Genomic DNA, 57,671 nt, shown 5'->3' on the forward strand with positions numbered 1-57,671 from the left:
GTGGGTATTTTATCTTTTGTCATAGCTGCTTTAGCAAAAGAATGGATGCTATCACCAAGTGAAATGGGCTGGATAGGCAGTGTTAACTCAATAGGAATGGCAGTTGGAGCCTTTGTATTTGGAATATTAGCCGATCGTATTGGCCGTAAATCGGTATTTATATGGACACTTGTAATTTTCTCTGTTGCTAGTGGTTTATCGGCATTAACGACGACTTTAGCAGCATTTATGATTTTAAGATTTTTCATTGGTATGGGTCTTGGTGGTGAATTGCCTGTAGCTTCAACGCTTGTTTCTGAAAGTGTTGCATCACATGAACGTGGACGCATTGTTGTCTTATTAGAAAGCTTCTGGGCTGGCGGTTGGTTATTAGCAGCACTTATTTCATATTTTGTTATACCAAACTACGGCTGGCGAATTGCTTTATTATTAACGGCTCTTCCAGCAGTTTATGCGATATACTTGCGGTTACATTTACCTGATTCACCTCAGTTTACAGCCAAAAAGGATGTTGTACGTAATATCGGTCAAAATATTAAAGATGTTTGGTCGAAAGAATATGCTCGTCGTACATTAATGCTTTGGATTGTTTGGTTTACAGTTGTCTTTTCTTATTATGGCATGTTTTTGTGGTTGCCTAGTGTTATGGTTATGAAGGGTTTTAGTTTAATAGCAAGCTTTAAATATGTGCTGATAATGACGCTAGCTCAATTACCAGGTTATTTTACAGCTGCTTGGCTAATTGAAAGAGCAGGCAGAAAATTTGTCTTAGCTACCTATTTGTTAGGAACTGCTGTAAGTGCACTTGTTTTTGGTAATGCTGAAACAATTGGTCTTTTACTTGTAGCTGGAATGTTCTTATCATTCTTTAATCTAGGAGCCTGGGGTGCATTGTATGCTTATACACCTGAGCAGTATCCAACAATTATTCGTGGTACAGGTGCTGGTATGGCTGCCTCTGTTGGCCGATTAGGAGGAATATTTGGACCTTTGCTTGTAGGTTCACTTGTAGCAAAAGGATATGAATTGAATTTGATCTTCGGTATCTTCTGTATTTCGATAATAATAGGTGTAGTTGCAATTATTGCACTAGGTACAGAGACAAAACAGACAGAGTTAGAGTAGGAAAATTTAAGAGGGAATATCCTTCTTTCTATAAGCCTTTATAATACTATTAACGATCTTCTCTCACTATTTAATAGAGAGAAGGTCGTTTTATTTTGTTAGTACATTCAATGAAAGGGGTATTATATGTCGTGGTATAAAAAAGCTCCTGCAAGAATTACTTGAAGGAGTAATGATATAGTTTTATGATTTTGTCTTTTGTTGATTACTGATTCAAAACTAGACCAACATATTATAAATCAGTTTAACGATACAAATGTTCAAGTAATTCAGGCACAAGATTAATCTTTATATTATGGGTATTTTTCCTTAATTTGAAACTAATAGTAGATTTATAACGTAATAAAGTTATACATAAAAGGAGTGAGCGCTATGGATGTAACAGAATTTTACGTATCAATTGAGCCACATGATGTATTAAACCGTATTAAAACAAACATTGTGGAGGGCAGTTTTTCTGGAAAGCTTATCGATCAATATGAACGTATTGTAGGGGATCAACAAGTAGTAGTTTGTATACTTGAAAAGTATTATATGCGTACTAGTAATCGTGCAAGCTTAACAGTAACAGTTGACAATTTAGAAGGTAAAACGAAAATTCATGCAGTTGCTTCTGGTGGTGGAGAAGGGGCCTTTTTCCGTTTTGATTGGGGAGTGGGTAATACCTTCTTGAATAGCGTAGAAAAGGCGTTAGAAGAGTTCATTATAAAATAGTAAAAAAGCTAGGGGGGATGATAGGTGAAATACCCAGCGAAACATCAAAGGGTTTTGATTATTGGATCTGGTGGGGCAGGGAAATCAACATTGTCACGTACATTAAGTGGATTATGGGAACTGCCGCTCGTCCATCTAGATGCTATGTATTGGAAATTTGGTTGGCAGAAATCTGATAAAGCAGATTTTATTGAAAGGCTTCAATTAGAACTTGAAAAGCCTGCTTGGATTATTGATGGAAATTTCGATTCGACACTAGAACTGCGAGCCAAATATGCAGACCTTATTATTTTCCTGGATTTTTCTAATAAGCTTTGCACTTATCGAGTGTTAAAACGTACTATTCAATATCGCGGGAGGACAAGGCCTGATATGGGGGAGGGGTGCCCTGAAAAGGTTGATGCAGAGTTTTTACGATGGATTTGGCGCTTCCCTGTTGATGCCAGACCAGGGGTTATGAATATGATGATTCAATCTAATGTAAACAGTATTATATTTTCTTCTCCGTCCCAGCTGAACAAATGGTTGAGAAATTGTAAAAAAGGGAAAAGTAGTCTCAAATGAGGCTGCTTTTTTATTGAGGGCAATTCGAAAATGGGCATATGTATTTGTGGCCGTTTTTGCATCAATGACGACGCCACCGGATTTTGCTATATGAAATCAGTATTTTTTTAGTTAAAAAATAGAACGAAAGCAAATGCTGAAGAATGCAATTAGTGATTAAATAGCACAACTAGATGACCTTTCAGATAACTGAGTTATTTGGGGCTCTTTTTATTTTAAAAACAATTTAATACTTTTTAAGCATATTTTTTTACATAGCAAATCTTGAAACATATTATTATAATAATTGAATTAGCATAACTTGAATTTTATGAGAATATATTTTATTGTTTACGCTTTCATAATATCGTTATAAGAAGGAGGAGTACGGTATGTCAACTTTTATGGCCGAGATGGTAGGGACAATGATTTTGATACTGTTCGGGGGCGGCGTAGTTGCGGCTGTTTCTTTGAAAGGCTCTAAAGGAAAAGATGGTGGTTGGATCGTTATTACTGTTGCCTGGGGTCTTGCAGTAGCTATGGGAGCATTTGCAGTAGGAGGTATAAGTGGTGCACATTTAAATCCTGCATTGACAATCGCGTTGGCGACAATTGGGAAATTTGAGTGGTCAGATGTTCCCATGTTCATACTTGCTCAAATGATTGGAGCAATTATAGGAGCTATTTTAGTCTACTTAACTTATTTAGCACATTGGAAACCAACTGAAGATCCAGATGCCAAACTAAGTGTTTTTTGTACAGCGCCAGCATATAATCATCCGTTATCAAATTTAACAACGGAAATGATTGGCACGTTTATCTTAGTTCTTGGTATTTTAGCTATAGGCACAAATAATATTACAGATGGCTTAAATCCCTTAATAGTAGGAGCTTTAATTATCGTAATTGGTATGGCACTTGGTGGCCCAACAGGGTATGCTATTAATCCAGCACGTGATTTAGGGCCTCGTATAGCACATTTCTTCCTTCCGATTCCAGGGAAAAGAGATTCTAATTGGAGCTATTCATGGGTACCGGTAGTTGGTCCCATTATTGGAGGACTATTTGGAGCGTTGTTTTATAAACAAGTTTTTGAAGGCGTAAATAGTATCGCATTTTGGATAGTAGGAGTAATCGTGCTAGCGATTTTCATAGGAGCACAGGCTACAGTGAATAAAGTTGTAAGATAGAATAATAAATTAAAATCTGGAGGTCATCAAATGACAAAAAAGTATATTCTGGCATTAGACCAAGGTACTACAAGCTCACGTGCAATTTTATTTGACGAAGAAGGCAATATTTTTAATAGTGCTCAACAGGAATTTCCACAATATTTCCCACAATCAGGATGGGTAGAGCATAATGCAGAGCAAATTTGGAGCTCAATTTCATCTGTCATAGCTGGTGTCCTTTCAGAGAAAAATGTCCATGCAGATCAAGTTCAAGGGATTGGTATCACCAATCAACGTGAAACGACGGTTGTTTGGGATAAAAATACGGGAGTACCAGTGCATAATGCTATCGTATGGCAATCACGCCAAACAGCAGGCATTTGTGAAGAGTTGAAAGAGAAAGGCTATAATGATTTATTTAGAGATAAAACGGGATTACTTATTGATGCATACTTCTCAGGCACAAAAGTGAAGTGGATATTAGATAATGTTGAAGGGGCAAGAGAAAAAGCGGAGAATGGTGATTTGTTATTTGGTACCATTGACACATGGCTGATCTGGAAACTAACAGATGGGAAAGTACATGTAACAGACTATTCGAATGCTTCTAGAACATTAATGTATAATATTTACGACTTGAAATGGGATGAAGAGCTATTAGAGATTTTGGGAGTCCCAGCATCAATGCTGCCAGAAGTTCGTCCTTCATCTGAAGTGTATGGTTTAACGGATGGAAATCACTTCTTTGGTCAAGAAGTACCTATTGCTGGTATTGCGGGTGACCAACAAGCTGCTTTATTTGGCCAAGCTTGTTTTGAAAGTGGTATGGTGAAAAATACTTATGGCACTGGTTGCTTTATGCTTATGAACACAGGTGAAAAGGCTGTTAAATCCGATAACGGTTTGTTAACAACAATTGCTTGGGGAATTGATGGAAAAGTAGAGTATGCATTAGAGGGTAGCATTTTCGTAGCGGGCTCAGCTATTCAATGGTTACGTGACGGTTTACGGATGTTCCATGATTCAAAAGAAAGTGAGCGCTATGCAGAAAAGGTTGACTCGACTGAAGGTGTATACGTTGTTCCAGCATTCGTTGGGTTAGGTACACCATATTGGGATAGTGACGTACGTGGTGCTGTATTCGGTTTAACACGTGGTACAGAAAAAGAGCATTTCATACGCGCAACACTGGAGTCATTAGCGTATCAAACAAAAGATGTGCTGGGTGCTATGGAAGCAGATTCAGGCATCTCGTTAAAAACATTACGAGTGGATGGCGGAGCTGTCATGAATAATTTGTTAATGCAATTCCAAGCAGATTTACTTGATGTTCCGGTAGAACGTCCATCGATTAATGAAACTACAGCACTCGGTGCAGCGTATTTAGCTGGATTGGCAGTTGGGTTCTGGAAGGATCGCGACGAGATTTCGAAATACTGGAATTTAGATACGCAATTCAGTCCGAATATGGAAGAAGAAAGACGTGAAGATTTATACAAAGGCTGGAAAAAGGCTATACATGCAGCCCAAGCGTTTAAATAATAGTAATACACATGTAGCAGTTCACTTTTCAAAGGTGAACTGCTTTTTTTGATAGCATTTTGTGTATAGTGGGGATAAAAATGTGTATAGTGGATAAAAAAATGATTTTTATTGATATTAATTTAGTCCTCTTTGGTTAATAAATAGGCTTTTCCACTATTTTTTAAAATAATGTGGATATCTCTAATAATATTGTTAATAGTTTTAGTGGAGAATAGTATTTCAGAGAAAGGGGATCATACGAATTCCCTTTCTTTTTGTATGATAAAAAAGCCGGGAAAATACGAAGATTATGTTACGCTAAAGTAAAGGTGTTATTTTTAAGAGAAATGCATGCTTAATGTAGAAATGGAGAAGGTTGTTGTTGTATGGTAAATAATTTTCAAGGGCTTTACAAAGCGAAGTTAAAAAAACCTCAAGATGTTCTCTCGTATATTGAGGACGGAGCAGATATTATTATACCAATAGCGAATGGAGAACCAGTAAAGCTATTGGATATTTTGGAAGAGAACGCAGACTACTTAAAAGATGTGCGTATTCATCAGATGTTAACGATGCATCCTCGTAAATATATAGATGGAGCTTATAAAGGGCACTTATCACATGTCTCATACTTTTTGAGCGGTGCTACACGTAAGGCTTATTATAATGGGCATTGTGAATTGATGCCAAATTATTTTCATGAAGTACCACGTATTATGAAGGATTATACGAAAGCATCTCTTATAATGGCAGTTGCTTCACCAATGGATGAGCACGGATATTTTACTCTTGGAACACAAGCCGATTATGCTGCATGTTTTATAGGTATTGCTCCCTTTTTCTTGGAAGTAAATGAGCATATGCCAAGAACATTTGGTCAAAATTTAATACATATTAGCCAAATAGAAGGCTTTATTGAGCATCATACACCGCTAGTAAAAAATCCGGAACCCGTAATCGAAGAAAAAGACATACGTATTGCAGAATATGTTGCAGAATATATTAAAAATGGTGATACATTGCAGGCTGGGATAGGTTCGATTCCAAATGCGGTAATTAGTTTACTAAATGATCATCGCCATTTAGGTATTCATACGGAACTGATAACGGACGGGGTAGTTGGTTTAGTGGAGAAAGGTGTAATCGATGGGTCTCAGAAGAAAACGAATAAGGGGAAAATCGTCGGTACTTTTGCGTTAGGGACGGATAAGTTATATGAATTCCTGCATAATAATCCGATTGTTGAATTCCAAACAGTTGATGTGACGAACGATCCGCGCTTAATTGCCAAAGAGGATAATATCGTTTCTATCAATGCTACAACGGAAGTGGACATTTATGGTCAATGCGCCTCTGAAACAGTTGCAGGAAAGTATTATTCTTCCACTGGTGGTCAATTTGATTTTGCACGTGGAGCAAATTTTGCGGAAAATGGCCGTGGATTTATATGCATGCATTCGACTACGAAAAACGATACGATATCGAGAATAAAAGTTTTATTAACAAGCGGCTCAGTCGTAACAACCTCCAAAAATGAAGTAGATAAGGTAGTAACGGAGTATGGTGTAGCTGAGTTAAAAGGCAAATCGATATCAGCGAGGGCGAAGTCGTTAATCGAAATTGCGCATCCGAAATTTAAGGACGAGCTTATATTTGAAGCAAAAAAACTAAATCTAATGTAAGAAATACTAAACCCGTTTTTTAACTAAACGGGTTTTTTTGATGAATAATAAACATTGTTCACGATATCAAAATGGCATGTTACATATATATACCTATAAGAGAGAAAAAATATGTTAGGAAAAGCTTAATATAAAAATATATTTTTCAAAAATAAATAGATAGGAGACGCTTATGATGAAGGAGCAGTTAACATTACTTGAACCACAATTGAAAAGTGTTTTTAAGTATTTGCATGAAAATCCTGAAATTAGCTGGAAAGAGAGGCGAACTACTGATTACATTAAAGAGATATTAGAACAAGAAGGATACAAGGTGCATACGTTTACTGATAGTACGGGTTTATATGTGGAAATCGGTGAGGGGAGACCGGTTGTAGGTCTACGAACTGATATCGATGCCTTGTGGCAAGAAGTTGATGGTGAATTTCAGGCACATCATTCTTGTGGACATGATGCACATATGACAATGGTGATTGGTGTTTTACTATTATTAAAGCGCCTGAAAAGAACATGGAGAGGGACCATTCGGGTATTATTCCAACCGGCTGAGGAAAAAGGACAGGGAGCATTGTCCTTTGTTGACCGTGGGTTGGTCGACGATATGGACTATCTATTTGGTGTACATGTCCGTCCGGTGCAGGAGCTAAGTGATGGCACATTTTGTCCAGCGCTATATCATGGTGCATCCAGACTGTTATGTGGTCAAATTAACGGTGTGGAATCACATGCCGCAAGACCCCATTTAGGTAAAAATGCCATTGAAATTGGAGCAAGCTTAATCGAAGCACTAAAAACGATTCATATAGATACAATGATCCCGTTTTCGGTAAAAGTAACGAAATTTCAAGCGGGCGGAGAATCAGGAAATATAATTCCGGCGAAGGCCTACTTCACGATTGATGTACGTGCACAAACAAATGAAGGAATTGAGCAATTGCATGATGGCATAGAGCGTACCATAAGAGCAATTGAATCCTTATATGAAGTTTCAATTGATTTACATGAACAAGTTAGGGTTGCAGCAGCTGAAGTAGATGACGAAGCAAAGGATATAATTGAGCAAGCAATTATTGAATCAGTAGGTGAAGAGTATTTACGTCCCCCTGTTATTACACCAGGTGGAGAAGATTTTCATTTTTATACTGTTAAAAGGGCGAATGTAAAGGCAGCCATGTTAGGACTTGGTTGCGGATTAACGCCAGGGCTGCATCATCCAAAAATGACATTTAATAAGGATCAGTTAATTGTCGGAGTAGAAATTTTGGCACGTACAGTATTAGGTGCATTTGCACATGCAGAAAAGGAAGCCCTCTCTTGCTGAAAATCGTATATTAGCGTATGTTTTATTAAAACGTTAATTTAGGTTGGATAGTGGAAGGTGCGGTAGTGTGAAGATAACAGAAATTAAAATTCGGCAACTAAGTATGCGAATGAAATCGCCATTTTCAACAAGCTTCGGTACAGTGCAAGATAAGCAGTTTTTAATATTAGAAGCTAAAGATGATAGTGGAATATCTGGTTGGGGGGAAGGGGTTGCTTTTGAAATCCCTTGGTATACAGAGGAGACAGTTAAGACGAGTTGGCATATGCTTGAAGATTTCCTTATTCCACTAGTGCTTAATAAAGATTTTCAGCATCCAGATGAAATAAGCGATATGTTCAAAGTAATCCGCCAAAATAAAATGGCAAAGGCGACTCTTGAATGTGCGGTATGGGATCTATATGCCAAGAAGACAAAACAGTCACTTTCGAATGCATTAGGTGGAGCGAAAAAGAAAATTGAAGTGGGTATAAGTATTGGTATTCAGCCGACAATTGATCAGCTGTTACAGTACATTGAAAATTATATTTCAGCAGGCTATAAACGTATGAAGGTTAAGATTAAACCAGGCAATGACATTGATGTCATTCAGGCAATCCGAGCAAAGTTTCCAGAAGTACCACTAATGGTGGACGCCAATTCAGCTTATACTTTAGATGATATAGAGTTGCTAAAAAAACTAGATGAGTACAATTTAATGATGATTGAACAGCCTCTTGCATCGGATGACATTATCGATCACGCAAAGCTACAAAAGCATTTAAAAACGCCAATTTGTTTAGATGAAAGTATTTGTTCTTATGAGGATGCACGTACAGCGATTGAGCTTGGAAGCTGTGGTATCATCAACATCAAGTTTGGTCGTGTAGGTGGTTTAACTGAGGCAAAACTAATCCATGATTTATGCCAGCAACATAATATTAAAGTTTGGTGTGGTGGTATGTTAGAATCGGGTATTGGTCGAGCGCATAATGTTGCACTTACGACTCTGGAAAATTTTGTATTACCAGGGGATACTGCAGGTTCTAGTCATTATTGGGACCAAGATATTATCTCACCTGAAGTGCATGTTGAAAATGGCTACATTTCAGTGCCAGAAAGTTTTGGAATTGGCTATGAACCTAACGTAGAATTAATGGATCAACTTACTGTAAGTCAAAAAGTTTATCGATAAACAAAAAACTATGCAAAATTTGCATAGTTTTTTTCATTATATTATTAATAGTTTACTCATATAAAGTTCATCTTCATAGTCATCGTTTATTTTCAATGATTGTTGACGCTCTCCATCTATTCCAAATCCAAATCTGTTAAACATATTGATAGCGATAGTATTGGATTTACTAACACTTAATTCAATTCTTTTAATGCAATTTGACATTGCCCATTTTTCAGCCTCTTTTAAAAGTGCTGTGCCTATGCCTTGGTTAGTAAATTTCTGTTTGACACCGAGGTAAATCGATACACGGTGTTTAGCACGTTGAGCTTTATTACCAGAAATAGAAATCATGCCTCCAATTTGACCTTCAACAACTGCTACTATAATTGAACTAGAATTGTCTTTACGTAAGTTAGTAATTTTCTTGCGTACACTTTGAACAGATGGGTCGCGTTCGTTTATACCATAAAGCATAAATTCTGTCTCTGCATCTAACGTAGACAATAATTTGGCTAGATCACGGGCATCATCCGTTTCAATAGAACGAGTGATAAAAGTATTTTTAGCTTTATTTAAACTATCCAATTCATCATTATTGTTATTTGAAGGTTTTTCAAATGTCACATGATAACCAGGCTGTACTGTGGTTACATAGTATCCTTGTTCTATCCAAGCTAGATAATGTCTTAGAGGAGGTTTAGTTTTTTTCCACCAACTCTTATTTAAATAAGAAGAGTTAGGTAATGAATGTCCCATAATTGTTTCGATTTCTGTGAAGGAAAGTTGAATTTTATCGTCTTTTGCGGAGCTGAAATATTCAGCTAGTGGTATGTATTTCTTTTCAATCTTATTTTCCATTATTACCCCTCTTTATTATATGTATATATTATATTAGAAATAGTAACATAGTATTAAGTCTAATTACACGATTTCTATGATTATTATTTATTTTTATGGATAAAAAAGACTATTTTAATATAAAGGGATATAGAAGATGATGTGATTTTGTAAAATTAACTTTATAAAATAGAATACAGGAATAATATGCTTTTAATTAAGACCATAATAAGGATTGAACATTTATCATCAAAGCGCTGACATTCTTTTTCAGTGCTATTTGTGATAAGATATATTCGGAAATTGTTGAAATCTAGGAGGCAAAATTTAAATGAGTAAAGTACTTGTATTCGGACACAAAAACCCAGATACTGATACAATCACATCTGCGTTAGTATATGCATATTTAAAAAAACAACTAGGCGTTGATGCTGAAGCAATTCGCCTTGGCGAACTGAACAACGAAACAGCTTACGCTTTAGAAAAATTTGGATTTGAAGCACCACGCTTTGTGGAAAAAGTTGCAGGAGAAGCTGCTCAAGTAATATTAGTTGATCATAACGAACGTCAACAAAGTGCTGATGATATTGCTGAAGTTCAAGTAATGGAAGTTATTGATCATCACCGTATTGCTAACTTTGAAACAGCGGATCCATTGTACTACCGCGCGGAACCTGTTGGTTGTACAGCAACAATTCTAAATAAAATCTTCAAAGAAAATGAAGTTGAGATTCCAGCTAACTATGCAGGTCTTATGTTATCTGCTATCATCTCTGATACATTATTATTCAAATCACCAACATGCACAGAGCAAGATGTGAAAGCAGCAAATGAGTTAGCTGCAATTGCAGATGTTGACGCTGCTGAGTATGGGCTTGCAATGTTAAAAGCAGGTGCTGATTTAAGTGATAAATCATTAGAAGATTTGCTTTCTCTTGATGCAAAAGAATTCAGCATGGGAGATCACAAAGTTGTCATCGCTCAAGTAAATGCTGTTGATGTAAATGACGTTTTAGATCGCCAAGCTGATTTAGAAGTTTTATTAAACAACACTGTTGCAGAAAAAGGTCTAGACCTATTCTTCTTCGTTGTAACGGATATCATTAACAATGATTCTGTTGCTGTTGCAATAGGTGCACAAGCTGAAAAAGCTTATACAGCATTTAACGTTGTGGCTGATAATAATCGTGCGTTATTAAAAGGTGTAGTTTCTCGTAAAAAACAAATTGTCCCAGCATTAACTGATACATTAAAATAATCCTTGTTTGAGGAGGAACTGCCTATTTCAATTGGAATAGGCGGTTTTTTATTGCTGAAAATTACACTTATAATCCACTTAGGTCAAGTGGATATACTGCAGGCCCTTCAAGTACTGCACCATCCTTTGAAAAGCGTGAGCCATGACAAGGACAGTCCCATGTTTCATCTGCTTCATTCCATCTCGTTTTACAACCTAAATGAGTACAACGAGGCATAGCACGACGAGTGACATGACCACCGACAAAATCCTTCGTTACTTTTCCGCCTAATTTTAAAGCTTGTAAAACAGCATCTCCAAATTTAGTATGCTTCGGAGAATACAGAGAGAGTCCGACATTTTGTTTTCCAACAATTCCATCTCGGAGCAGTTGTGCTGCCACAATGGAATTAGCTAACCCCCATTTTCTGAAACCGGAAGCCATCCAAATATTCGGTAAACGGGAACTGATCTGCCCAACATAAGGAATTAAATCTACTGTTTCAGGATCTTGCGCAGACCAGTGATAGTTGCAGTGGTTAGCTGCGAATCTATCTTTAGCTTCTAATTGCAACGCTTCATAATACATGGAGGTATTGGAAATAGAGCCTGCAGGGTGGCTATCCCCAGCTAATAATATAAAAGGTTTGTCATCGATTAATGTTGTTCGAATAGAGCGACCAGGTTTATCGATAGATAAATACTGACCTTTATACAATTCGCTTGCTTCAAAAGAAACGATATAAGAACGAGTGACTTCTAGTTTGAAAATTTGCATACCAATAATAGCTTCTAGTGGATAATGGGAGCATAAAATTAACTCTTTATAACAAACTGTATGACCATTCTCTAGTTCTACACATGGTTTTAAAATATTGACCTTTTGCACGCGTGAATGCTCGTAAATCTCAGCACCTGATTGGATTGCCTTTTCTGCGATAGTTCGTCCAAAGCGTACAGGATGGATTTGCGCTTGTTTGGGCATTTTCAAGGAAGCGGCAATGTCATATGGAATTTCGCAATCGGCGTTCCATTCTCCAGGAATACCAAGAGTCTGGTAAGCCTTCCATTCATCTTCTAAGTCCTTTTTACCGTCAGCTTTCTGTGTATATAAGAAGGAATCAGCATGATGCACACAATCGGGTTCTGCTAAATTAAATGATAGTTCCACAGCTTGCTGGTTGAGCTCATAATATTGTTGAGCTGCTTCCATACCAAATTTAGTAATAAGTTGACTATATAATAGACCTTGTTGTGCAGTTACCTTCCCAGTGGAATGTCCGGTAGTACCTGAAAATAAAGTATTGCCTTCTAATAAAGTAACCTTCCTACCAACTTTTGAGAGTAAATAAGCAGCAAGTATGCCAGAAATACCACCACCAATAATACAGATGTCAGTTTCGATTGATTGTTCGAGTGTAGGTCTTGCAAAAGGTGCTTGTTTATCTAGCCAAATTGAAGATGCCATAAGATGCCTCCAAGTACATTTTTTTTAGCATGTGGAGTTTTTGAGGAATTATGTATAAGCAGATAAATTGATGTTTCATATGTTCACATATACAATATCTGCAAGAGGTGAGCATTGATGAAAATTGAAATTTGGTCAGACTATGTATGTCCATTTTGTTATATCGGTAAAAGACAATTAGAAAAAGCATTGCAAGATACAGGATTCAGTGAACAAACAGAAGTAATATTCAAGAGTTATCAGTTAGATCCAAGCACTCCAGCTACATCGGATTTATCCATGTACGAAGCGTTAGCTAAAAAATTCGGTTCTACAATTGAAGCGGCAAAAGCCCAAACAGTTGGTGTTGCTGGCCGTGCAAAAGAAGTAGGATTAGATTTTGATTTTGAAAATATGAAACCTGCTAATACTTTCAAATCACATCGTTTAGCAAAATACGCCGAAGCAGAAGGTAAAGCTGCTGAGATGACTGAGCGTTTACTACGTGCGCACTTTATTGAAGCAAAACAACTTGGCTTAACTGAAGTATTAGTAGAGTTGGCAGCAGAAGTTGGTTTAAATCGTGAGAGAGTACTAGATGTACTAAATTCAGATAATTATTCATCAGAGGTATTGGCTGATATTCAAGAGGCTTCACAAATAGGTGTTAGAGGTGTCCCATTCTTTGTATTAAATCGTAAATATGCAATTTCAGGTGCTCAACCACAAGAATTATTCGAAGAGACAATTCGTAAAGTGGCAGCTGAAGAGGGGATTCAACCGACACTTAAAATGATGGGAGCTGAAGGTACAGGCATTTGTGAAGATGGCAAGTGTGAACTTTAATCTTTAATCTTCAGTCAAAAGTATGAGAGCAGATGCATTGACAGTGTATCTGTTTTTTTATAAAATAAAATTATCTTGAATTTGAGATATTTTTTCGAGAGCTATTTTTTAACTAAGAGAGTGAGAGATTAAATTGACAAACGTATTAGTTGTTAAAGCAAATAACCGTCCTTCTACTGAAGGCGTTTCTAGTAAAATGTATGAAGTATTCATGGAAGAAGTAAAAGGTGCACAAGATTTAAACGTGACTACATTTGATGTATTCGCTGAAGATCTACCATACTTCGGACAAGATTTATTCAATGCATTTGGTAAAGTACAAAATGGTGAAGAACTTACAGATTTAGAAGGTCGCCTTCTTGCTGCAAAACAAAAAGCAATGGACGCTTTAACTGCTGCTGACGTAGTAGTATTCGCATTCCCATTATGGAACTTAACAATTCCAGCTAAATTACAAACTTTCGTTGATTACGTATACCAAGCAGGTTTTGCTTTCAAATATGATGCAGAAGGTAACATGATTAACTTAATGCCAGAGAAAAAAGCTATTCTTTTAAGCGCTCGTGGTGGTATCTATTCAACTCCAGAAACAGCACCAATGGAAATGGCTGTAAACTATATGCGTAATGTATTCGGCGGCGTATTCGGTATGTCAGTTGAAGAAGTAGTAATCGAAGGCCATAACGCAATGCCAGACAAAGCAGAAGCAATTATTGCTGAAGGTATGGAACGCGTTAAAGCAGCAGCAAAATCATTATCAGCTGTTCACGCTTAATTTTAAAGTAATAGTGAATGCCTAATGTTTAATTGGGCTATTTATAAAGAAAGAGGGAGGCCCATTAAATGGTGCTTCCCTCTTTTCCATTGCGTTCAAAACCTTTATAACGAGTGCCTTGAAATGTTAGTAAACCAAGGTCTCCCTCAACGAGCATACCGTATTCACGTCCGCTTACAGGCAACTCAATTCGGTCGCCACTTTGTACCTCGAAGGTCGTATAATACCTAGTGCTGGCTGAAGTATCTCCACTGCCACCAGACGTTTTTGACCGCTTTGTAACAACCTCTGCAGGCACAGTTAAAATAGGAGAAGCATTATTTTTAGACCACTGAGAAACTCCTTTTACAATAACAAATATAAATGCACTAACAATAATAAGGAAAACGATAACAAAAAATACCCCAAATAATCCAGTACCTACAAAAAAAGATATATCATCACCGAACATGCCATTCGACATAATAATCACCTCCATACATTCTTTATAATATCATTTACGGAAGCACCATTAGAATAGTTTCAAAAAAAGGTGATGATAACCCTTTCTGGTTGTCGTTCAAGATATAGGCTACTTTAATAGCCTCTCCTGCTGAAGACATAAATAAATTATTTGCAGGTCTACTTCTTGTTCCATATTTACTCGAATCTATAAGGAAGTCACAATTGTGCTTTGCTTTAAAGTAGATACAACAAAATAACCAGCCACACTTTGGTGACTGGTTAGGCTTGCTATGCTAATAGCAAATTGGTTATAAGTTTATATTTGACTTAAGCAGGGTTTGCTTCAAGTTCGATATTAATTTTGATATCATCGCCAACTAGTACGCCACCAGTTTCAAGTGCTGCGTTCCAAGTTAAACCAAAGTCTTTACGATTAATTTTAGTTTCCGCTTCAAAACCTACAACTTCTTGACCCCATGGGTTAGTACCTTTACCACCGTATTCAGCTTCAAAAGTTACAGATTTCGTTACATCCTTAATTGTAAAATCGCCAGTAATTTCGTATTCGCCGTCACCAGTAGATTTAATGTTTGTTGCAACGAAAGTCATTTTAGGGAACTGTTCAACATCAAAGAATTCAGCTGACTTTAAGTGGTTATCACGATCTTCATTATTTGAATTTACACTCGCTACATCAATTACGAATTTAATTGATGCACCAGTTAAATCTTCTGGATTAGCATCGATATCAGCAGTGAAAGAACCGAAGTTACCTTTAACTTTTGAAATCATCATGTGTTTTACTTGGAAACCTAAATTAGAGTGAGCTTGGTCTACGTTATATTTTGTCATTTTAAAATTCCTCCTAAAAAGTGTTTGTTATTTAGTACATTTATCATAATACAATATTATCTCGAAATCAAGAGTTTTGAATTAGAGATAATTTAATGTTACAGATGAATTATATGATTATGCAAAGAAAATCATGTCACTCTTATTTAGATCTTTTACAATAATTTCCCCTTCATTTTCAGAGAATGAAACATTGTAGGTTTGTAAATTTTCTTTCAGTTTGTTTAGTTCATCTTTTGAAGACAGCTTAAGAGAGTAGCCCATTAATCCAGTAGCATTTTCCGGTGGGAGTGAAGCACCTACACCTTGCCAAATATTTGTTGCAATATGGTGGTGATAACCCCCAGCAGACATAAAGAAAGCTGAATCCATAAAGTTAGTCATTAAATCTAATCCTAGAGCCTCTAAATAGAAATGGCTTGTTGCATCGTCTAAGTTCGTAACGTTTAAATGCATATGGCCTAAAATTGTACCTTCTGGGAACCCTGTCCATGTACGCTCAGATTTGTATAAAGCCATGATACCTTTGAAATCGATCGGTTCAGTAGCTGTGTTCACTTGACCGTTTGGTTCAATCAGCCACTCACTTCTTGGTAGATCTCGGTATATTTCAATTCCGTTGCCTTCTGGGTCACTTAGATAGAACGCTTCAGAGTAAAGGTGGTCACCTGCTCCTGAGATAGGGGCACCAATTTCTAATAAATTTCCGATAACATACGCTAAATCTTCGCGACTTGGGACTAATATTGCGAAGTGGAAAAGACCTGTAGTACATGTTGGTCTTGGAACAACATCCTGTGTAGTAGTTAATATTAGAATCGGTTCAGTACTACCTGTACCAAATATAACTTCTGTAGTGGATTCCTTAATAATATGGAACCCTAACATTTGATAAAACTCTTTTTGTTTTTCTAGAGACTGTACGCTTAACTGAACATATCCTAATGTCATTTTGGGATCTAATTTGAAAGTCAAAGTAGTTCCTCCCTTCAAATAATTCTTCAAGCTTACTTTTAGTAACTAACTATAAAATAATAAATTACTTACGTCAAGTAAATAAGTTACCGAAAGTTTACTTTTTAAAATAATCCCGCTACAATAGCATATATAGAGGTGAAACAAATGAAGGAATCCGCATTATGCCCTCGTTTAGCAAAATCTATGGATTTGATAGGTAAACGCTGGATGGGCTTAATTTTATATCAATTATTAGAGGGACCGCAGCGCTTTAATGAAATCGAGTCATCGATGCCAATTAGCGGGCGACTGCTATCTGAGCGTCTAAAAGAACTTGAAAAAGAAGGTCTTGTTGAGCGCCATGTGTATACTGAAGTACCCGTTCGAGTAGAATATACTTTGACAGAAAAAGGCCAAGGTTTAAAAGCTGCAATCGATGAGATTGAAAATTGGTCAAAAAAATGGCTTTAAGTGAAAATCACTTGTAAAAATGCCGTTGTCTATTCATACTATGAATGAATAGAAGTTTAGAAAGGAAAGGTCTTTCAATAATGAAACAACAATGGGCAGCAAAATTATCTACTATAGTAAATCCAGTAAACGTTAAAATAGATGAACCACTAGATCAATACACGATGACAAAGTTAGGCGGTAGCGCCGATGTTTTTGTCATGCCTTCTACTGAAGAAGAAGCAGTAGCAATCGTAAAATATGCGAATAACAATGATATCCCGATATTGCTATTAGGGAATGGCTCTAATATGGTTGTACGTGATGGCGGAGTTAGAGGAATTGTCCTGAACTTTTCGAAATTGGATGCAATCCGCATTGATGGTACAACTGTTTATGCACAAGCAGGTGCATTGCTTAAAGACGTATCAATAGCAGCGGCAGAGGCAACTTTAACAGGTTTAGAATTCTCATGTGGTATTCCAGGATCTATTGGTGGCGCAATGGCTATGAATGCAGGTGCATACGGCGGGGAAATAAAAGATGTTATTTTACAATCAACTGTACTAACACCAACAGGCGAAAAATTAGTTTTAAACAAAGAACAACTTGACCTAAGCTATCGTAAAAGTATTATCTCTAAAAAGGGCTACTACGTATTATCTTCTGAGTTTGAATTACAACGAGGCGATCAACAAGAAATTGATGCAAAAATTGCTGAGTTAACATTTTTGCGTGAATCGAAACAACCGCTTGAATATCCTTCAGCAGGAAGTGTATTTAAACGCCCTCCAGGTTACTTTGCAGGTAAATTGATTCAAGACAGTGAGCTACAAGGTAAAGGTGTAGGCGGTGCAGAGGTTTCTACGAAGCATGCTGGCTTTATAGTAAATAAAGGTGGCGCAACAGCTACTGATTACATCAACACAATTAAAATGGTGCAAGCAACTGTGAAAGAGAAATTTGATGTTGATTTAGAATTAGAAGTAAAAATCGTTGGTGAAGAACCTTCTAAAAACGGATCATTGTAAATTTTATTAAACTAAAAACTACAGAGAACGCCTTTCGTATTACATGCGGAAGGCGTATTTATATTTAAAGGGGAGATCACTATGAAATTTGTATCTTGGAATGTTAATGGAATTCGAGCGTGCTTAAAAAAGGGCTTTTTAGATTATTTTAATGAAATGGATGCGGATTTTTTCTGTATTCAAGAGTCAAAATGCCAAGATGGACAAGTAGAATTAGATTTGCCAGGCTATGAGCAATATTGGAATTATGCAGAGCGCAAAGGCTATTCAGGTACAGCTATTTTTACAAAACATACGCCATTGTCCGTTAAATATGGTGTAGGTGACCAATCAACGCAAGAAGAAGGACGTATCATTACATTAGAATATGAAGATTTCTATTTAGTAAATGTGTATACACCAAATTCAAAACGGGACTTAGCGCGTCTTGATTACCGAATTGAATGGGAGGATGAATTGCGAGGTTACTTACAAACCTTAGACGAAGTAAAGCCTGTTATTTATTGTGGTGATTTGAATGTTGCTCATGAAGAAATAGATATAAAAAATGCTAAGGCTAATATAGGGAATTCTGGTTTTACAGAAGAAGAGCGTGGCAGAATGACAACATTGTTAGGTTCAGGATTTACAGACACTTTCCGTTATCTATATCCAACGCAAACAGATACTTATACGTGGTGGTCTTATATGAATAAAGTAAGAGAGCGGAATATTGGCTGGCGGATCGATTACTTTATCGTCTCAGATCGTTTGCAAGAGAAAATTGAAAGTGCGGAAGTACATGCTAGTATTCTAGGGAGTGACCATTGTCCAATCGTATTAAAATTAAAATAATATGTTTTATATAGAGAAATCACGTTTTTTGTCGAAAAAGCGTGGTTTTTTTGTTTTATTTAAAAGGGGAAAACACTTCGAGAGCCGAATATAATAGGAGTAAGGGGAGGCGAAATTATGGTCAAAGAGAAAAAGCGTGGCCGATTATGGAAATGGCTAAGCTGGACTTTAGGGGTTTTAATACTTATTGCATGTGGAGCACTTATTTTTGTTAACGGTTACATAGGCAAGTCTAAACCAAAAATAGATGGCGAAATGCAAGTAGCGGTATTGGATGAAAATGTGAAAGTAGTAAGAGATGACAAAGGAGTACCACATCTTACAGCTAAATCGGATGCAGATTTATATCGAGCGCAAGGTTTTGTGCAAGCTCAAGATCGATTATTCCAAATGGATTTAGCGAGAAGACAGGCAAGCGGTAGACTGGCAGAGGTCGTCGGTGAGTCTGCGGTAGATACGGATAAGTTCTTCCGTACATTTAGTTTGCGTTCGGCCGCCGAAAAATCTGAAGCGGGTTATTCACAAGAGGCTAAGCAAGTTTTAGCTTGGTATGCTGAAGGTGTAAATGCATTTATGGAACAGGCAAAGAAAGAGGGCACTTTATCGTATGAATTTCGTTTGCTTGGCTATGAACCTGAGCCTTGGACGGCAGTGGATTCATTAACAATTGGTAAATACATGGCTTATGATTTAGGTGGTCATTGGGATATGTTAGCGTTTAGACATTGGGCATTAAACAATTTACCTGATGAAGAATCTAAGGAATTATTCATTAAGTATCCAGAAAATGCGAAGTCAATTATTGCAGCTAATAAAAACACACCTGTTAATGTTGCAGGACAGTTCGATGCGTCACTAATACCTCACGAATTTAATGGTAGTAATAACTGGGTAGTATCGGGTAGTAAAACAGAGTCAGGGAAGCCTTTACTAGCGGATGATCCACATTTAGGTTTAAGTACACCATCTATTTGGTATCAAATGCATTTGGAAACACCTACGCAGAATGTAAGTGGAGTTATTTTCGCAGGAATACCTGGTATTATTTTAGGGCATAACGAGAAAATAGCATGGGGCGTGACGAATGTTGGTCCAGATGCACAGGATTTATATATAGAAATACCGAACCCAAGTAATGCAACTGAATTTAAATATGAAGGCAAATGGGAAAAGGCTACAGTACGAGAGGAACCTATCAAAATTAAAGGTGGTAAAACGATAGATTTTGAAGTTGTAGAAACGAGACATGGTCCGATTATTTCAGATTTGGCATTTAAGAAGGAAAAGCCAACTGCAGTCTTCTCTATGCAATGGACTGCTCTAGAACCAACGTTGGAATTACAAGCGATATTAAATATGAACCGTGCTGAAAATTGGGAGCAGTTCGAAACAGCTCTAGAGGATTTCCAAGCACCAGCACAAAATTTTGTTTTTGCCTCAGAGGACGGTACGATTGCTTATAAAGCAAATGGTCGAATTCCAATTCGTAAAAAAGGTGATGGGCAGCTACCGGTTCCAGGAGACTCAGCAGAATATGATTGGAAAGGGTATATTGATTACGATAAATTACCAAAAGTCGTGAATCCGGCTGAAGGCTTTATTGCGACAGCGAATAATGAAGTAGTCGGTGACGAATATCCATATCATATTTCGGACTTTTGGGCACAACCATATCGTTATGAACGAATTTCTGAAGTGCTAGAAAGCAAGGAGAAGCTAACAGTAAAAGATATGCAAAACTTGCAAATGGATCAGAAAGACTTATATGCAGGTGAGTTTTTGAAAGATATGCTAGGCTCGGTAAAGCAAGTTGATAGTAAAAAAGAATATAAGGATATTTTGAAAATGATGGAGGACTGGAATCAAGTCGATTCAAAAGAATCTGGTGCCCCGTTAGTTTTCAACTTGTGGATTATTAATATTCAGAAGGAATTGTTTGAAGATAATTTACCAAAAGATGTGTACGAAATGATGCCTGGTAAATACAATATTACAGATGAAATTATGCGCCAGGCCTTTGCAGGAAAACAAGGTGCATGGGTGACCAAAGCAGGTGGTATTGATAAGCTTATGTACAATTCCTTTAAAAGGACGCTTCAAGATATTGAAGCTGAGTTCGGTAAAAACGCCGAAAAGTGGCAATGGGGAGATTATCATCAGTTAACATTTAACCACCCATTATCGGCAGCCTCTCCAATTCTAGCAAAATTACTTAATCCAAAGCCAGTACCAATCGGAGGTTCTAAATTCACAGTACAGGCAGCTGCAAACAAAGAAAATGGTAATGTAAACCACGGCGCATCTTGGCGTTTTGTTGCAGATTTAAGTGACTTATCGAAGGGGTATCATATTGTGGGACCTGGGCAAAGTGGTCATATGAAGTCTGAGTGGTATAACGACCAAGTTGACGATTGGGCGAATGGGAAGTATCATGAGACCATTATTACAGGTGATGTGCCTAACGGTAAGAAATTATTATTAAAGGCTCAATAACATAGAAGGTGTTTTATTAATGGTAGAAATAATATCGGTAGCTCTGGGTGGTATGATAGGAGCAATACTTCGCTATTGTGTGACTATAACAGTGCCCACTGAATGGATGTTGTGGGTTGTCAATGGTATTGGAAGTGCCGTATTAGGGATTCTAAACGGGCTATTTATTAGATATAGACCATCCAATTCATTGCGACTTCTCTTAACAACAGGTATGTTAGGAGCATTTACGACATTTTCCACTTTTTCTGCAAGTTGGTTTGCTCTCATGCAGACTAACACGTTATTAGCTATCTTGTATGCAATTATGATGACAGCTGTTTGCGTTGCTTTAGCCTCTTTTGGTTACTTATGTACAGCTCCAAAAGTAAAAGCAGGTGAACGATTATGATTTGGCTATTAATTGCTGCAGGTGGTGGGCTCGGTGCTATTACTCGCTATGGTGTGATAGAGTGGATGAAGCATAAGGATCAGCCCTTTTTTATAGCCACCTTTCTTGTAAATAGTGTTGGTTCACTATTAATGGGGATGGCTTTACATTTAGGAGCGGAACAAGCGACGCTTTCTTCATTCTTCACAATTGGCTTTTTAGGAGCATTCACTACATTTTCTACATTTGCTTTTGACGTTGTAAAATTAATAGAAGAACGTGATTATCGGGCAATACTATTGTATCCAGTACTCACATTATTTGTCGGGATTGTTTTCGTAACGCTTGGTTGGCAAATATTCGCTTAATCCAAAAGGAAGCTCGGCAAAAATGCCAAGCTTCCTTTTTATAATTGTCCTTTGCTAATCATACGATTCTTCCGGCCAGTTGTCGTTTCAGCATGTAGTAAAGATTGGTATATAGATTCTTCAGTTGCCTCAATTACTGCTTGGAAAAGGTTATTCATGACGTCTGTATCATCACGTAATATTGAATATTCTTCAGTCAATGAATTCGATGTGTGTGGAATTGTATATGCATTTGAAAAGCTGATAATAATATCACCACTACCGTTATGGATATGTGTACCTGTTCTACCTAAGCCAATGGAAGCACGTTTAGCCAAGCGTTTTAGTTGACGGGCATTAACTGGAGCATTGGTAGCGACAACAATAATGACTGAACCATCTGGTTTGTCAATTTGATCTTGTTGCCAGTTCGCTAATTTGCATTCATGGGCATTACCAAAGTTCGTTAAGGATAATACTCCAACTGTATAAGGTTGATCTTCGTTTTCTACAATTCTAGAAGAGGAGCCAATTCCTCCCTTTACACCGTAACAAATCATACCTTTACCAGCACCGACTGCTCCCTGTTGAACAGGACCACTCTCAGCATGTTGAATCGCATTTTGTGCATGCTCGGGTCTAACTGCCATTAAACGCATGCTATTTAAATGACTATCGTTACACTCTCCAACAACAATATTAAGTGAACTAGTAGAATCTCCAATTGACGGACTTTCTTGCAACATATGCTGCAAAGTGCCTTCTAAAACTGCACCAACACTAAATGTGTTTGTTAGCATGATAGGTGATTCTAATACCCCCAACTCTTCTATTTGTATAAGACCTGCTGTTTTACCAAAACCGTTCAATACAAAACTTGCAGCAGGTACTTTTTGTTCAAATAGATTTTGGTTATGAGGTAAGATGGCTGTTACACCAGTGCAAATTGTATCTACTTCATCAATCTTCTTATGTAGTGTTACATGGCCAACTTGTACATTTGGGACATCCGTTATAGCATTCCATCGCCCTTTATTCATAACTAATCCCTCCTAACAATCTTTTTATTAATTATATTGAATATTCAGAAAATAAACAATGAAGAAAAATGTCTTGAACAATCAAATAGACATTTGAATAATATATGTAAAAAATGTATACTGTTATCAACAATCAAATGGATGTTTGAATGAGGAGGCGCAAAATGCAAAAAGATATGTGTGAAGTAACTAAAGTACATGAAGAAGCGGTAGAGCGAGTACAAAGTCAAATTCCTGAATTGCAGAAGTTAGCCCAATTCTTTAAAGCATTTTCAGATGAAACACGACTAAAGATTTTATATGCATTAACAATTGAAAAATCATTGTGTGTCTGTGATGTAGCAGCTATTATTGGTTCATCTACGGCCACGGCTTCACATCATTTACGCTATTTACGTGATAATGCTTTAGCAAAATCGCATCGCGAAGGAAAACTAATTTATTATGAACTTGCGGATGACCATGTTGAACAGCTTGTGAAAATTGCTTATGAACATTCGAAAGAAGGGGATTGCATTGAGGAAAAGTGAGCAACAGGAATATCGATTGCAGAATTTATCTTGTGCAAGTTGTGCAAAAAAGTTTGAGAAAAACATTCAAAATATCTCTACAGTAGAAGAAGTACAATTGAATTTTGGGGCAGCTAAGCTCACGGTTAAAGGAGAAGTATCAATAGAGCAACTTGAAGAAGCAGGTGCTTTTGATGGTATAAAAGTTAAACGCGCAGATGATAGAAGGATTGAGAAGAATACCCCCTTTTTTAAAAAGAAAGAAAATATCTTAGCTGGTATTTCTTTAATATTCGTTTTAGCAGGCTATTTAGCAGCAGCGTTTAAAGGCGATGATTATTTACCAGCAATTGCGCTATTTTTATTAGCCATAGTGATTGGTGGATACGATATTTTCAAAACAGGATTTAAAAATTTATTCCGGTTAGAATTTGATATGAAAACGTTAATGACGATTGCGATTATTGGAGCAGCAATAATAGGTGAATGGAAAGAAGGGGCAGTTGTTGTCTTTTTATTTGCTGTAAGCGAGGCGTTAGAAGCGTATTCAATGAATAAAGCGAGACAGTCAATTAGTAGTTTGATGGATATTGCACCAGCAACCGCAATGGTGCGCAGAGGAAATCAATTAGTAGAACTTGCTACAGAGGACATTCTTATTGGAGATATTTTAATTGTTAAACCCGGTCAAAAGATTGCCATGGACGGTAAAGTACAGAGTGGTATTTCGAGTGTTAACCAAGCTCCAATTACGGGTGAATCCATTCCAGTTAAGAAAGAAATAGGCGACGAAGTATTTGCTGGAACATTGAACGAAGAGGGCGCATTAGAAATCGTTGTTACGAAGCATGTAAAAGATACAACGATTGCGAAAATTATTCATTTGGTAGAAGAAGCCCAGGCAGAAAAAGCCCCTGCCCAAAAGTTTGTAGATCAGTTTGCAAAATATTACACACCACTGATTATTTTAATCGCGCTTCTAGTGGCATTTGTAACACCCCTATTTTTGGGAGATTGGAATCACTGGATATATCAAGGGTTGGCTGTTTTAGTAGTAGGATGCCCATGTGCACTTGTTATTTCAACCCCAGTGGCTATTGTTACTGCAATTGGAAATGCAGCAAGACAAGGAGTTCTTATAAAGGGTGGAGTGCATCTAGAGCAATTGGGCCGTATAAAGGCAATTGCGTTTGATAAAACAGGTACATTAACAAACGGCGTTCCTGAAGTAACAAATGTATTAGTAGCGGATCATATAACGGAAGAAACTTTGATTCGTTTAGTAGCTGCAGTGGAACAGTCATCACAGCATCCATTAGCTCGAGCGATTTTACAATACGCTAAAGAACATAAGGTACAGCCAGCTATTGCTGAGCAATTCCAATCTGTGACAGGTAAGGGGGCATATGCAGAAATAGAGGGTGTACGTATTTCTGTAGGAAGTTTAACATGGATTCAAGAAACCGTAAGTGTTCCGAAATCTATGCAATCTGCTATTAACAACCTTCAAAAAGAAGGAAAATCTGTCATTGCTGCAATGTCTGGGGAAACTTTCCTTGGTTCTATAGCAATAGCGGATAAAGTTCGTAGTAATAGTGTAAGTGTTATCCGAAAACTTCGCGCCAATGGTATTGCACATACAGTCATGCTAACTGGTGATGCTGAGCCCACAGCCCGAGCGATAGCACAGGAGCTTCAGTTAACAGATATTCGTGCTGGACTTTTACCTGAAGATAAACTACAGGCAATGAAGGAATTACAGTCACAGTATGGTTCTGTTGCTATGGTTGGTGATGGTATAAATGATGCTCCTGCTTTAGCAAATGCAACAGTTGGTATTGCAATGGGTGGTGCTGGTACAGATACAGCATTAGAGACAGCGGATGTCGCATTAATGGCTGATGACCTTGAAAAGTTGCCATATACGATAAGACTTAGTCGAAAAACGTTGCGAATTGTTAAAGAAAATATTATGTTTGCATTAGGGCTAAAATTGATAGCATTACTTCTAATAATTCCAGGCTGGTTGACACTCTGGATTGCTATCTTTGCAGATATGGGTGCAACCCTACTAGTAGTATTAAATTCGTTACGTTTAATGCGCATGCAGAAATAACGGTATCGTGTAATCGGAGGTCGAATGTTGTGAAACTAATAGAGTGGACAATGGAGGAACAGGAACAGTTAATTCATTTTATGACGATGAATACGTGGCCGTATCACGTCAATTCTCATCCTGGTCGTGAACTAATTGAAAAGGCGATTGATGAGGGGGGCTACGAATCAGAAGAGGTGAAGACATTCTGGTTAGAAAGCGATGAAGGTGAAAAGGTAGGTATGGTGAAAATCTATGATCTACAAGATGAAATACCCCTTTTTGACTTACGTATTGCGGAGAATTGGCGAGGTTTAGGGCATGGAACTGTTGCATTAAGACTTATATCAGATTATGTATTTCGTATGCCTGAAAAGAAAATTCGTCTTGAAGGGCATACACGACAAGATAACTTCCCTATGCGCAAAACGTTTGAGCGTGCTGGTTTCTTAAAAGAAGCACATTTAAGACAAGCATGGTTTGTGCCAAAAGAGTATGCATATTACGATGCTGTCACATACGGTATCACTCGTGAAGACTTTTTAGAAGGTAAAACAACGCCTGTTAGTTGGGACGATGAAAAAGTGAAAGAGGAAGTTCGTTTCGAAAAAAACTGGGATTTTCCTAATTCATTTAATTCTGAAAGATTGATTATACGTATGCCTCTTATGGAAGATGCCGAAGTAGTTTGGGATTCGATTATTCAATCAGCAAATTCATTAAAACAGTATATGCATTGGGCGCAAAATTTGCCTAAATCTGAAGAGACAAGAGAGAATATTCGGCTAGCTATTGCAGATTTTTTTGCTAGAAAAGAATTAAGATTGCATATATTTTTGAAAGAGACAGGGGAGTTTATAGGTAGCTCTGGTTTACACAAAATCGATTGGGATATTCCGAAATTTGAAATTGGCTATTGGTTGGATGTACGTCATGAAGGTAAAGGTTATATGACAGAAGCAGTCGAGCGAATTACACAGTTTGCTTTTGAAGAGTTACACGCAGCACGTATAGAAATTCGTTGTGATACTGAAAATATTCGTAGTCGGGCTGTTGCTGAACGAGCACGGTACCAGTTAGAGGGCATCTTTAAAAATGATTCAATTTCTGCTAACGGTAAGGCATTACGAGATACTTGTATATACGCGAAAACACACTGAAAAAACGAATGCCAATGCGTTTACGCATTGGCATTCGAATGTTATAATAATTTCCTTCCTACCAGTAACTGAACGAAGAACAGAATACCTGCAAGAACTAAGATAATGTGGATGAGACCGCCGCCTATTTTAAAAAGTAAGCCAAATACCCAAAATACGATTAAAATACTGATAATCCACCATAGCAGTTGCCCCATTAGGAACACCCCTTTTGTTGTTATGCATAAACAATTCCCCCCTTTTTTAAAACCTAAACATAAGGGAATTGTCGGAAGTAATTGAAGGAGAGATAATATGACGGAACAAATGAAACCCTCGCCAGTTACAGAAGAAGCACAATTGTTGAACGTAACTGAAGAAATCGTGCGGGGACTTGTGTCGTTCACCATTCATGGTCCTGACTATCCAACCTTTTGTCGCTGTCAAAAATGTGAATTAGATATTTGTGCTATTACGTTAAATCATTTAGATAATCATTTTGTGACAACAAAAGAAGAACGTGAGAATGTGTACGCTATCTTAAAGACACCCGATAGTATCGAACAAATTAATAGACAAATTATTCATGCTATTCACATTGTTAGTCATAAATCTGGACATTAAAAGACAATCCTCTGTTATAGGTTACGTTTTATTAGTGCTTGTAGTAAACTATAGAGTAGGATATGGAAAGAGAGGGACATGAGATGCCGACACCGAGTATGGAAGACCACATCGAACAAATATATTTATTAATTGATCAAAAGGGCTATGCACGCGTTTCGGATATCGCTGAAGCATTGTCAGTTCTTCCTTCCTCTGTTACCAAAATGGTTCAGAAGCTTGATAAAGATGGTTACTTAGTGTACGAACGTTATAGAGGCCTCATGTTGACCCCTAAAGGCTCCAAGCTAGGCAAGCGTTTAGTAGAACGACATGATCTACTAGAGAATTTTTTAAGACTAATTGGTGTAGATGAAGAACGAATTTACAATGATGTTGAAGGAATCGAGCATCATTTGAGTTGGAATTCCATAGACCGTATTGCAGATCTTATACAAGTAATGGAAGAAAATCCTACATTTATTCAACAGCTTGAGGAGTTAAAAACTCAACAAAGTGAATGATATGTCATATGAAGGGAGCTAGATGTATGGCAGAATTACAATCAGGCGATATCGTTAAACTATTTGTGAAAGAAAAACAAGATTCGAAGTATATTCTTACTAATGATTTTGTTGATATTCCACTGAATATTTCGGAAGTAACGGAGCCTTTAGAATTAAACAGTAAAATTGAGGTATTTTTATTCGCTGACCGTAGAGGAAACCTATCAGCTACAACAGCCATACCTCATATTAATAAAGATGAATACGGCTGGGCACGCGTATTACATGTAAAAGATCGTGATGGTGCTTATGTTGATATTGGTACTTCAAGAGAAGTATTGGTACCAGCGGAAGATTTACCGAAGCTTAAGCCACTATGGCCAGAGCCGGGTAACCATTTATTCATCACGTTGCGCACAGACCGTGATGGAGGTTTATTCGGACGCCTTGCTACAGAAGAAAAGGTATTGGAAATGTATGAAGATGCAGAACCGGAACTTTTCAACCAAAATATCATCGCTCGTCCGTATCGTTTATTACCAGTAGGGACTTTCCTTATTGGTGTAGATAAACCTTATCGTATTTTCGTACATGAGTCAGAGCGTAATTCAGAGCCTCGCCTTGGTGCAGATATCTCAGTGCGTGTAATTGAAGTGAAAGAAGATGGTACGATTAACGCTTCGATGTTACCACGTAAGTACGAACGTCTATCGGATGACGCTGAAAAAATCTTCGCATACTTACAAGAAACTGGCGGTAAAATGCCATTCGGAGATAAATCGTCACCCGAGGAAATTAAAGAGATGTTCCATATGAGTAAAGCATCATTTAAACGTGCTTTAGGAACATTAATGAAAGCCGGTCGAATTACACAAGTAGATGGCTGGACAGAAATTAAAGAATAAAATTGATGGAGCAAAAGTAGAAAGTTTCCATACTTTCAGAAACTTTTTGCTCCTTTTTTTCGTATTAATACATAGAGGTGAGAAAATAAAATTATAGTATACCGCAATTGCCATCAAAACAATGCAATGATGTAGTTACATGATCAGTTTTCCTATGTCTCATTACTAATAATTGTTCTTGAATGCATCATTATGAAAAAATCGAATCTAATAATGTATATGAATGACATGTAAATGAAGGAGGAAGAAAAGATGAAGAAGAAATTTTTAGCCGTTTTAACGGCTATGTTTTTAACAGCCTCAGTTGTAGCACCATCAATTAGTTTTGCAAGCACAACTGATACTTCAACAAAAAAAGGGATTAATGAAAAATTAGGAGTGCCAATCGTTGTTTACGGTGGCAACCTATCAGATATAGAGAAAGAAAGCGTAAAGAAAAGTCTAGATGTAGCAAGTGAAGCGGAAGTAGAAGAGATTACAGTAACAGGTGCGGATTTGGTGAAGTACATCTCAGATGGTGATGCACGTTCTCGCATGTATTCATCAGCTAAGATTACGCGTAAAGATGCTGGAGCAGGATTAGTCATTAATATTGTAACACCACAAAATATTACCCAAGTGACCTCAGATATGTATTCAAATGCTATGTTAACAGCTGGTATTGAGGACGCTGTAGTAGAAGTAGCCGCTCCTAAAGCAGTTACAGGACACTCTGCACTTGTAGGTATTTATAAAGCATATGAAGTAACAACTGGAGAAAAGCTAGACACAGAACGTACAGATGTGGCGAATGAAGAACTTTCTGTCGCAACGGACTTAGCACAAAAATCAGGTGTTGATGATGAAAAAGTAAGTCAACTATTAACTGAAATCAAAAAGCAAATTGCAGAACAAAAACCAGCAACAAAAGAAGATGTTGAGAAAATAGTAAACGAACAACTTAGTAAATTAGAGATTAATTTAAGCGATAAGGATCGTCAATTACTAATTGATTTGATGAATAAAATCAGTAATTTAGATATCGATTTTAGTAAGTGGGGAAGTCAATTAGAAGATTTAAGTAGTACACTAAAAGATAAACTAGGTAGCATTTCAGAAGATATTAAGAGCGATACAGGCTTCTGGGCAAGTGTAAAAAACTTTTTCCAAAAAATAATGGACGGCATTAGTGGTATTTTTAACTAAGTGCTGATAATGCCAATTTAAGAGACTACTCCGTACTATAGATACGGAGTAGTCTTTTTATGTAGTGGAAGATTAACTGAGCATTGTAATTGCAATAGAAATATTAGAGTGATAATATGTGTTTAATAAATATCTCGAATTCGAGATATATTTATAGCGATTTTTTTATATAATAGGAGGCATTTAATATGTCATTACATTTAGCAGGAATTCACCATGTTTCAGCGATTACAGCTAACGCAGAAAAAAACCATCATTTTTTTACAATAGTTTTAGGGATGCGTCTTGTGAAAAAAACAGTTAACCAAGACGATACATCTTCATATCATTTATTTTACGCAGATGCAGTTGGTACACCTGGATCAGATATGACGTATTTCGATATTCCCGTTGCAGGTCGCACTTATCCCGGTGTTTCAAGTATTAACAATACAGCTTTTCGAATAAAATCTAAAGAAGCATTACAATATTGGTTGAGTCGCTTTAAAGAATTAGAGGTAGAGCATGACGAGGTGATGGAGCGCTTCGGTCGCCAAACGCTAACATTTCGGGATTTTGAAGGTTCTCGATTAATGCTTGTAGTAGATAATGGGGAAGGTGTACCTTATGGAAAAGCATGGACAGAAACGGATATACCAGCAGAGTATGCGATAGTTGGGTTAGGGCCTGTAACATTAACTGTCCATATGGCTACGCCAACTGAAACCGTATTATCGAAAACTTTGGGGTTTGAAAAAGTGGGAACATATCCATCAGCAATACCTAATATGCCAGAGATTATTGTTTATAAAACAGGTCAGGGTGGTGCCAGTGCAGAAGTGCATATTGAAGAACGGCCAGACCTTCCACGTGAACGTCCAGGTAGAGGAAGTGTACACCATGTCGCTTTCCGAGTAAATACTTTTGAAGAATATGATTTATGGGAAGAAAAATTAAGAGAGCATGGTTTCCATACTTCAGGCAAAGTAGATCGCTTTTATTTCCGTTCGATTTATTTCCGTGAACCAAACGGTATATTATTTGAATTAGCAACAGATGAGCCGGGCTTTACATCAGATGAGCCACTTGAAACTTTAGGAGAACAATTAGCATTACCACCATTCTTAGAGCCTCAACGTGAAAAAATTGAAGCGAAATTGCGACCGCTAACACTGTCAGAATAAATTGTGCTACACTAAATTAAAAAAGGGGTGTGTAATATGGAATTTCAATTTAATAATCGTGGCAACGAAGAATTCGCTTTTGAGTACAAAGAAAATGATGAACTATTAGCGGAAATTTGTTGGACAAAATTAGGGGATATTATGGTTGTTGACCATACATTTGTGTCCGAAAAATTACGTGGACAAGGTATTGCTAAAAAACTATTAGATCGTGCAGCTGATTATGCTAGAGAAAAAGAATTCAAGATTGAAGCTGTTTGCACGTATGTAGTAGCCGCTTTTGAAAAATCAAATGCATATGATGACATTAAAGTATAATTACTTTCATAGAATTGAACATTAGGTTTAACAAACAGCTCACTGAATATTTAGTGGGCTGTTTTTAATAAAAGTGAAACCAAATTAAAGGAATACCGTATAGTAAGTAGAAATGATAATTAAGAGGTGATTAGATGAAGAGAACTGGAGAAATAGCTTTAGGTATTATTGGTTCTGTATTAAATGTAATTGTAATTATTGCACTTGCTATAATGATGTTCGGTATCTCAACATTTGCGAATGATTCAACATTCACAGATGAACTATTGTCAGAAATGCAGAATGATCCTAATTTCACTGCAGGAGAGATTGAAGCGGCAACTCCTTTTATTGAGAATATGCCAACTTACATAAATGCTTTTGGATGGCTTGGTATTGCTCTATTAGTAGTATCGCTAGTGTTTGGCATTTTAGGTGTTGTGTATATTAGAAAGAGTGATAAACAAAATGTAGCAGGCACTTTCTTTATATTAGCAGGTGTATGTGCAGGAATTATCTCGCTAACAGCAATTCTATTTTATATTGCAGCAATCATGAGTTTTGTAAGAAAACCAAAAGTTGAAGAAATTGATACTTTTTATGTAAATGAATAGAACAAAAGAGCTCTCAGTAAAAAAACTGATAGCTCTTTTTATTTATTGGTGAAACAGAAACGCGTTTATTATTGTAGTAATAATATGGTAAGTAATATTAATTATCTCTATGTGGAATGTTCTTAGAGAACTCTAAATTATTTTTGAAAATGATGAAAAAAAAGCTATATGAACTATTCTTAAACCTACTTCAAAATTGTCCGATTTTTTTATTTGTTTAGCAGTGATTGGGTCGAAAAGGTATAGAAAATGTGAAATAATGAATACTAAGGAGTGATATATAATGGCATGGAAAGAACAGACATTTGACGAGTTAACAACAACAGATTTATACCGCATACTACAATTGCGCATAAACGTATTTGTAGTTGAACAAAAGGCATATTATGCAGATCTGGATGACCATGATCAAAATTGTATACATGTAACGTATGAAAAGGATGGCAAACTAATTGCTTATGCACGAGTTGTACCACCAGGCGAGAAATTTGAAATGGCTTCATTTGGACGAGTAATCGTTTTACCAGAAGCCAGAGGAACAGGGCTAGCACAAGAACTCATAAAAAGAGTAATGGCAATTCTAGAACGCAATTGGCCTGAAGCAGACCTATTTATAGAAGCTCAAGCCTATTTAAAAAAATTCTACGGTGCTTTTGGGTTTGAAGCTGTTTCGGAGGAATATATTATGGAATGTTTGCCTCATATTGATATGGTGTGTAAACGAAAAAAATAGTATTTTGCAAGGTGAGTTGAAATGTCATGTTTAGTTATTTGGATATAAGGTAAATAACATAGTATGATGGAACAAAATATTGGAAGGAATGATGTTCAATGGCAAAAGGTAAATCTTTAGTTATCGCTGGTATAGCAGCAGGTGCATATGCATATTTCCGAAAAAAAGAAAACCGTGATAAAGCGGTAGTTGCATTTAATAATACAAAGGTAAAAGTTAATTCATTTATTGAAGCGCAAAAACACAATTATTCTGATTTAACTGAAGCAGGACATCCGAACCCTTATGATGAGGGTGATTCTAGAATGGTTGATGAAGGTGCGCTAACAAGCGTTCAATATTACAATGCTGAAGTGCAGGGTGATAGACAAGATAATTCATTTGATGACCCAGAACAGCCTGCAGATGATAAAAAAAAATAATATTGTAAAAGCCAACCGTAATTGATTTGCGGTTGGCTTTCTTTTTTGTATCAATGAATACAAAAAAGAGGAGCCCAAATCTTCGGAATTTCAAAGATTTGGGCTCCTCTTATAATAAGCAATTTAGAACTGAATTATTATTTTACTTCTTCAAGTTCTGGAGCTAACATTTGACCGTATTTAGCAAGGTTTGTATGGAATTCAAAAGCTTTTTCTAATACGTGAGGAGTTTGTCCTCCACGTGCATTAGCTTCTTCTACATATGCATTTAATGCAGCTTTGAATTTAGGGTGAGCACAGTTTTCAATAATTAGTGCTGCACGTTCACGAGGAGCAAGTCCGCGTAAATCAGCATAACCTTGTTCAGTTACAATTACATCCACGTCATGTTCTGTATGGTCAACGTGAGAAACGAATGGTACTACTGAAGAAATTTTGCCACCTTTAGCGTATGATTTAGTAACAAAGATAGAAACACGAGAATTACGTGTAAAGTCTCCTGATCCACCGATACCATTCATCATTTTCGTACCGCTTACGTGAGTTGAGTTTACGTTTCCGTAGATATCAAGCTCAAGAGCAGTATTAATCGCGATTAGTCCCATACGACGGATTAATTCTGGATGGTTAGAAATTTCTTGTGGGCGTAATAATACTTTTTCTTTGTATTTATCTAAATTGTGATAAACAGATTCCATTTTCTCTTGAGAAAGTGTTGTAGAGCAACCACTAGCAAATTTTACTTTGCCAGCATCGATTAAGTCGAATACAGCATCTTGTAAAACTTCAGAGTAAACCTCTAAATCTTTGAATTCAGAATCTAACATACCGTGAAGTACAGCGTTTGCAACTGAACCAACACCAGATTGCATTGGAGCAAGTTCTTCAGTTAAACGACCTTCTTTGATTTCGTTACGTAAGAAACCTAGTAAGTGGGAAGCGATTTGGTCTGTTTCAGCATCTGGTGGTACGATTGCAGATTCAGAGTCTTCTTGATTTGTAATAACAATACCAGCGACTTTATCTAAATCTAAAGGAATACCGATTGTACCAATACGATCAGAAGCATTTAACAATGGGATTGGACCACGTTCACCTTGGTTATCTGGAATGTAAATATCGTGCATACCTTCAAGAGCTGGATAAGAAGCAAGGTTTAACTCGATAATTACTTTATCTGCAGTTTTAACGAAAATTGGTGAGTTACCAACAGAAGTAGTTGGAATTAACATACCATCTTCAGTAATCGCTACTGCTTCAATGATAGCTACGTCTACGCCTTTCATAGCGCCTTGACGTAAGTACTCAGCAGTAATAGATAAATGTTGATCGATATAGTACATGTCACCATTATTAATGTGACCACGCATAGCGCTATCAGATTGGAAAGGTACGCGTTTACCAATAATACCAGCATCAGACATAATAGTATCGATATCAGATCCTAGAGATGCACCTGTATATACATCAACTTTGAACTTTTCGTTTTTAGAACGCTCTACTAAAGCCATTGGTACTGCTTTTGCATCCCCTGAACGTGTGAAGCCACTTAGACCTAGTGCCATGCCATCTTGAATGAAAGATGCAGCCTCCTCAGCTGTAATTACTTTTTTCGCAAGTTCTGCATGACGAAGTCTTTCTTCGATTTTTACTGTCATTACTATCATCCTCTCTGCTTAATGAATGCTTTTTAATCATTATTACATGAAGTTTCTAATTCTATAAAATAGCCAGGAATGAAGATTATACCTATTTTTTATATTATCATCGAATTGTCACATTTGCTCGAAAAAAGCATGAAAAGGCTTAAAACTAGCGCGAGCGAGAAAAAAAACGTACGAACGAGAAAAAGCTGCCTTAAAAGACAGCTTTTTCTTATGTTTACTTAGAATCCTAGTGAACGACGGAAATAGCTTGCGTAACGTTGACTGACAGGAATTCTTGTCCCATCCTTCATAATTAATAAGAAAGTTGAATGAGAATCTGGTTGGATTTCTTCAATAAAGTCGATATTAACAATGTATGAACGATGGCAACGGATGAAAGAGTCCGGAGATAAGAAAAGCTCTAGATCACTTAAATTCAAACGATGGTAGCCTTCTTTGTGCATTGTTTTCACAAAAGTCTTTCGTAGTTGGGTTTCTAAATAGATAACCTCTTTATGTTTGACAGGGTACCAACAGTCATCAATTTTAATCGTAATGTAGTTTGTAAGGAAAGGAGATGGCTTTTGTGGGAAAATAGCTGTAATAGCCCCTTTGGTTTCCCCTTCTTCCATTAACGGAATACTCATTCCATAGTAAGGAACGCCGAACACTTCAGGTTCGATAAATGAATTGATTTTTTGTCCGTAACGAAGAGCTTGGTGAGTTGCTGAACCTTCAGGGATTAAATCACCCGGTTTGATTTTTAAATCAACTTTTTTGCTTGGCTGATAATATAAGTATTCTTCAGTATCTGAAATAACGATTGAAGTGTTATCAGGGAAAAACTCCATAATAATCTGTATCAATTCCTCGATAGATCGTGGATCCATAAATCCTTACCCCGTTTCTTTCCATTCTTAAGTACTTTCCTAACATTTTACTATAGTTTAAAGAGGAATTTAAGTAAATAGAATGATTGGAATTTTGAGAAATTAATTGTTGGATTTAGGGTGAAACAAAAGGTACATGCTTTGCTTGGTTAATACTAGAGTTTTGTCATAAGAGTATGTAAAGAATTGTAGCTTGCATTCAAATGTAAACAAAAAATATGCCCTTTAATTATTATTAATGGATAAATTATGTATAATATATATAAATCACCTGTAAAATTAGTGAGAATAACGACCTATAATATCTTTTTTTACAAATTTTGCTTAGAAAGGCATAAAACTATTTTCATATTACCAATTTCGTTATATAGTTATTTAAAGTCTATTATAAAACATGCGCATATTGTAGAAAGATGGGGAGTATATGCTACAACACCAATATTCTATTTCAGAAGCTATTTCAAAGAGGTATTTCCAAGAGATTGAAACGATGAACCGTTATGAGGGTATTGAAAGATTTTTTGAAATTGAATCCCAATTGTTGAGAGAGATTTATCAATTAGAGGCTGAAGCTTCTAAGGAATCTTTGCGTCGTCTAATCGATATACTATCAGAGCGATCTGGGAAGCACTTTTTCAGAGCAATCAGGCATTATTTTGTTGTACTTTCATCAGTTGTTACCAGAAGGCTTATTGAAAATCAGGCACCATCTAAAAAGGCATTTGCCTTTAACGCCGCTTGCGTTGAGATGATTGATCAACGTATGAATGATGCAGAATTTTTGCAGTTTGCGGATGATTTAATAGAGTTCTATATTTATGTGATTTCTGAAAGAAAACAACCTTCTTACAAGCATCAAACTGTCAATAAAGTCATTATGTTTATCGATGATGAGGTGGAGACAGACTTATCTGTAGAAGATATTGCTTTGTACTTTACAATCAGTACAAGCCATTTGTCGCGTATCTTTAAGGAGCATGTGGGAATTACATTAGTAGAGTATTTGAACGTAAGACGTGTAGAGGAATCGCAGTATTACTTAAGACATACAAATAAAAGTATTTCAGATATTTCAGAGCAATTTCACTTCTGTAACCAGAGCTACTATACGCGTATTTTCAAGAAGTATGTGGGGCTAACTCCCAAGCACTTTAGGGATCAACCAAATCACGAGTACTTTCGTTTTCAACTACCAGACCGAAATATTTGAAAATATTGATAGTTTGCATCTTCTTTGATTTGATATGTACTATATATTTAAGGTATACTTCACTATAGTTTGAGAAATTGTAGGTGAGAAAATTGAAGAAGAAACTTGGGTTACTCTCAATGCTTGGTTTAGCGCCATTTGTGCTAGCTGGTTGTGATTCAGTGCAAAACCAAGAAGGCTTTTTTTATAGCTTGTTCGTAAAGCCAATGGAATTTGTTTTGGATTTCTTTGGAAATACGTTATTTACAGATAGTTACGGGTTGGCGATCATCTTAATTACGGTTCTTATTCGACTTATCTTGATGCCGTTTATGCTTAAAAACTATAAGCATCAACAAGGTATGAAGACGAAAATGGATAAGTTAAAACCTGAAATGGATGATATCCAAAAGAAATTGAAAGCAGCAAAAACAAAAGAAGAACAAATGGCATTGCAACAAGAAATGATGGGTTTATATCGTAAACATGGAGTCAATCCATTGAATATGGGTTGTTTACCAGTAGTGATACAAATGCCAATCATCATGGGGCTTTACTATGCAATCCTTTATTCGACTGAGGTTAAAGCACATGAATTCTTATGGTTTAGCCTGGGTAAACCGGATATTATTATGACATTGATTGCTGGTGCGATTTATTTCGTTCAAGCACAAGTATCTTTATGGACTGTTCCTGAACAGCAAAAGTCGCAAATGAAATTGATGATGTATATTTCACCAATTATGATTATGTTCATCTCATTCTCTAGTATGGCAGCATTACCACTTTACTGGTCTGTCAGCGGTGCGATTTTAATATTCCAAACATATCTTGGTCGTAAGTTCTATTCGCAACATCCAGAAAAAGCAGCAGAATAGTAATACAATGATCGGGGCAGATAGTGTCCCGATTTTTTTGGAGGAAAATACTTTGAAAGCAAAACAAATTACGGGTGTACTTGTTGTCGTTACGAGTTTATTGGCTCTATATTTCATCATTAAACAGAATTTTAATGTAGCTATACTCTTCATGACATTAATGTTCACTGTGACAAACGGATTTAGAGCAAAAGATTTTAAGGAAAAAGGTTTTGAAAAAGAGGCTAAATGGATGCGAGGAATGTCTATTTTCTTCGGTGTAGCTACGTTAGCGATTTTAGTAGTGAATTTCATATAACCTTATGATGAAACGGTATCTTGCGATTGCTAGATATCGTTTTTATTGTTAAACGAAACATTACTGCAAATAGATCGTCTATATAAAAGAGAATTGGTAATTGATGATTCAATAGAATCACTATAAAATGACAGAAAATATACAAAAGAAGGATAGGTATCGATTTGTAATGAGTAAAAATAACCATATCGAATTTCCATTTAAGATGATGGCTTCATTTGCCGTTTTTGCGCTAATGATGTCAGGTTGTGGAAATGAAAATGCCGAAAATAAGGATGAACAATCATCAAAAACAACTGAAACATTCCAAGAGGATTTAGAAATGCAAGATCAAAAAAAGAATGAACAAGAAGTAGTACGTGATGCTGGTGGCTATATCGTGGGACAAGAGCTTCCAAAAGAAGCAACTTATATAAGCAATTTGTTAATAGCGAGTAAAAGATATCCTTTACCTGCTGATTTTGCTCCAGGTGAAGATCCTGAAGCACGTGCAGCCTTTGAAGAATTAAATGCTGCAGCTGTACTTGAAGGATATACTTTTAATGCTTTTAGTACTTATCGTTCTTATGATCGTCAAGTTGAGTTGTATGCGAATTATGTAAATAGGGATGGCAAAGAAGCTGCAGATACGTATAGTGCTCGTCCGGGTTATTCTGAACATCAAACAGGGTTAGCTTTTGATATTGGAGAGGTAGGAAATGAACAGTTATTTGCTGATGAAGGTTTCGGTACAACCGCAGCAGGGAAATGGCTTGCAAAAAATGCCCATAAATATGGTTTTATAATGCGCTATCCTGAAGGAAAAGAAGATGTCACAGGTTATATGCATGAATCTTGGCATTTCCGATATGTAGGTAAAGATATTGCTAAAGATATCTATAAAAATAAAAGTACATTAGAAGAATACTTAGAAATCGAAAAATAAAATGCTATATAATAGGAAAGCCTTCTGAACATAAATTCAGAAGGCTTTTATTGTTTATAAAATTGGTGATAATAGCCGAGATACTGATTCTTTCATTTTAATAATACGAGAACGGTTAGCGTATCTTTCGGGTGTTAATTCTGTACTTAACTGCATATCTTGCTCAAACAGTTCTGCTAATTGATGGGAAGTTTCTCGATCATAGATAAATGCATTTACTTCAAAATTCAGTTTGAAGCTTCGGAAGTCAATATTAGCTGTACCTACTGTAGAGGCTTCATCATCGATGACGATCATTTTTGAATGCAAGAAGCCATTTTCATAAATATAGATTTTAGCGCCAGCTTTAATGAGTTGACCAATATATGAATAGGTTGCCCAGTAAACAAACATATGATCAGGTTTGTTAGGAATCATAATACGCACATCAATTCCTGATAAACAAGCAATTCTCACTGCATCCATAAAACTATCATCAGGAATGAAATATGGAGTTTGGATATAAACGTACTTCTTAGCCATACCAATTAGTTTTACATAGCCGATTTTAATTTGTTCCCATTCTGAATCAGGTCCACTAGAAACTATTTGCAAACCAACTTCACCTTTACGGGAAAAGGTAGGAAAGTATCGATCAGAATATTCAATATCTTGGTTATCAGATGCTTGATTCCAGTCTAAAATGAAACGAGTTTGAAGTGGATGTACAGAACTTCCTTCTATACGTAAATGTGTGTCACGCCAGTAGCCGAATTTTTTGTTTAATCCAAGATATTCATCACCGACATTAAATCCGCCGAGGTATCCTATTCGACCATCCACTATAACAAGCTTGCGATGATTGCGGTAATTTAAACGGGGATTAATGAGAGGTAAAATTGATGGGAAAAATACTTCCACCTCACCACCTGCCTCTATCAACTCCTTGAAATGCCGCTTGTGTACTCCTCTAGAACCCATTTCATCATATAATACTCTTACTTGTATCCCTTGCTTTGCTTTTTTTATTAATTCCTTGTATATATGTCTTCCTAAGTTATCCATTTTGAAAATATAGTATTGAACATGGATATGGTCCTTTGCAGTTTCAATATCTTTTAGCAAAGCTTTAAATTTTTCAGCACCATCAGAATAAATCTTCACAGAGTTGTCTTGTGTTAGTACAGCATGATTTGTACTTAGGTGCATATAAATAAGGTCTTTATAATGAGCTGCATCATCTAAACGGTATTCAAACGTACTATCTTCAATTGCTTCCATTTGATAATCGATTAGTTTTTCAATCCCAATTTTCTTGCGACCTTCCCATCGAAAAAGGTGCTTTTTACGTAATTTGCGACCTAATAATAAATAAAGTATGAAACCGCCTACTGGGAAGAAGAAAAGGACTAATATCCAAGCCCATGTAGAGGAAGGCTCACGTCGTTCTAAAAATATAATGGGGATTGCTAATAAGATGTTCAACGATAAGATGAGGGATACCATAAATGAAAAGATTGTTACAACCATACGCTACACCTTCTTCCATAATTTCTTTTCTTTAGTATATCTTATAAATCTATAAGAAAGAAGAATATAAAGTCCGCCTATAAGTTTCTTTAAAACCTACTTGACCGATAGGTATTAATGGTTTATGGTATTCTATATATTTATCATTATGTTGTATTTTACTGGGGGGGATTTACTATGAATATTTTATTGATAATTCTCAATGTTATAGTACTTTTATTACTCATTGGTTTATTAGTTATTATGCATCGCAAACAAATATCGTTTTCAAAACGGGTATTTGCTGGGCTAGGTTTAGGGATTGCATACGGTTTAATCTTACATTTTGCGTATGGTGTTGATGCACAAGTATTAGTGGACTCTGTTGGATGGTTTAGTATCATTGGCTCGGGATATGTAAAATTACTTCAAATGGTTGCAATGCCATTAGTCTTTATCTCAATACTTTCAGCGTTTACGAAAGTGATTATCGGCAAAAATTTTGGTAAAATGGCTGGACTTATTTTATTCATATTAGTTGGTACAACGGCAGTAGCTGCGGCAGTGGGTATTACATCAGCAGTAGGTTTTCAATTGGATGCATCGCAAATTGTACAAGGTGATGCTGAAATGCAACGCGGTGAAGATATTACTGCGAAATCAGCAGATATAAGTGAAAAAACATTACCACAACAAATTATCGATTTACTGCCAGCTAATCCATTTTTAGATCTAACAGGTGCACGTTCTTCTTCAACAATTGCAGTTGTTATTTTCGCAGCGTTCCTAGGGTTTGCCTATATTGCAGTTAAGCGTCAAGACGAAAAGACAGCAGATACAATAAAAGTTGGAATTGATGCAATTTATGCTCTAGTAATGGGGGTTGTAAAAATCGTTTTACGTTTAACTCCATTCGGTATTTTGGCTATTATGGCAGCGACAGTTGCAACATCAGATTTTGGTGCAATCTACAATATGGGTAAATTCGTTATCGCTTCATATGTAGCGTTGTTCGTAATGTTCATTGTTCACTTATTGATTGTGACTGCGTCAGGTTTAAATCCAATTACTTATGTAAAAAAAGTGGCGCCAACATTATTATTTGCCTTCACTTCAAGATCGAGTGCAGGTACATTACCACTTAATATTCAAACACAGACAAACCGTTTAGGTGTTTCAGAAGGGATTGCAAACTTCTCAGGTTCGTTTGGTTTGTCAATTGGTCAAAATGGGTGTGCAGGTATTTATCCAGCTATGCTTGCTGTTATGATTGCCCCAAGTGTTGGAATTAACCCACTAGAACCATCATTCATTCTAACATTGATTGCTGTAGTAGCAATTAGCTCATTCGGTGTGGCAGGTGTTGGCGGTGGTGCAACATTCGCTGCAATTCTCGTTTTATCAGCGATGAATTTACCAGTAGCCCTTGCAGGTGTTTTAATTTCTGTTGAGCCATTAATTGATATGGGACGTACAGCGTTAAATGTAAATGGTTCAATGACTGCAGGTGTTGCAACTGCACGTGTGACAGGAGAACTAGATAAAGGTATTTATAACACTGAAACATCACAAGAACTAACTGAAATTTAATATACTTAATGAAAGCCTGCTCTAATATTAATTAGATCAGGCTTTTTTTACATCTAGCGCCCCTTTTTAAATACGTCTCTGGTCTGATATGGTATATCTTTCTATTTGGTATAGTAAAATAAAGGAAAGAGGTGCTGTTGTGAAGAAAGTATTGGTAAGTATATTTTTAATAGCAATAATTATAGTTTGTGGCTTTTATTACTTTAGTGGATTTAAAATGAAAAATGCGATTATCGAGAAGGAGATTGTGGTAACAGATATAGATGCGATTGAGTTGTTAAGCTCGTCGATTGATATTGAAGTCGTTGAAGGTAAAGGGGATAAAGCGGTTTTCACTATATCAGGGAGAGCAACTCCTAATTTGGCAAAGAAAATTTCTTTAGATGTAAAGAAAACTGATCGCACTATTGTAGCTGAAGCGAAATTTAAAAGATTATTCTCTTTTTTTAGTTTCAATAGAGGGTCAGTCCACTTAAAAGTAGCATTGCCTAAAGCTACGTATGAAAAAATATCTGTGAATACTTCGTCAGGTGATGTAGCGTATTTGGATATTGTTACGAAAGGGTTAGCTATTCATACTGCTTCAGGTGATATAGCTGGGAATAATATTACTGTAGATGGTGACATAGAATTAACTACTTCTAGTGGGGATATAAGCGTCCGACATATGCAAGCGAAGAAAGTTATAATGGATGCAACTTCAGGAGATGTTACAGGTCAAAGCATTACCGTAGATGGTGAAGCAAAACTAACTACATCTAGTGGAGATTTAGGCACTCAGGATGTAAAAGCAAAGAGCATAGTAATGAATAGTACATCGGGAGATATAGCAGCGGATTATTTATCTGGAGATATTACAGCCAAAACTAGCTCAGGAGATATTGCGGTATTAGTAAAAACATTGAATGAAAATATAACGCTTAGTACTGCAAGTGGAGATACGGCAGTAATATTGAAAAACAAGGCAGATAATTTAAGTGTAGATTTCATGAGTGATTCAGGAGATGCGACAGTAATATATTCTGGTATGACTTTTAAAGAGAAAAAAGATCATCGAATTTTGGGGGAAATCGGTAACGGAAACCCGATGGTGAAATCCCGAACAAATTCAGGTGATTTCGAATTAATTGCACAATAATACAAAATGGGAAATTACCTCCTTTTTTTCGTAGCCATTTAGCTATAAAATGAAAGTAGTAGAAAATATTCCTGTTTTGTGGTTAATAGTATTTATATGGAAACTTCTATTTAAACATTTCGTTATTATAGTAAAACGTTAAAGGGGCTTTTCTATGTATTGGTGTAAAATTGCGCAAACAGAACATGAATTTGATGAAATCGCCAAGCTTAACTACGAAACATTTGTAGAAGAAATCCCTCAGCATGAGCCAAACCCTAGCGGTCGACGAGTGGATGCTTTTCATCATGAAAATATGTACTTAGTTGTATTGAAGGATGAAGAACTCGTTGGTATGGTTGCTTTTCGGGATACTCGACCTTTCTCTTTAGATAAAAAGATTGGTCCAGTGGAAAAGTTATTACCTGCAGATGCTTTATTAGGGAAGCTTTGTGAGGTACGATTGTTAGCTGTTAAGAAGGAGCATCGTAATGGTCGTGTCTTTTTTATGCTGACACGAGCTCTAATCGACTATGCTTATGAAAACGGCTATGGCGCTGCAGTTATCTCTGGTACTGTACGCGAAGAAAAATTGTATATGCAAATGGGCTTTGAGGCATTTTCAGAACCAGTTGGGGCAGATGATGCAAAATTTATCCCAATGGTGTTAACGACTGAGCGCTATGAGAAATCATTAGCAGGTCGTTTTAAGCAACGACGTTACTCCTTTTATCCAGGACCAGTCCAACTGACAGATGCTATTCAAGCGCCCTTACTAAAGACGCCAGTATCTCATCGTTCCTATTCTTTTTCTAGAACAATCGGACAGGTGCGAGGTAAACTGGAAGCATTAAGTGGGGCGCGTTATGCACACTTGCTGTTTGGAAGCGGCACATTGGCGAATGAGGCAATGATTGCACAGCTTACCAAACTCTCTGGAAGAGGAGTAATTGTTACAAATGGTGCCTTTGGAGAGCGCTTGCAAAAGCAGGCAGAGCGTTGGCATTTAGAACATGATTGGCTACGTTATGATTGGGGAGAATCTTTTAACGAAGCAGAATTAGAAAGTGTTTTAAAACAGTCTGATTTTGATTGGCTATTAATGGCTCATGGTGAAACATCTACTGGAATGTTAAATAATCTAGAGATGGTACAAAATCTATGCCAGACGTATAATGTAAAGCTTTGTATGGATTGTGTAAGTTCTTTTGGGACACATCACTTTTCAATGGAGAAAGTATTTATAGCAACAGCGGTTAGTGGTAAGGCAGTCGGCACAATGAGTGGTATAGCCGTAGTATTTTCAAATCATGTTATTGCAAAAAGTGAGCAACTTCCATCGTATATTGATTTAGGCAATTATTCTAATCATAATATTCCATTTACTTATCCAGCGCAGTTGATGGAGAGTTTTAACAGCGCGCTACTAGCTTATACTGAAGGAAATCGCTACGATTTATTGCAAACACGATATAAAAAATTACAACAGGCAGCTACAGATGGTGACTTTACATTCTTAACAACAGAAGGCTATCCGATGATCGTCACATTGAAAGCAGATGAATCTTTAACGAGTATGGCAGACGCCGCAGCGATGAATGGTTTCCATTTACACTACGAAAGTGCTTATTTAAAAGAGCGCGGATGGGTGCAAATTTCAATCATCCAACCTGACTTTGATGAAGCATGGGAACGCTTTAAGAAATGGTATAGTAAGTATAAGGAATACAGAAAACTTAAATGTTGAATGGACTAGTTGAACTGTTAAAACTAGAACGCAAAAAAGCAGATGGCGCTAACGCCCATCTGCTTTCTTTTTTAGCTTTTCGTATGTGTCATTAATAAATTGCTTATAGGGTGTATCGATTAGTGGCTTAACTAAATCTACACCGATTTTAGCTTCTTCTAATGCTTTCGCTAATTGTCCTTGTTGCTCATAGCATAAAGCTTTATAAGCATATAATTCGTATTGGATAGATAAATCGTAAGGGTGATGTATGAACTCAGAGAACTCACCAATCTGGTTGAATATTTCGAGCGCGTCTTTATAACGCTTCATACCGAATAATGATTTGCCTTTTTCAAGATAATAAAAGTACAACGGCATGTTCGTTTCGCTTGTATCTAAGTCTTTGAATTGCTCCGCAAGTTCATTTCCTTTTTCATAATCTTTAATAAAGGTGTTATAATAATGAGCTTTTATCGAAAGGTAAAGTCTTTTTGTCGGAACATCCTCTGTAAAATCAGCATATTGTTCCAGCTTTTTAAAATAATATTGCAAGTCCTGTTCATTGTAATCCATCATTGCTTTGACTGCTGCTAATCGATAGAGATCGTCGATACGGTAGAAAATGCGCTTTTCTTTCGATAGTTTTATTGCTTCATTCGTTACTACAAAGCCTTCATCAGCCATGCCGACAGCTAAATATTCAACTGCTACCATATAAAGTAGATCGAGACTAGTTAGTTCATCAATGACATAGTAATTTAATTCCACTTCTTTTTTCACTGTTAGTAATATATCCAGCGCCTTTTTATAATTATGTTTAATGAATTCAGTAGATGATTTTAATATATAGGCACGAAGCCAGTCATTCATCAAGTTCATTTTCTTAAACATTTTTATAGCACGATCTAGTGGTTCTTCCCAATCGGCCTTATCTATATCATATTTTGCATTAGAATAGAGCACTAATAGTTGTCCAGCCTCGTAGCTAACAGGGAGGCGTTCTAAATAAGGTTCAATAAGTTCCATTCTTTCGCGTTGTTGCTCATTGGAATGGATTATCACTTTTTTCACTGTCTCGAGCAGTTCACGCAATTCAGAAGTACTTACTTCCTCTAATAATTCACTTACTTCAATGCCAAGCTGTTCTGCAATATATGCCAAGCTATCCATAGAAGGATTGGCTTTATCATTTTCAATTAGACTGAGCATACCTTTTGTTAAACGGTCGCCTGCTAGCTCTGCTAATGTAAGCTTTCGCTCTTTGCGGATTTTACGTATACGCATTCCAAGAGTCTCCATACAGACACCTCACTATTTTTTTGAATTAGTTTAATTATATTAAACTTTAGCTTGCAATGGAAGTCAAGTCCGTGGTATTATTTGTTTAATTAAATTAAACATTTCAATTAAATTAAACTAAAGGTGGAGATGGCAAGTGGATGAAGCGTTAAAGTTAAAAAAAGCGACTTATCATTTATGGACTTTTACGATTAGTAAAATGATTTCTTCATTGGGTTCAAATGTATTAGGGTTTGGTATTAGTTTATATATTTTGGCGATGACGGGATCAGCGACATCTTTTGCTGTGAATATGATTTGTTCTATTGTTCCTAGAACTTTGTTAGCACCAATTGCAGGTATGATGGCAGACAAATATTCGAAGAAACCTATCATATTAAGTGCACAAGCTTGTACCGTATTAACTATGGGTGGACTCCTTACGTATTCATCTATATTCGGGATGTCAGTAACAGCGATCTATATTACAACAGCAATTTATTCAATTACTTCAACATTTATAGGCATTACATTTTCTTCTTCTATTGCAAATTTAGTTGATGGAGAACGTTTGCAAAAAGCTACATCATTTAATCAAGCTTCATTATCAGTAGCGGCAATTGGTGGTCCTGCTCTTGGTGGTATGATGTATGGTTTTGTTTCGATAGAAGTATTCTTAATAATTCATATGGCTGCATATGCTACAGCTTTTTTACTCGAAGCAACAATGAATTTCAAATTGTATACAAAAAAGGAAGATAAAAGTGAGGGAGATAAAGAGAGCTTTTTACAAAGCTTTAAAGAAGGATTTAGATATTTAAAAACAAAGCGTGTCGTCTCAATTATTATATGGGTTGCACTTTGGATTAACTTCTTCTTCTCGGCTTTGAGCGTGGGTGGAACTTATGTGTTAGTTCAATTATTACATGTGAATTCGCGACATATTGGAATTATTGAGGCATCAGGTGCAGTAGGGATGCTTATAGCGTCTATTTATTTTGCGACAAGAAAGCAAGTAAAATATCCGTTATTATTTTCAAAACGATCTATATTGTTAATGGCCATATCATTAGGTTTAATGACTATTCCACTTTTGATAGAGTTCTCGTATATTTGGATAGTTATTTTCTATATAACTATTTTTATAAGCTTTTCTGTATTTGGTGTATTTACGAATACACCAATTGGCGTCATGATGCAAACGGAAGTAGAGGAAGAATATCGTGGTAGAGTATTCGGTATTCTAGAAACAATGGCGATGGCGATGATGCCACTTGGAACAATGCTATTCGGGGTATTATTTGATAAATTCCCCGCACAGTGGATCTTGCTCGGCTCAAGTATTATCCTTATTGGCATAACACTTTATATGCTAAGATCCTCCGTACTAAAAGAGGCGTATCCGGAATTAGCGAAAGAAACAAAGTCATTTAAATTGACAGAAAAAATCCAGCAACCGTAATGGTTGCTGGATTTTCACTTTTATTCTGAAATACGTAATGTTTTTTTAGTTGATTTGAATAGCAGGATGACTAGGATACTTACTACAGCTAACGATGCAGAAATAAAATATGTTGAGTTTGCTTGCATAGTGAAAACCCAAGTGAAGAATAGTGGGCCGATAATACGCCCCATATTATCCATTGAATATGTTATACCAGCTGCTGTTCCGTATTTACCGCCAGATTCTTTTGATGTTAACGAAACTGTTAAAGTTCTTGCTAAAGCGTTACCTGCTGTGAAGACACATAGCGCAAATCCCGCGAAAGTAAGGCTTGTTGTAAAGGGAAATAGTAATAAACCGCATGCTGTAATAATTTGAGCAATCATTAACCATTTTGCTTCAGACCCGTCTTTAATTCGACGAACAAGACCACCTTGGACTAAGAAATCTACAAAGCCGCTAAATAAAAATAGTGATCCAAGTTGAGCTGAAGTGATGTTGATTTTATCCATTTGGAATAATTGTAGGGTTGACTCAACACCCGCAAGTAAAAAGGTTACAACGAATGAAAATAGGAATAAGTACCGCACTCGATATTTGAAAAGGGTAGAAGCACCTTTTGGAACAATTGCACGTTTATTCGCTTCGCCAAGTCGCTCGGGTTCTACTAATACGATACTTGCATAAATGAATAATAGGAAGATTAAAATGGCTGAGGCTGTAAATGGTAAGCTCAGGCTATAATGACCAAGTAATCCGCCAATAGCTGGGCCGAAGATGAAACCTAAACCGATTGACATCCCCATGAAGCCCATGTACTTATTGCGATTTTCCTCTGTAGACATGTCACCTATAAAACCTGTGACAGCCGTATAAAGTGCTCCCGAGAATAGCCCACCGACAACACGAGAGACATAGAGCATTGTAAGTGAATCGATAAAGAACGAAATTAATAAGAAACTTGTGCAGAAACCAAGAAGCCCCACTAAAATTAATTTTTTACGACCCATTTTATCTGATAATATACCCCAAAGAGGCGCTGTGAAGAAGCTTGCTAAAGAATAAACTGTTAATAATCCACCTACATGCATTTTGTTAAAGCCTTGTTGTACTACAACCTCAGGCAAAATTGGAATGATTAACCCAAATCCTAAATAAACAAAAAACTGTACGGACATTAATAATAGGATGGATTTTTTCATATAATCCCTGCTTTCTATAAACATAAGTATGTTCATTTTAACGCTGTATAAATTTAGAAACAACTATAAGAGATAAAGTAAAGAAGCGTTTGAATATATCGAATTGAACGCTCCTTATACCCATTCTATAGTTTTTCTGGTTGCAGTATGAAGGATTTAATGCAACAACCATTGTGACACGATGATCTTTTGAGGTTGCACAATTTCCTTGTTATCATAATGTGATAAGACTGAGTAATTTGTGACAACTTGTGGGTGTATGAATAAAAAATATTTTCTATGAACATAAAAAACAACTGCTAGGAGCAGTTGTTTTATGTGTGTTTAAAAATTATTAAGATAAAAGTTTTCTGTTAAGAAGGATCTACTAAGCCCTTAACGGCATATCCTGCCTCTTCAATTGCTTGTGAAATGTCTGTTTTATCCAATTTCGAATTATCATAAGCTACATCTACTGTGCTTTCTTGAAGGTTTACTGATACAGTATTTACACCTGCTAGTGCACTAACGTCAGTTTCAATAGCTTTTACACAGTGACCACAAGACATGCCTTCTACATTTAATTGAATTGTTTTTGCCATATCAAATACTCCTTATTTTCTCATTAGTTTTTGTATAGTGGTGAGAAGTTCATCTAATACTTCGTCATCGCCTTCAGCTAGTCTGTCCTTTACACAGCCTTTTAAGTGTCCGTTTAAGAGCACTTTTGCGACACTATTTAAAGCTGATTGTGTTGCGGATAGTTGTGTGATGATATCGTCACAGTAAACATCCTTTTCGACCATGCCCTTAATACCGCGAATTTGACCTTCGGCGCGATTTAATCGAGTGATTAAATCTTTTTTTACTTGCTCTGGATGGTGACTTTTACGACAAGAGTTATCGTGACATTCGTTCGTCATTTTGTTCCTCCTACGTTTGATGAAGTTATTTTATCATACTATAGGGGGGTATTCAAAATTAATGATTTAAATACCTCGTTTAAATATTACTGTTCAAGGTAACTAAAGAGTAATAGGTAGCATAAATATTTTGAAAACACAATTGTCAATAAGGCTTATCGTATAGTATGATTTACTTCCACTTAATATATGTAACAATATTGAAACGTATCAGATGATGAAAAAATGTTATAATAATAAGCATGAAATACTTAATTAGTGGGTATGATGTAGTTGAAACCTTTTATGGGACACTACGTCTTAAATATAAAGAAAAGAAGAGGTGGAAAGTATGGGAAGAGAAGTAGATTTGACTAAAATTGTTTCTAACTTATCAAAGCTTGGCGTTAAAGCAACGACAACAAAATCACGCTTGGAATTACTTAAAGCAATAGCACCACCAAAACAATCACCACAAACACAAAACTAACATGCTCCGCTTCGACTATACGATGTCGAAGTTTTTTTATTTGCAAAAAAAGCCCAGAGAAAATTTAATTTCTCTGGGCTTTACTATTATTTTTAAAACTCTTCATCTTCATCATGATTTCCGAACATATATGTGCGGTGATGGAATTTCATACTGAATACTAGGCCTAATGCCAGTGCATTTCCCATCATTGAGCTACCACCGTAACTGATGAATGGTAATGGAATACCGGTTATAGGTAGTAATTGAATTGTCATACCGATGTTTTCAAAGACATGGAATGTTATCATCGCGATAATCCCAGCACAAACATATGTACAGAATGGGTCTTTCATTTGCAAAGTTAACTTTGTCAGATGGAAGATTAGGAAAAAGAATAAACAAATAACGACGCTTGCTCCGATAAAGCCGTACTCTTCACCGATCACACTAAAGACAAAGTCAGTATGGTTTTCAGGTACATATACTTCACGACCTTGGAAACCCTTCCCGAAAATTTCACCTGAGCCAATAGCGTTTAAGGATGAAATTAAGTGATAGCCATCACTAGATGCATAGGAATAAGGGTCTAACCAAGAATAGATTCGAGCAAATTGATAAGGGCTAAAACCTAATTTATGTTGTAGGAAGTCTTGCATATAAAGGGCCATCCATAATAAACCAGCACCTAAAGCTGCGGCACTACCTGCTATAGGTAAAATGATTTTCCAAGATATCCCCGCTACGATTACAGTTGCTGCAGTAATAGCAAAGAATACGAGCGCAGAGCCTAAATCAGGCTGTTGCATAATAAATGCTAATGGAATTAATAACACGCCAAAAATTTTACCTAATAACATGAAATCTGTTTTCAAAGATCTCATAGAGTATTTTTCGTGATGCTTACTGACCATTCGGGCGAGTGCGAGTATGAAAAATGTTTTCATAAATTCGGAAGGCTGAATATCACCTACAGGTAAATGGAACCAACTTTTCGCGCCATTTCGTGGTTCGGCAATTTGACCTTCTCCACCAGGGGCAATTAATAATAGAGCTAATAGGAAAATCCCAGCTCCATATAAATACCAGGACATTTTCTTGTACTGGTCGGGTTCAAAATACATCATCGCACTAACGATACATGCGCCGATAAAATACCAAAATAATTGCTTAGTTACAAAGTTTGCTGCATATTGACCAGAAGTTTGAGCTGAAGCAATAGCTGTTACACTAATAATACAAAATAGGAGCATTATAAAAGCGAGCGTCCAGTCAAAACGATCGGAAAATTTTTTATTAGTATTCATTTACGTCACCTAAATTATTTAGTTTCATTTCTCATTTCATTATAGCGTAAATCATTGTATCACGCTTCATAATAAAGATGTGACGAAATCGAATCACAAATGTTTCAAATTATGATAATTCATCTTATAATGAGAGTTGGAAATGAGGTGATCGACTTGGCAAAAAAAATGAGAGCTGCTGATGATTTTTTGCACCACTTATATGTACATATGAATGAGCTTAATCAATTTGTCATTTTTAGTGGTTTAACGTTTCAAGAATTCGTTTCTTCAGTCGGTCCGCTTCAAAATATTTTACTCTTGAAAAATGAATACGAAGACGGTTCATTTAATATGCATACACAGTTAGAATTCGTAGAAGAAAGAAGTATCAGGAAGTTTATAAAGAAAGCCTCAGATTCAAAAAAAGAGCTTTGCTGGATTGATTTCTCAGACGAAAAACGATTAAATCTTTTAACGCCACAAGAACAGGCGGAGCTATTATATATCGGTCATAAAAAAGAGCCTGTCCGTACGCCGTTTTATCACCAGTTACAAAATAAATACGTATATTTGGCCAATGAAGATGAAAAGATGTCTAAAATTTATTTTCGAGATTTACAAGATGTCGAAGAATTATTAGCTAATTTGTTTAATGCCATTATTCAAGAAAAAGAAAAGCCTGCGACATTTTGGAGAAGAAAAGTAAAAGACAGTATACCAACTTTTACGAAAGAAATGCTTTCGAGCTTTCGCGAGGAAGTGAAGGATGGTGTATTGTTTTCAATGTACAGAATTGAAAAGCCAGACCTTGCATATGTCTTAGAATTGCGCAATATTTCCGATTTAACTTTCCCCGATGAAATTTGGGATGAGTTAAATACAATATTAAAGAAAAAGGCAGAGCAAATTATGGAAGTTCATTGAGTGCCGACTATTTTAAAAGGTTCTCCACGGATATTTCTGTGGAGAATTTTTTCATATTAGCATGCATAAATTTTCTAGAGTGCTATTATAAGTAAAGATATTTTTAGTGAGAAAAGATTGAAAGTCCTGCGACTCTTCAAGATGAAATCATTTCATGAATCATTTTGGTTCATGATAAACTAAAAGTACAACAAACTGGAGGACGTTTATAAAATGAAAAAAAAATTAGGCTTATTATATGGTGGTAAATCAGCTGAGCATGATGTTTCTCTTTCTACAGCAAGAGCAGTCACTCAAGCGTTAAACTTTGATAAATTTGATGTATTCCCGATTTTCATTACACGCGATGGCGAATGGAGAAAAGGAGACCAGTTAACTGCGCCAGCAGAGTCAATTGAGCAATTACAATTAGGCAAAGGTACGCAGGAAAGCATTCCGAATGATGTATCAAGCTTTTTATTAAATAAAGATGAAAAAGAATTTGATGTTATTTTCCCATTGCTTCATGGTACAAACGGGGAAGATGGTACAGTGCAAGGTTTATTGGAAGTATTGAACTTACCATATGTCGGCAATGGAGTTTTAGCTTCTTCTGCAGGGATGGATAAGGTAGTGATGAAGCAATTATTCGAGCATGCTGGTTTAAAACAAGTTCCTTATGTCTACTTCATCCGTAAAGAGTGGAACAAAAATCAAGATGCATTAATTGCTAAAATGGAAGAAGAGCTAACTTGGCCGATGTTCGTTAAACCTGCTAACTTAGGTTCAAGTGTTGGAATTAGTAAAGCATCTAACCGCGAAGAGCTGATTAAAGCAATTGATCTTGCTTCAAAATACGATCGCAAAATTATTGTTGAAACTGGAATCGTTGCACGTGAAGTAGAAATGGGAGTACTCGGAAACGATTCACCAAAAGTATCCGTACCTGGTGAAATCAAACCAGTAACAGACTTCTATGATTACGATTCAAAATATAATGATAATAATACAGGTCTAATTATTCCTGCTCCAGTAACAACTGATGTTGTAGAGCGTATGAAGGATATGGCTATTCGTGCATTTAAAGTATTAGATTGTTCAGGTCTTGTTCGCGCAGATTTCTTTGTAACAGCTGAAGATGATATTGTTATTAATGAAGTTAATACGATGCCAGGATTTACGCCTGTCAGCATGTACCCGATTTTATGGCAAAATACAGGTGTCACTTACTCAGATTTGATCGAACAATTGATTGATCTGGCAATTGAAAGACATGACGAAAAACAACAGCTTCAATATCAATAAGACGCGAGTGTGATGAGATAATGAAAAAAACATTAAAGCAAATTGCAAAGTGGTTAAATTGTGATCAACAACAATTAGAAGACGTTGTTGTGACGGGAATCTCGATAAATACACGTACGTTGCAAGCAGGAGATTTATTTATCCCTTTCCGAGGAGAAAAAACAAATGGGCATCGTTATGTAACACAAGCATTTGAGAACGGTGCAGCGGCATCGTTTTGGTTAAAGGATGAACCGAATCCTCCTGCGGGCCTACCATTACTTTTTGTAGATGATGCAGAAGAGGCACTTCAACAAATGGCATCAGCATATCGACAAGAGCACAGTGCAACGTTTATCGGTATTACAGGCTCTAATGGGAAAACTTCAACAAAAGACTTAGTAGCAGGTGTGTTGTCACCATACTACAAAGTGCAAAAAACAGAAGGAAATTTTAATAATGAGTTAGGTTTACCGTTAACAATTTTATCACTAGATGAAGATACAGATTTTGCTATTCTCGAGATGGGAATGAGTGGTTTTGGTGAAATTGAATTTTTGACTAAATTAGCTAAACCACATTTCACAGCTATCACGAATATAGGAGAAGCGCATATGCAAGATCTTGGTTCAAGAGCGGGCATTGCAAAAGCGAAGTTTGAAATTGTTCAAGGTTTACAACCAGGTGGTAAGTTGTTCTATGACGGTGATGAGCCATTACTTAAGCCACTTGTTACGGAACAAAAAGATTTACAAGCAGTATCATTTGGACTGAAAGGTTCAGCGGATATAACGGCGACTAATATAACGACAACTGAAAACGGTAGTTCGTTTATTGTTGAGGGTTTGTTGAATGAGGATTTCTTCATCTCAGTATTAGGAAGTCACCAAGTGAAAAATACGTTGGTAGCGATTTTGATTGCGCGTGAAGTAGGGCTATCAGCCGAACAAATTCGCGAAGCTTTAAAAAAGGTTTCATTAACAAATATGCGCATGCAATTAGTAAATGGAGCGCAAGACATCTTATTTATTAATGACGCTTACAACGCAGCACCAACTTCTATGAAGGCAGCATTACAGTTTTTACAAACGACAGAAATGCGTTCAGATAAATGGGTAGTACTTGGAGATATGTTAGAACTAGGTGAGCTAGAGCAACAGTACCATGAGGAAATTGCGGAGGTAATTGATGGTAAGAGCATCCATCAAGTATGCTTATTTGGACCACGTATGAAGTGGCTATACGATAAGTTGAAAAATGATCTACCAGCGGATCGTCTATTATGGACTGCAGAAGATTATGAAATAATCATTCAACACCTTCGTGAGAATGCAGGTGCAAATTCTATTGTCTTGTTAAAAGGTTCACGTGGAATGGCGCTCGAAAATGTATTGAACGCGTTTAAATAATATCTTATTTGTAAAAGCATCTGAAAAGGTTAAGTTCCTTTTAGATGCTTTTTTCTTATAAAATAATGGGTACACTATTAGCGGAGGGTGACGTGATGACTACAGGCGTGCTATGTATTCATGGTTTTACAGGTGGACCACAAGAATTAAAACCATTTGTTGATTTTTTACAGCAGAAAACTGATTGGCTGGTTCTTGTACCGACTCTTTCAGGACATGGTGAAGAATTACATTTAGATAATTATAAAGCTGAACATTGGCTAATGGATGCGGAACTGGCTTATAAAAAGTTAGCTAAAGAAGTAGATGTAGTCATTGTTGTAGGTTTTTCGATGGGTGGATTAATAGCCCTTTATCTAGCGTTACGCTATGAAGTGGAGAAGTTGGTATTACTAAGCGCCGCGGCAAAATATATCAGCGTCCGCCAATTGCTGAAAGATATTAAAGAATTGACCAACGATTTGTTTCATGGGGAGCTCGAGCAAAATGAGTTATACCATCGCTACGACAATAAAATTAGCAATGTACCAATGTCATCGACTTTAGAATTTCTTCGTTTAGTGCGAAAAGTAGAACCGTATTATGAAAAAATCACAGTCCCCATATGTATAGTGCAAGGGGAAGTGGATGGAATAGTGCCAGCAATAACCGCACAATTTTTATATGACCGATTAGGGTCTACAAAAAAGCAATTAATACTTTCACCAAATGGCAAGCATCATATTTGCTATAGCGATGATAGGGATGAATGGTTTCAATCTGTACTAAACTTTTTGTTAGATTAAAAAAACTGATAATTTTGACTGATGGATATTGATTGCATAGTGTGGTTACTCGTGTTAGACTATTGAAAGCAATGGATACATTTTGTGTGAAGACTCTCCGAGATGATGGAGAGTGCTTTTTTTTGAACATTACGGTTTATTCTTTTTTGGGTTAGAATTCCCCGAGAATTGAACCGCTCGGCAAAGACCGGGCTTTACTTTATATATATAAAATTCCTCTGGAACTTAAACAGAGATATATTAAGAGACGGAAACGTTCCTCTCACAAGGCTCGATTTGCCCTATTTTCATCTGAAAATGTAACCATTTGTCAAATGCATGAGCAAAAAGGAGAATGAAACTTTGACAAATTTTTCAGAATTAAACGTTAGCGCTTCTATTCAAAAATCCCTATCACGTATGGGCTTTGAAGAAGCAACCCCAATCCAAGAAGGTACAATTTCATTTGCGAAAGAAGGACGCGACATTATCGGCCAGGCACAAACTGGTACTGGTAAAACTGCAGCGTTTGGTATTCCGCTTATCGAGAAAATTGATATCAATAATCCTGCAATCCAAGGCTTAATTATTGCCCCAACTCGCGAATTAGCAATCCAAGTTTCTGAAGAACTTCATAAAATTGGTTATGATACACGTGCACGAATTTTATCAGTATATGGTGGACAGGATATTGGTCGCCAAATCCGTGCTCTTAAAAATAAACCACAAATTATTGTTGGTACTCCTGGTCGTATTCTTGACCATATCAACCGTCGCACATTGAAATTAGATAATGTTCAAACACTTGTGTTAGACGAAGCTGATGAAATGTTAAACATGGGATTCATTGAAGATATCAATACAATTTTAGAAAACGTTCCAGCTGAACGCCAAACATTACTGTTCTCAGCTACTATGCCTGGACCGATTCGTAAAATTGCTGAGAAATTCATGAAAGACCCTGAAGTGGTTAAAATTAAATCTAAAGAAATGACAGTAGAAAACATTGAACAATTTTTCGTTAAGTCTCAAGAACGCGAAAAATTCGATATCCTTTCTCGTCTTTTAAATGTTCACCAACCAGAATTAGCGATCGTATTTGGTCGTACTAAACGTCGTGTTGATGAATTAGCGCATGCTTTAAGCATTCGCGGCTACCTTGCTGAAGGTATTCATGGTGATTTAAGCCAAGCGAAACGTATTTCAGTATTACGTCAATTCAAAGAAAATAAAATTGATGTATTAGTTGCAACAGACGTAGCAGCTCGTGGCCTTGATATTTCAGGTGTAACTCACGTTTATAACTTCGATATTCCACAAGACCCAGAATCTTACGTTCACCGTATTGGACGTACAGGTCGTGCTGGTAAATCAGGTAAGGCAATTACATTTGTAACTCCACGTGAAATGGGTTACCTACGTATCGTTGAAGAAACAACTAAAAAACGTATGACAGCTCTTCAACCACCAACAGCGGATGAAGCTTTAGTTGGCCAACAAGCTCTTGCAGTAGAACAATTAACTGAACTAGTTGAGAAAAATCACTTAAGTGATTACCGTTCAATGGCAGAAGACTTATTAGCTAAACACGAAGCTGTTGACTTAGTAGCAGCAGCTATTAAATCAA

At 36.5% G+C, this 57,671-nt stretch carries 58 protein-coding genes (2 of these 58 only partly in view); 43 read left to right on the forward strand and 15 right to left on the reverse strand.

Annotated elements, in window-relative coordinates:
* The 8 genes from AC3IS5_RS01525 to menC form a co-directional block, all read left to right on the forward strand.
* Positions 1–1,125: the 3' portion of an MFS transporter gene (locus AC3IS5_RS01525; protein ID WP_489426278.1), read on the forward strand. Its footprint begins 93 nt before the window's first position; 1,125 of the gene's 1,218 nt are visible here — the last part of the coding sequence; its start codon lies off the left edge, out of view; it ends in the stop codon at positions 1,123–1,125.
* A gap of 372 nt (positions 1,126–1,497) precedes the next feature.
* Positions 1,498–1,839, forward strand: a complete 342-nt coding sequence (locus AC3IS5_RS01530) for a DUF6054 family protein (protein ID WP_489426279.1) — start codon at positions 1,498–1,500, stop codon at positions 1,837–1,839.
* Positions 1,840–1,863: 24 nt separating this feature from the next.
* Entirely contained in the window at positions 1,864–2,403 is a 540-nt protein-coding gene (locus AC3IS5_RS01535; RefSeq protein ID WP_489426280.1) for a P-loop NTPase family protein, read from the forward strand.
* Between the two features lie 371 nt (positions 2,404–2,774).
* Positions 2,775–3,572, forward strand: coding sequence for an MIP/aquaporin family protein (locus AC3IS5_RS01540; protein ID WP_489426281.1), 798 nt, complete (start codon positions 2,775–2,777; stop codon positions 3,570–3,572).
* A gap of 30 nt (positions 3,573–3,602) precedes the next feature.
* Entirely contained in the window at positions 3,603–5,096 is a 1,494-nt protein-coding gene (gene glpK / locus AC3IS5_RS01545; protein WP_489426282.1) for a glycerol kinase GlpK, read from the forward strand.
* Positions 5,097–5,464: 368 nt separating this feature from the next.
* Positions 5,465–6,760 carry an acetyl-CoA hydrolase/transferase family protein gene (locus AC3IS5_RS01550; protein ID WP_489426283.1) on the forward strand — a complete coding sequence of 432 codons (1,296 nt, stop codon included), beginning with the start codon at positions 5,465–5,467 and terminating at the stop codon, positions 6,758–6,760.
* 175 nt (positions 6,761–6,935) lie between these two features.
* Positions 6,936–8,081 (forward strand): M20 peptidase aminoacylase family protein, encoded by a 1,146-nt coding sequence (locus AC3IS5_RS01555; RefSeq protein ID WP_489427798.1) that lies wholly within the window; start codon positions 6,936–6,938, stop codon positions 8,079–8,081.
* A 67-nt stretch (positions 8,082–8,148) separates the two neighbouring features.
* The gene (gene menC, locus AC3IS5_RS01560) at positions 8,149–9,255 is read left to right on the forward strand and encodes an o-succinylbenzoate synthase (RefSeq protein WP_489426284.1); all 1,107 of its coding nucleotides are present in this window, start codon (positions 8,149–8,151) and stop codon (positions 9,253–9,255) included.
* Positions 9,256–9,291: 36 nt separating this feature from the next.
* Here the strand turns inward: menC and AC3IS5_RS01565 are convergent, their stop codons facing one another.
* Complete coding sequence (locus AC3IS5_RS01565; RefSeq protein ID WP_489426285.1) at positions 9,292–10,098, reverse strand: GNAT family N-acetyltransferase; 807 nt, start codon at positions 10,096–10,098, stop codon at positions 9,292–9,294.
* A 310-nt stretch (positions 10,099–10,408) separates the two neighbouring features.
* Between AC3IS5_RS01565 and AC3IS5_RS01570 the strand changes: the two genes are divergently transcribed.
* A complete protein-coding gene (locus tag AC3IS5_RS01570) occupies positions 10,409–11,335 on the forward strand; it encodes a manganese-dependent inorganic pyrophosphatase (RefSeq protein WP_489426286.1) in 927 nt (308 codons plus the stop codon).
* Between the two features lie 67 nt (positions 11,336–11,402).
* On the opposite strand, the gene AC3IS5_RS01575 is transcribed toward AC3IS5_RS01570, so the two are convergent.
* Positions 11,403–12,782, reverse strand: a complete 1,380-nt coding sequence (locus tag AC3IS5_RS01575) for an FAD-dependent oxidoreductase (RefSeq protein ID WP_489426287.1) — start codon at positions 12,780–12,782, stop codon at positions 11,403–11,405.
* Between the two features lie 117 nt (positions 12,783–12,899).
* Between AC3IS5_RS01575 and AC3IS5_RS01580 the strand changes: the two genes are divergently transcribed.
* Together AC3IS5_RS01580 and AC3IS5_RS01585 are read left to right on the forward strand one after the other, a co-directional pair.
* On the forward strand, positions 12,900–13,607 hold the full coding sequence (locus AC3IS5_RS01580; protein ID WP_489426288.1) for a DsbA family oxidoreductase: 708 nt from the start codon (positions 12,900–12,902) through the stop codon (positions 13,605–13,607).
* Positions 13,608–13,740: 133 nt separating this feature from the next.
* Positions 13,741–14,382: an FMN-dependent NADH-azoreductase gene (locus tag AC3IS5_RS01585; RefSeq protein WP_489426289.1), complete on the forward strand. Its 642-nt coding sequence runs from the start codon at positions 13,741–13,743 to the stop codon at positions 14,380–14,382.
* A 64-nt stretch (positions 14,383–14,446) separates the two neighbouring features.
* On the opposite strand, the gene AC3IS5_RS01590 is transcribed toward AC3IS5_RS01585, so the two are convergent.
* From AC3IS5_RS01590 to AC3IS5_RS01600, 3 genes are all read right to left on the reverse strand, one after another.
* A complete protein-coding gene (locus AC3IS5_RS01590; RefSeq protein WP_489426290.1) occupies positions 14,447–14,845 on the reverse strand; it encodes a DUF2500 domain-containing protein in 399 nt (132 codons plus the stop codon).
* Between the two features lie 308 nt (positions 14,846–15,153).
* The gene (locus tag AC3IS5_RS01595) at positions 15,154–15,678 is read right to left on the reverse strand and encodes a YceI family protein (RefSeq protein WP_489426291.1); all 525 of its coding nucleotides are present in this window, start codon (positions 15,676–15,678) and stop codon (positions 15,154–15,156) included.
* 117 nt (positions 15,679–15,795) lie between these two features.
* Positions 15,796–16,653, reverse strand: a complete 858-nt coding sequence (locus AC3IS5_RS01600) for a VOC family protein (protein WP_489426292.1) — start codon at positions 16,651–16,653, stop codon at positions 15,796–15,798.
* Positions 16,654–16,800: 147 nt separating this feature from the next.
* Here AC3IS5_RS01600 and AC3IS5_RS01605 point away from each other — a divergent pair, with 147 nt between their 5' ends.
* The 6 genes from AC3IS5_RS01605 (at position 16,801) to AC3IS5_RS01630 (ending at position 22,181) form a co-directional block, all read left to right on the forward strand.
* Positions 16,801–17,106, forward strand: a complete 306-nt coding sequence (locus AC3IS5_RS01605; RefSeq protein WP_489426293.1) for a winged helix-turn-helix transcriptional regulator — start codon at positions 16,801–16,803, stop codon at positions 17,104–17,106.
* Positions 17,107–17,183: 77 nt separating this feature from the next.
* A complete protein-coding gene (gene murB / locus AC3IS5_RS01610; protein WP_489427799.1) occupies positions 17,184–18,116 on the forward strand; it encodes a UDP-N-acetylmuramate dehydrogenase in 933 nt (310 codons plus the stop codon).
* Positions 18,117–18,197: 81 nt separating this feature from the next.
* Complete coding sequence (locus AC3IS5_RS01615) at positions 18,198–18,950, forward strand: exodeoxyribonuclease III (RefSeq protein ID WP_489426294.1); 753 nt, start codon at positions 18,198–18,200, stop codon at positions 18,948–18,950.
* A gap of 117 nt (positions 18,951–19,067) precedes the next feature.
* The gene (locus AC3IS5_RS01620; RefSeq protein ID WP_489426295.1) at positions 19,068–21,443 is read left to right on the forward strand and encodes a penicillin acylase family protein; all 2,376 of its coding nucleotides are present in this window, start codon (positions 19,068–19,070) and stop codon (positions 21,441–21,443) included.
* A gap of 19 nt (positions 21,444–21,462) precedes the next feature.
* Positions 21,463–21,834: a fluoride efflux transporter FluC gene (locus tag AC3IS5_RS01625; protein ID WP_489426296.1), complete on the forward strand. Its 372-nt coding sequence runs from the start codon at positions 21,463–21,465 to the stop codon at positions 21,832–21,834.
* Positions 21,831–22,181, forward strand: coding sequence for a fluoride efflux transporter FluC (locus AC3IS5_RS01630; RefSeq protein ID WP_489426297.1), 351 nt, complete (start codon positions 21,831–21,833; stop codon positions 22,179–22,181). The genes AC3IS5_RS01625 and AC3IS5_RS01630 overlap by 4 nt, the downstream gene beginning before the upstream one ends.
* 38 nt (positions 22,182–22,219) lie before the next feature.
* Here the strand turns inward: AC3IS5_RS01630 and AC3IS5_RS01635 are convergent, their stop codons facing one another.
* Positions 22,220–23,200, reverse strand: coding sequence for a P1 family peptidase (locus AC3IS5_RS01635; protein ID WP_489426298.1), 981 nt, complete (start codon positions 23,198–23,200; stop codon positions 22,220–22,222).
* Between the two features lie 164 nt (positions 23,201–23,364).
* Here AC3IS5_RS01635 and AC3IS5_RS01640 point away from each other — a divergent pair, with 164 nt between their 5' ends.
* The 3 genes from AC3IS5_RS01640 to AC3IS5_RS01650 are packed head-to-tail and all read left to right on the forward strand — an operon-like array spanning position 23,365 to position 26,964.
* Positions 23,365–23,730, forward strand: a complete 366-nt coding sequence (locus AC3IS5_RS01640) for an ArsR/SmtB family transcription factor (RefSeq protein WP_489426299.1) — start codon at positions 23,365–23,367, stop codon at positions 23,728–23,730.
* A complete protein-coding gene (locus AC3IS5_RS01645; protein WP_489426300.1) occupies positions 23,690–25,825 on the forward strand; it encodes a heavy metal translocating P-type ATPase in 2,136 nt (711 codons plus the stop codon). The genes AC3IS5_RS01640 and AC3IS5_RS01645 overlap by 41 nt, the downstream gene beginning before the upstream one ends.
* Positions 25,826–25,854: 29 nt before the next feature.
* Positions 25,855–26,964, forward strand: coding sequence for a GNAT family N-acetyltransferase (locus tag AC3IS5_RS01650; protein ID WP_489426301.1), 1,110 nt, complete (start codon positions 25,855–25,857; stop codon positions 26,962–26,964).
* 41 nt (positions 26,965–27,005) lie between these two features.
* On the opposite strand, the gene AC3IS5_RS01655 is transcribed toward AC3IS5_RS01650, so the two are convergent.
* Positions 27,006–27,161: a lmo0937 family membrane protein gene (locus AC3IS5_RS01655; protein WP_489426302.1), complete on the reverse strand. Its 156-nt coding sequence runs from the start codon at positions 27,159–27,161 to the stop codon at positions 27,006–27,008.
* Positions 27,162–27,258: 97 nt separating this feature from the next.
* Here AC3IS5_RS01655 and AC3IS5_RS01660 point away from each other — a divergent pair, with 97 nt between their 5' ends.
* The 9 genes from AC3IS5_RS01660 (at position 27,259) to AC3IS5_RS01700 (ending at position 33,371) form a co-directional block, all read left to right on the forward strand.
* A complete protein-coding gene (locus AC3IS5_RS01660; protein WP_489426303.1) occupies positions 27,259–27,567 on the forward strand; it encodes a late competence development ComFB family protein in 309 nt (102 codons plus the stop codon).
* A gap of 83 nt (positions 27,568–27,650) precedes the next feature.
* Positions 27,651–28,070: a transcriptional regulator MntR gene (gene mntR / locus AC3IS5_RS01665; protein WP_427735830.1), complete on the forward strand. Its 420-nt coding sequence runs from the start codon at positions 27,651–27,653 to the stop codon at positions 28,068–28,070.
* A 26-nt stretch (positions 28,071–28,096) separates the two neighbouring features.
* Complete coding sequence (locus tag AC3IS5_RS01670; RefSeq protein WP_489426304.1) at positions 28,097–28,957, forward strand: CvfB family protein; 861 nt, start codon at positions 28,097–28,099, stop codon at positions 28,955–28,957.
* A 252-nt stretch (positions 28,958–29,209) separates the two neighbouring features.
* Positions 29,210–30,142 carry a DUF1002 domain-containing protein gene (locus AC3IS5_RS01675; RefSeq protein ID WP_489426305.1) on the forward strand — a complete coding sequence of 311 codons (933 nt, stop codon included), beginning with the start codon at positions 29,210–29,212 and terminating at the stop codon, positions 30,140–30,142.
* A gap of 188 nt (positions 30,143–30,330) precedes the next feature.
* Positions 30,331–31,305 carry a ring-cleaving dioxygenase gene (locus AC3IS5_RS01680; RefSeq protein ID WP_489426306.1) on the forward strand — a complete coding sequence of 325 codons (975 nt, stop codon included), beginning with the start codon at positions 30,331–30,333 and terminating at the stop codon, positions 31,303–31,305.
* 36 nt (positions 31,306–31,341) lie between these two features.
* On the forward strand, positions 31,342–31,623 hold the full coding sequence (locus AC3IS5_RS01685; RefSeq protein ID WP_489426307.1) for a GNAT family N-acetyltransferase: 282 nt from the start codon (positions 31,342–31,344) through the stop codon (positions 31,621–31,623).
* Positions 31,624–31,757: 134 nt separating this feature from the next.
* Positions 31,758–32,216, forward strand: coding sequence for a DUF4064 domain-containing protein (locus AC3IS5_RS01690; protein WP_489426308.1), 459 nt, complete (start codon positions 31,758–31,760; stop codon positions 32,214–32,216).
* A 283-nt stretch (positions 32,217–32,499) separates the two neighbouring features.
* Positions 32,500–32,949 carry a GNAT family N-acetyltransferase gene (locus AC3IS5_RS01695; RefSeq protein ID WP_489426309.1) on the forward strand — a complete coding sequence of 150 codons (450 nt, stop codon included), beginning with the start codon at positions 32,500–32,502 and terminating at the stop codon, positions 32,947–32,949.
* A gap of 98 nt (positions 32,950–33,047) precedes the next feature.
* The gene (locus AC3IS5_RS01700) at positions 33,048–33,371 is read left to right on the forward strand and encodes a hypothetical protein (RefSeq protein ID WP_489426310.1); all 324 of its coding nucleotides are present in this window, start codon (positions 33,048–33,050) and stop codon (positions 33,369–33,371) included.
* 137 nt (positions 33,372–33,508) lie between these two features.
* On the opposite strand, the gene scpC is transcribed toward AC3IS5_RS01700, so the two are convergent.
* Together scpC and AC3IS5_RS01710 are read right to left on the reverse strand one after the other, a co-directional pair.
* The gene (scpC, locus tag AC3IS5_RS01705) at positions 33,509–35,029 is read right to left on the reverse strand and encodes a succinyl-CoA:acetate CoA-transferase ScpC (protein ID WP_489426311.1); all 1,521 of its coding nucleotides are present in this window, start codon (positions 35,027–35,029) and stop codon (positions 33,509–33,511) included.
* A gap of 227 nt (positions 35,030–35,256) precedes the next feature.
* Positions 35,257–35,907: a LytTR family DNA-binding domain-containing protein gene (locus tag AC3IS5_RS01710; protein ID WP_489426312.1), complete on the reverse strand. Its 651-nt coding sequence runs from the start codon at positions 35,905–35,907 to the stop codon at positions 35,257–35,259.
* 424 nt (positions 35,908–36,331) lie between these two features.
* Between AC3IS5_RS01710 and AC3IS5_RS01715 the strand changes: the two genes are divergently transcribed.
* From AC3IS5_RS01715 to AC3IS5_RS01730, 4 genes are all read left to right on the forward strand, one after another.
* On the forward strand, positions 36,332–37,117 hold the full coding sequence (locus tag AC3IS5_RS01715; RefSeq protein WP_038185997.1) for an AraC family transcriptional regulator: 786 nt from the start codon (positions 36,332–36,334) through the stop codon (positions 37,115–37,117).
* Positions 37,118–37,209: 92 nt separating this feature from the next.
* Positions 37,210–37,974, forward strand: coding sequence for a membrane protein insertase YidC (yidC, locus tag AC3IS5_RS01720; RefSeq protein WP_489426313.1), 765 nt, complete (start codon positions 37,210–37,212; stop codon positions 37,972–37,974).
* Positions 37,975–38,026: 52 nt separating this feature from the next.
* Positions 38,027–38,272 carry a hypothetical protein gene (locus AC3IS5_RS01725; RefSeq protein WP_227751941.1) on the forward strand — a complete coding sequence of 82 codons (246 nt, stop codon included), beginning with the start codon at positions 38,027–38,029 and terminating at the stop codon, positions 38,270–38,272.
* Positions 38,273–38,441: 169 nt separating this feature from the next.
* Positions 38,442–39,197, forward strand: a complete 756-nt coding sequence (locus tag AC3IS5_RS01730) for a M15 family metallopeptidase (RefSeq protein ID WP_489426314.1) — start codon at positions 38,442–38,444, stop codon at positions 39,195–39,197.
* 54 nt (positions 39,198–39,251) lie between these two features.
* Here the strand turns inward: AC3IS5_RS01730 and cls are convergent, their stop codons facing one another.
* Positions 39,252–40,706 carry a cardiolipin synthase gene (gene cls / locus AC3IS5_RS01735; RefSeq protein ID WP_489426315.1) on the reverse strand — a complete coding sequence of 485 codons (1,455 nt, stop codon included), beginning with the start codon at positions 40,704–40,706 and terminating at the stop codon, positions 39,252–39,254.
* Positions 40,707–40,883: 177 nt separating this feature from the next.
* Between cls and AC3IS5_RS01740 the strand changes: the two genes are divergently transcribed.
* The 3 genes from AC3IS5_RS01740 (at position 40,884) to AC3IS5_RS01750 (ending at position 45,139) form a co-directional block, all read left to right on the forward strand.
* Positions 40,884–42,275, forward strand: a complete 1,392-nt coding sequence (locus AC3IS5_RS01740; RefSeq protein ID WP_489426316.1) for an L-cystine transporter — start codon at positions 40,884–40,886, stop codon at positions 42,273–42,275.
* Between the two features lie 139 nt (positions 42,276–42,414).
* Complete coding sequence (locus tag AC3IS5_RS01745; protein ID WP_489426317.1) at positions 42,415–43,413, forward strand: DUF4097 family beta strand repeat-containing protein; 999 nt, start codon at positions 42,415–42,417, stop codon at positions 43,411–43,413.
* A 154-nt stretch (positions 43,414–43,567) separates the two neighbouring features.
* Positions 43,568–45,139: an aminotransferase class V-fold PLP-dependent enzyme gene (locus AC3IS5_RS01750; protein WP_489426318.1), complete on the forward strand. Its 1,572-nt coding sequence runs from the start codon at positions 43,568–43,570 to the stop codon at positions 45,137–45,139.
* Between the two features lie 48 nt (positions 45,140–45,187).
* On the opposite strand, the gene AC3IS5_RS01755 is transcribed toward AC3IS5_RS01750, so the two are convergent.
* Positions 45,188–46,405: a helix-turn-helix domain-containing protein gene (locus AC3IS5_RS01755; RefSeq protein ID WP_489426319.1), complete on the reverse strand. Its 1,218-nt coding sequence runs from the start codon at positions 46,403–46,405 to the stop codon at positions 45,188–45,190.
* Between the two features lie 151 nt (positions 46,406–46,556).
* Here AC3IS5_RS01755 and AC3IS5_RS01760 point away from each other — a divergent pair, with 151 nt between their 5' ends.
* A complete protein-coding gene (locus tag AC3IS5_RS01760; RefSeq protein WP_489426320.1) occupies positions 46,557–47,861 on the forward strand; it encodes an MFS transporter in 1,305 nt (434 codons plus the stop codon).
* Positions 47,862–47,881: 20 nt separating this feature from the next.
* On the opposite strand, the gene AC3IS5_RS01765 is transcribed toward AC3IS5_RS01760, so the two are convergent.
* The 3 genes from AC3IS5_RS01765 to AC3IS5_RS01775 all read right to left on the reverse strand — a co-directional run bounded on the left by AC3IS5_RS01765 (position 47,882) and on the right by AC3IS5_RS01775 (position 49,947).
* Positions 47,882–49,045, reverse strand: a complete 1,164-nt coding sequence (locus AC3IS5_RS01765; protein WP_489426321.1) for an MFS transporter — start codon at positions 49,043–49,045, stop codon at positions 47,882–47,884.
* Positions 49,046–49,398: 353 nt separating this feature from the next.
* Entirely contained in the window at positions 49,399–49,626 is a 228-nt protein-coding gene (locus tag AC3IS5_RS01770) for a copper ion binding protein (RefSeq protein WP_489426322.1), read from the reverse strand.
* Between the two features lie 12 nt (positions 49,627–49,638).
* The gene (locus AC3IS5_RS01775; protein ID WP_053419204.1) at positions 49,639–49,947 is read right to left on the reverse strand and encodes a metal-sensing transcriptional repressor; all 309 of its coding nucleotides are present in this window, start codon (positions 49,945–49,947) and stop codon (positions 49,639–49,641) included.
* A 331-nt stretch (positions 49,948–50,278) separates the two neighbouring features.
* On the opposite strand from AC3IS5_RS01775, the gene AC3IS5_RS01780 reads away from it, so the two are divergent.
* The gene (locus tag AC3IS5_RS01780; protein WP_164491933.1) at positions 50,279–50,416 is read left to right on the forward strand and encodes an Lmo0850 family protein; all 138 of its coding nucleotides are present in this window, start codon (positions 50,279–50,281) and stop codon (positions 50,414–50,416) included.
* Positions 50,417–50,508: 92 nt separating this feature from the next.
* On the opposite strand, the gene AC3IS5_RS01785 is transcribed toward AC3IS5_RS01780, so the two are convergent.
* Positions 50,509–51,702: an FtsW/RodA/SpoVE family cell cycle protein gene (locus tag AC3IS5_RS01785; protein ID WP_489426323.1), complete on the reverse strand. Its 1,194-nt coding sequence runs from the start codon at positions 51,700–51,702 to the stop codon at positions 50,509–50,511.
* Between the two features lie 147 nt (positions 51,703–51,849).
* On the opposite strand from AC3IS5_RS01785, the gene AC3IS5_RS01790 reads away from it, so the two are divergent.
* The 5 genes from AC3IS5_RS01790 to cshA form a co-directional block, all read left to right on the forward strand.
* Positions 51,850–52,608, forward strand: coding sequence for a hypothetical protein (locus tag AC3IS5_RS01790; protein ID WP_489426324.1), 759 nt, complete (start codon positions 51,850–51,852; stop codon positions 52,606–52,608).
* A 213-nt stretch (positions 52,609–52,821) separates the two neighbouring features.
* A complete protein-coding gene (locus AC3IS5_RS01795) occupies positions 52,822–53,892 on the forward strand; it encodes a D-alanine--D-alanine ligase (protein WP_489426325.1) in 1,071 nt (356 codons plus the stop codon).
* Positions 53,893–53,912: 20 nt separating this feature from the next.
* On the forward strand, positions 53,913–55,280 hold the full coding sequence (locus AC3IS5_RS01800; protein ID WP_489426326.1) for a UDP-N-acetylmuramoyl-tripeptide--D-alanyl-D-alanine ligase: 1,368 nt from the start codon (positions 53,913–53,915) through the stop codon (positions 55,278–55,280).
* Between the two features lie 95 nt (positions 55,281–55,375).
* Complete coding sequence (locus AC3IS5_RS01805; RefSeq protein ID WP_489426327.1) at positions 55,376–56,065, forward strand: alpha/beta hydrolase; 690 nt, start codon at positions 55,376–55,378, stop codon at positions 56,063–56,065.
* A gap of 342 nt (positions 56,066–56,407) precedes the next feature.
* Positions 56,408–57,671 carry the 5' portion of a degradosome RNA helicase CshA gene (cshA, locus tag AC3IS5_RS01810; protein ID WP_489426328.1) on the forward strand. The gene runs 311 nt beyond the window's last position, so only the first 1,264 of its 1,575 coding nucleotides appear in the window; the start codon lies at positions 56,408–56,410; its stop codon lies beyond the right edge, outside the window.

This window comes from Viridibacillus sp. KH_047 (assembly GCF_057838945.1).

What these genes read in the sequence shown, in the direction of transcription:
- AC3IS5_RS01530 (WP_489426279.1), top strand. Translation starts at nt 1,498, where the DNA reads ATGGATGTAACAGAATTTTACGTATCAATTGAGCCACATGATGTATTA.
- AC3IS5_RS01540 (WP_489426281.1), top strand. Translation starts at nt 2,775, where the DNA reads ATGTCAACTTTTATGGCCGAGATGGTAGGGACAATGATTTTGATACTG.
- glpK (WP_489426282.1), top strand. Translation starts at nt 3,603, where the DNA reads ATGACAAAAAAGTATATTCTGGCATTAGACCAAGGTACTACAAGCTCA.
- AC3IS5_RS01550 (WP_489426283.1), top strand. Translation starts at nt 5,465, where the DNA reads ATGGTAAATAATTTTCAAGGGCTTTACAAAGCGAAGTTAAAAAAACCT.
- AC3IS5_RS01555 (WP_489427798.1), top strand. Translation starts at nt 6,936, where the DNA reads ATGAAGGAGCAGTTAACATTACTTGAACCACAATTGAAAAGTGTTTTT.
- AC3IS5_RS01565 (WP_489426285.1), bottom strand. Translation starts at nt 10,098, where the DNA reads ATGGAAAATAAGATTGAAAAGAAATACATACCACTAGCTGAATATTTC.
- AC3IS5_RS01570 (WP_489426286.1), top strand. Translation starts at nt 10,409, where the DNA reads ATGAGTAAAGTACTTGTATTCGGACACAAAAACCCAGATACTGATACA.
- AC3IS5_RS01575 (WP_489426287.1), bottom strand. Translation starts at nt 12,782, where the DNA reads ATGGCATCTTCAATTTGGCTAGATAAACAAGCACCTTTTGCAAGACCT.
- AC3IS5_RS01580 (WP_489426288.1), top strand. Translation starts at nt 12,900, where the DNA reads ATGAAAATTGAAATTTGGTCAGACTATGTATGTCCATTTTGTTATATC.
- AC3IS5_RS01590 (WP_489426290.1), bottom strand. Translation starts at nt 14,845, where the DNA reads ATGTCGAATGGCATGTTCGGTGATGATATATCTTTTTTTGTAGGTACT.
- AC3IS5_RS01595 (WP_489426291.1), bottom strand. Translation starts at nt 15,678, where the DNA reads ATGACAAAATATAACGTAGACCAAGCTCACTCTAATTTAGGTTTCCAA.
- AC3IS5_RS01605 (WP_489426293.1), top strand. Translation starts at nt 16,801, where the DNA reads ATGAAGGAATCCGCATTATGCCCTCGTTTAGCAAAATCTATGGATTTG.
- AC3IS5_RS01615 (WP_489426294.1), top strand. Translation starts at nt 18,198, where the DNA reads ATGAAATTTGTATCTTGGAATGTTAATGGAATTCGAGCGTGCTTAAAA.
- AC3IS5_RS01620 (WP_489426295.1), top strand. Translation starts at nt 19,068, where the DNA reads ATGGTCAAAGAGAAAAAGCGTGGCCGATTATGGAAATGGCTAAGCTGG.
- AC3IS5_RS01625 (WP_489426296.1), top strand. Translation starts at nt 21,463, where the DNA reads ATGGTAGAAATAATATCGGTAGCTCTGGGTGGTATGATAGGAGCAATA.
- AC3IS5_RS01630 (WP_489426297.1), top strand. Translation starts at nt 21,831, where the DNA reads ATGATTTGGCTATTAATTGCTGCAGGTGGTGGGCTCGGTGCTATTACT.
- AC3IS5_RS01635 (WP_489426298.1), bottom strand. Translation starts at nt 23,200, where the DNA reads ATGAATAAAGGGCGATGGAATGCTATAACGGATGTCCCAAATGTACAA.
- AC3IS5_RS01640 (WP_489426299.1), top strand. Translation starts at nt 23,365, where the DNA reads ATGCAAAAAGATATGTGTGAAGTAACTAAAGTACATGAAGAAGCGGTA.
- AC3IS5_RS01645 (WP_489426300.1), top strand. Translation starts at nt 23,690, where the DNA reads ATGAACATTCGAAAGAAGGGGATTGCATTGAGGAAAAGTGAGCAACAG.
- AC3IS5_RS01655 (WP_489426302.1), bottom strand. Translation starts at nt 27,161, where the DNA reads ATGGGGCAACTGCTATGGTGGATTATCAGTATTTTAATCGTATTTTGG.
- AC3IS5_RS01660 (WP_489426303.1), top strand. Translation starts at nt 27,259, where the DNA reads ATGACGGAACAAATGAAACCCTCGCCAGTTACAGAAGAAGCACAATTG.
- mntR (WP_427735830.1), top strand. Translation starts at nt 27,651, where the DNA reads ATGCCGACACCGAGTATGGAAGACCACATCGAACAAATATATTTATTA.
- AC3IS5_RS01670 (WP_489426304.1), top strand. Translation starts at nt 28,097, where the DNA reads ATGGCAGAATTACAATCAGGCGATATCGTTAAACTATTTGTGAAAGAA.
- AC3IS5_RS01675 (WP_489426305.1), top strand. Translation starts at nt 29,210, where the DNA reads ATGAAGAAGAAATTTTTAGCCGTTTTAACGGCTATGTTTTTAACAGCC.
- AC3IS5_RS01680 (WP_489426306.1), top strand. Translation starts at nt 30,331, where the DNA reads ATGTCATTACATTTAGCAGGAATTCACCATGTTTCAGCGATTACAGCT.
- AC3IS5_RS01685 (WP_489426307.1), top strand. Translation starts at nt 31,342, where the DNA reads ATGGAATTTCAATTTAATAATCGTGGCAACGAAGAATTCGCTTTTGAG.
- AC3IS5_RS01690 (WP_489426308.1), top strand. Translation starts at nt 31,758, where the DNA reads ATGAAGAGAACTGGAGAAATAGCTTTAGGTATTATTGGTTCTGTATTA.
- AC3IS5_RS01695 (WP_489426309.1), top strand. Translation starts at nt 32,500, where the DNA reads ATGGCATGGAAAGAACAGACATTTGACGAGTTAACAACAACAGATTTA.
- AC3IS5_RS01700 (WP_489426310.1), top strand. Translation starts at nt 33,048, where the DNA reads ATGGCAAAAGGTAAATCTTTAGTTATCGCTGGTATAGCAGCAGGTGCA.
- scpC (WP_489426311.1), bottom strand. Translation starts at nt 35,029, where the DNA reads ATGACAGTAAAAATCGAAGAAAGACTTCGTCATGCAGAACTTGCGAAA.
- AC3IS5_RS01710 (WP_489426312.1), bottom strand. Translation starts at nt 35,907, where the DNA reads ATGGATCCACGATCTATCGAGGAATTGATACAGATTATTATGGAGTTT.
- AC3IS5_RS01715 (WP_038185997.1), top strand. Translation starts at nt 36,332, where the DNA reads ATGCTACAACACCAATATTCTATTTCAGAAGCTATTTCAAAGAGGTAT.
- AC3IS5_RS01730 (WP_489426314.1), top strand. Translation starts at nt 38,442, where the DNA reads ATGAGTAAAAATAACCATATCGAATTTCCATTTAAGATGATGGCTTCA.
- cls (WP_489426315.1), bottom strand. Translation starts at nt 40,706, where the DNA reads ATGGTTGTAACAATCTTTTCATTTATGGTATCCCTCATCTTATCGTTG.
- AC3IS5_RS01740 (WP_489426316.1), top strand. Translation starts at nt 40,884, where the DNA reads ATGAATATTTTATTGATAATTCTCAATGTTATAGTACTTTTATTACTC.
- AC3IS5_RS01750 (WP_489426318.1), top strand. Translation starts at nt 43,568, where the DNA reads ATGTATTGGTGTAAAATTGCGCAAACAGAACATGAATTTGATGAAATC.
- AC3IS5_RS01755 (WP_489426319.1), bottom strand. Translation starts at nt 46,405, where the DNA reads ATGCGTATACGTAAAATCCGCAAAGAGCGAAAGCTTACATTAGCAGAG.
- AC3IS5_RS01765 (WP_489426321.1), bottom strand. Translation starts at nt 49,045, where the DNA reads ATGAAAAAATCCATCCTATTATTAATGTCCGTACAGTTTTTTGTTTAT.
- AC3IS5_RS01770 (WP_489426322.1), bottom strand. Translation starts at nt 49,626, where the DNA reads ATGGCAAAAACAATTCAATTAAATGTAGAAGGCATGTCTTGTGGTCAC.
- AC3IS5_RS01775 (WP_053419204.1), bottom strand. Translation starts at nt 49,947, where the DNA reads ATGACGAACGAATGTCACGATAACTCTTGTCGTAAAAGTCACCATCCA.
- AC3IS5_RS01780 (WP_164491933.1), top strand. Translation starts at nt 50,279, where the DNA reads ATGGGAAGAGAAGTAGATTTGACTAAAATTGTTTCTAACTTATCAAAG.
- AC3IS5_RS01785 (WP_489426323.1), bottom strand. Translation starts at nt 51,702, where the DNA reads ATGAATACTAATAAAAAATTTTCCGATCGTTTTGACTGGACGCTCGCT.
- AC3IS5_RS01795 (WP_489426325.1), top strand. Translation starts at nt 52,822, where the DNA reads ATGAAAAAAAAATTAGGCTTATTATATGGTGGTAAATCAGCTGAGCAT.
- AC3IS5_RS01800 (WP_489426326.1), top strand. Translation starts at nt 53,913, where the DNA reads ATGAAAAAAACATTAAAGCAAATTGCAAAGTGGTTAAATTGTGATCAA.
- AC3IS5_RS01805 (WP_489426327.1), top strand. Translation starts at nt 55,376, where the DNA reads ATGACTACAGGCGTGCTATGTATTCATGGTTTTACAGGTGGACCACAA.